Source organism: Streptomyces sp. NPDC041796 (genome assembly GCF_055590785.1).
Map to the genome: position 1 here is coordinate 1 of NZ_JBVJAH010000023.1, position 57671 is coordinate 57671.

At 71.7% G+C, this 57671-nt stretch carries 43 protein-coding genes and 1 pseudogene (1 of these 44 running past the window's edge); 24 read left to right on the forward strand and 20 right to left on the reverse strand.

All coding sequences use genetic code 11. The annotated features are described in order from the left end of the window. Positions 1–266 precede the first annotated feature (266 nt). Together ACZ6C1_RS32500 and ACZ6C1_RS32505 are read left to right on the forward strand one after the other, a co-directional pair. Positions 267–536 carry an SCO2195 family GlnR-regulated protein gene (locus ACZ6C1_RS32500; protein WP_469245941.1) on the forward strand — a complete coding sequence of 90 codons (270 nt, stop codon included), beginning with the start codon at positions 267–269 and terminating at the stop codon, positions 534–536. 10 nt (positions 537–546) lie between these two features. Next, positions 547–1254: a DUF4191 domain-containing protein gene (locus tag ACZ6C1_RS32505; RefSeq protein WP_469245942.1), complete on the forward strand. Its 708-nt coding sequence runs from the start codon at positions 547–549 to the stop codon at positions 1252–1254. An 85-nt stretch (positions 1255–1339) separates the two neighbouring features. On the opposite strand, the gene ACZ6C1_RS32510 is transcribed toward ACZ6C1_RS32505, so the two are convergent. Further along, on the reverse strand, positions 1340–1807 hold the full coding sequence (locus ACZ6C1_RS32510) for an RDD family protein (protein ID WP_469245943.1): 468 nt from the start codon (positions 1805–1807) through the stop codon (positions 1340–1342). 209 nt (positions 1808–2016) lie between these two features. Between ACZ6C1_RS32510 and glnA the strand changes: the two genes are divergently transcribed. Beyond that, complete coding sequence (gene glnA, locus ACZ6C1_RS32515; protein WP_084897134.1) at positions 2017–3426, forward strand: type I glutamate--ammonia ligase; 1410 nt, start codon at positions 2017–2019, stop codon at positions 3424–3426. Positions 3427–3861: 435 nt separating this feature from the next. On the opposite strand, the gene ACZ6C1_RS32520 is transcribed toward glnA, so the two are convergent. Then, complete coding sequence (locus ACZ6C1_RS32520) at positions 3862–4404, reverse strand: hypothetical protein (protein WP_469245944.1); 543 nt, start codon at positions 4402–4404, stop codon at positions 3862–3864. A gap of 400 nt (positions 4405–4804) precedes the next feature. On the opposite strand from ACZ6C1_RS32520, the gene ACZ6C1_RS32525 reads away from it, so the two are divergent. After that, on the forward strand, positions 4805–5092 hold the full coding sequence (locus ACZ6C1_RS32525; RefSeq protein ID WP_469245945.1) for a DUF3303 family protein: 288 nt from the start codon (positions 4805–4807) through the stop codon (positions 5090–5092). A 407-nt stretch (positions 5093–5499) separates the two neighbouring features. Beyond that, a pseudogene (locus ACZ6C1_RS32530) lies at positions 5500–5595 on the forward strand (NUDIX hydrolase); the annotation flags it as partial. Between the two features lie 16 nt (positions 5596–5611). On the opposite strand, the gene ACZ6C1_RS32535 reads toward ACZ6C1_RS32530, so the two are convergent. Next, on the reverse strand, positions 5612–5995 hold the full coding sequence (locus tag ACZ6C1_RS32535) for a hypothetical protein (protein ID WP_469245946.1): 384 nt from the start codon (positions 5993–5995) through the stop codon (positions 5612–5614). A gap of 1704 nt (positions 5996–7699) precedes the next feature. On the opposite strand from ACZ6C1_RS32535, the gene ACZ6C1_RS32540 reads away from it, so the two are divergent. Then, positions 7700–9391, forward strand: a complete 1692-nt coding sequence (locus ACZ6C1_RS32540; RefSeq protein ID WP_469245947.1) for an ankyrin repeat domain-containing protein — start codon at positions 7700–7702, stop codon at positions 9389–9391. A 14-nt stretch (positions 9392–9405) separates the two neighbouring features. Here ACZ6C1_RS32540 and ACZ6C1_RS32545 read toward each other — a convergent pair whose 3' ends face one another. Beyond that, complete coding sequence (locus ACZ6C1_RS32545; RefSeq protein ID WP_469245948.1) at positions 9406–10566, reverse strand: winged helix DNA-binding domain-containing protein; 1161 nt, start codon at positions 10564–10566, stop codon at positions 9406–9408. Between the two features lie 37 nt (positions 10567–10603). Between ACZ6C1_RS32545 and ACZ6C1_RS32550 the strand changes: the two genes are divergently transcribed. Then, positions 10604–12214, forward strand: a complete 1611-nt coding sequence (locus ACZ6C1_RS32550; RefSeq protein ID WP_469245949.1) for an alpha/beta fold hydrolase — start codon at positions 10604–10606, stop codon at positions 12212–12214. Positions 12215–12351: 137 nt separating this feature from the next. On the opposite strand, the gene ACZ6C1_RS32555 is transcribed toward ACZ6C1_RS32550, so the two are convergent. Beyond that, positions 12352–12627, reverse strand: a complete 276-nt coding sequence (locus ACZ6C1_RS32555; RefSeq protein ID WP_469245950.1) for a hypothetical protein — start codon at positions 12625–12627, stop codon at positions 12352–12354. A gap of 134 nt (positions 12628–12761) precedes the next feature. Between ACZ6C1_RS32555 and ACZ6C1_RS32560 the strand changes: the two genes are divergently transcribed. Next, positions 12762–13124 (forward strand): arsenate reductase family protein, encoded by a 363-nt coding sequence (locus tag ACZ6C1_RS32560; RefSeq protein WP_469245951.1) that lies wholly within the window; start codon positions 12762–12764, stop codon positions 13122–13124. Between the two features lie 151 nt (positions 13125–13275). Then, positions 13276–14073 (forward strand): RlpA-like double-psi beta-barrel domain-containing protein, encoded by a 798-nt coding sequence (locus ACZ6C1_RS32565; RefSeq protein WP_469245952.1) that lies wholly within the window; start codon positions 13276–13278, stop codon positions 14071–14073. Positions 14074–14114: 41 nt separating this feature from the next. Here ACZ6C1_RS32565 and ACZ6C1_RS32570 read toward each other — a convergent pair whose 3' ends face one another. After that, on the reverse strand, positions 14115–15089 hold the full coding sequence (locus tag ACZ6C1_RS32570; protein ID WP_469245953.1) for a Gfo/Idh/MocA family protein: 975 nt from the start codon (positions 15087–15089) through the stop codon (positions 14115–14117). 216 nt (positions 15090–15305) lie between these two features. On the opposite strand from ACZ6C1_RS32570, the gene glnII reads away from it, so the two are divergent. The 3 genes from glnII (at position 15306) to ACZ6C1_RS32585 (ending at position 18236) form a co-directional block, all read left to right on the forward strand. Then, entirely contained in the window at positions 15306–16343 is a 1038-nt protein-coding gene (gene glnII / locus ACZ6C1_RS32575) for a glutamine synthetase (RefSeq protein WP_469245954.1), read from the forward strand. 101 nt (positions 16344–16444) lie between these two features. Then, a complete protein-coding gene (locus tag ACZ6C1_RS32580; RefSeq protein WP_469245955.1) occupies positions 16445–17356 on the forward strand; it encodes a DUF6891 domain-containing protein in 912 nt (303 codons plus the stop codon). 295 nt (positions 17357–17651) lie between these two features. Next, positions 17652–18236 (forward strand): winged helix-turn-helix domain-containing protein, encoded by a 585-nt coding sequence (locus ACZ6C1_RS32585; RefSeq protein ID WP_469245956.1) that lies wholly within the window; start codon positions 17652–17654, stop codon positions 18234–18236. A 4-nt stretch (positions 18237–18240) separates the two neighbouring features. Here ACZ6C1_RS32585 and ACZ6C1_RS32590 read toward each other — a convergent pair whose 3' ends face one another. Then, entirely contained in the window at positions 18241–19734 is a 1494-nt protein-coding gene (locus tag ACZ6C1_RS32590) for a PepSY-associated TM helix domain-containing protein (RefSeq protein ID WP_469245957.1), read from the reverse strand. 55 nt (positions 19735–19789) lie between these two features. Beyond that, the gene (locus ACZ6C1_RS32595; RefSeq protein ID WP_469245958.1) at positions 19790–20422 is read right to left on the reverse strand and encodes a hypothetical protein; all 633 of its coding nucleotides are present in this window, start codon (positions 20420–20422) and stop codon (positions 19790–19792) included. 194 nt (positions 20423–20616) lie between these two features. On the opposite strand from ACZ6C1_RS32595, the gene ACZ6C1_RS32600 reads away from it, so the two are divergent. Both ACZ6C1_RS32600 and ACZ6C1_RS32605 read left to right on the forward strand, forming a co-directional pair. After that, positions 20617–21600 (forward strand): NAD-dependent epimerase/dehydratase family protein, encoded by a 984-nt coding sequence (locus ACZ6C1_RS32600; RefSeq protein ID WP_469245959.1) that lies wholly within the window; start codon positions 20617–20619, stop codon positions 21598–21600. A 166-nt stretch (positions 21601–21766) separates the two neighbouring features. Beyond that, positions 21767–23347: a DUF1996 domain-containing protein gene (locus tag ACZ6C1_RS32605; protein ID WP_469245960.1), complete on the forward strand. Its 1581-nt coding sequence runs from the start codon at positions 21767–21769 to the stop codon at positions 23345–23347. Between the two features lie 82 nt (positions 23348–23429). Here the strand turns inward: ACZ6C1_RS32605 and ACZ6C1_RS32610 are convergent, their stop codons facing one another. Further along, positions 23430–23921 carry a hypothetical protein gene (locus ACZ6C1_RS32610; RefSeq protein WP_469245961.1) on the reverse strand — a complete coding sequence of 164 codons (492 nt, stop codon included), beginning with the start codon at positions 23919–23921 and terminating at the stop codon, positions 23430–23432. A 105-nt stretch (positions 23922–24026) separates the two neighbouring features. Here ACZ6C1_RS32610 and ACZ6C1_RS32615 point away from each other — a divergent pair, with 105 nt between their 5' ends. The 4 genes from ACZ6C1_RS32615 to ACZ6C1_RS32630 all read left to right on the forward strand — a co-directional run bounded on the left by ACZ6C1_RS32615 (position 24027) and on the right by ACZ6C1_RS32630 (position 31062). Next, on the forward strand, positions 24027–27101 hold the full coding sequence (locus ACZ6C1_RS32615; protein ID WP_469245963.1) for an alpha-N-acetylglucosaminidase: 3075 nt from the start codon (positions 24027–24029) through the stop codon (positions 27099–27101). 21 nt (positions 27102–27122) lie between these two features. Next, a complete protein-coding gene (locus ACZ6C1_RS32620; protein WP_469246072.1) occupies positions 27123–29054 on the forward strand; it encodes a hypothetical protein in 1932 nt (643 codons plus the stop codon). A gap of 67 nt (positions 29055–29121) precedes the next feature. After that, on the forward strand, positions 29122–30006 hold the full coding sequence (locus tag ACZ6C1_RS32625) for a metal-dependent hydrolase (RefSeq protein WP_469245965.1): 885 nt from the start codon (positions 29122–29124) through the stop codon (positions 30004–30006). Positions 30007–30009: 3 nt separating this feature from the next. After that, positions 30010–31062, forward strand: a complete 1053-nt coding sequence (locus ACZ6C1_RS32630) for a PDR/VanB family oxidoreductase (RefSeq protein ID WP_469245967.1) — start codon at positions 30010–30012, stop codon at positions 31060–31062. Here ACZ6C1_RS32630 and ACZ6C1_RS32635 read toward each other — a convergent pair whose 3' ends face one another. After that, the gene (locus ACZ6C1_RS32635; protein ID WP_469245969.1) at positions 31063–31356 is read right to left on the reverse strand and encodes a hypothetical protein; all 294 of its coding nucleotides are present in this window, start codon (positions 31354–31356) and stop codon (positions 31063–31065) included. Between the two features lie 73 nt (positions 31357–31429). Between ACZ6C1_RS32635 and ACZ6C1_RS32640 the strand changes: the two genes are divergently transcribed. Continuing rightward, positions 31430–32152 (forward strand): TetR/AcrR family transcriptional regulator, encoded by a 723-nt coding sequence (locus tag ACZ6C1_RS32640; RefSeq protein ID WP_469245971.1) that lies wholly within the window; start codon positions 31430–31432, stop codon positions 32150–32152. A gap of 7 nt (positions 32153–32159) precedes the next feature. On the opposite strand, the gene ACZ6C1_RS32645 is transcribed toward ACZ6C1_RS32640, so the two are convergent. From ACZ6C1_RS32645 to ACZ6C1_RS32680, 8 genes are all read right to left on the reverse strand, one after another. After that, complete coding sequence (locus ACZ6C1_RS32645) at positions 32160–32510, reverse strand: 5-carboxymethyl-2-hydroxymuconate Delta-isomerase (protein WP_469245973.1); 351 nt, start codon at positions 32508–32510, stop codon at positions 32160–32162. Positions 32511–32608: 98 nt separating this feature from the next. Next, positions 32609–37963, reverse strand: a complete 5355-nt coding sequence (gene pulA / locus ACZ6C1_RS32650; protein ID WP_469246074.1) for a pullulanase-type alpha-1,6-glucosidase — start codon at positions 37961–37963, stop codon at positions 32609–32611. Positions 37964–38077: 114 nt separating this feature from the next. After that, positions 38078–39781: a carbohydrate-binding module family 20 domain-containing protein gene (locus ACZ6C1_RS32655; protein WP_469245974.1), complete on the reverse strand. Its 1704-nt coding sequence runs from the start codon at positions 39779–39781 to the stop codon at positions 38078–38080. A 439-nt stretch (positions 39782–40220) separates the two neighbouring features. Continuing rightward, positions 40221–41303 carry a LacI family DNA-binding transcriptional regulator gene (locus ACZ6C1_RS32660; protein WP_469245976.1) on the reverse strand — a complete coding sequence of 361 codons (1083 nt, stop codon included), beginning with the start codon at positions 41301–41303 and terminating at the stop codon, positions 40221–40223. Beyond that, positions 41291–42952: a glycoside hydrolase family 13 protein gene (locus ACZ6C1_RS32665; RefSeq protein WP_469245978.1), complete on the reverse strand. Its 1662-nt coding sequence runs from the start codon at positions 42950–42952 to the stop codon at positions 41291–41293. The genes ACZ6C1_RS32660 and ACZ6C1_RS32665 overlap by 13 nt, the downstream gene beginning before the upstream one ends. A 170-nt stretch (positions 42953–43122) precedes the next feature. Further along, entirely contained in the window at positions 43123–43992 is an 870-nt protein-coding gene (locus tag ACZ6C1_RS32670; RefSeq protein ID WP_469245979.1) for a sugar ABC transporter permease, read from the reverse strand. Beyond that, positions 43989–45014: a carbohydrate ABC transporter permease gene (locus tag ACZ6C1_RS32675; protein WP_469245981.1), complete on the reverse strand. Its 1026-nt coding sequence runs from the start codon at positions 45012–45014 to the stop codon at positions 43989–43991. Before ACZ6C1_RS32675 ends, ACZ6C1_RS32670 begins: the two co-directional genes overlap by 4 nt. A 24-nt stretch (positions 45015–45038) precedes the next feature. Beyond that, the gene (locus tag ACZ6C1_RS32680; RefSeq protein ID WP_469245983.1) at positions 45039–46313 is read right to left on the reverse strand and encodes an extracellular solute-binding protein; all 1275 of its coding nucleotides are present in this window, start codon (positions 46311–46313) and stop codon (positions 45039–45041) included. 349 nt (positions 46314–46662) lie between these two features. Between ACZ6C1_RS32680 and ACZ6C1_RS32685 the strand changes: the two genes are divergently transcribed. The 3 genes from ACZ6C1_RS32685 to ACZ6C1_RS32695 are packed head-to-tail and all read left to right on the forward strand — an operon-like array spanning position 46663 to position 50545. After that, the gene (locus ACZ6C1_RS32685) at positions 46663–48489 is read left to right on the forward strand and encodes a glycoside hydrolase family 13 protein (protein WP_469245984.1); all 1827 of its coding nucleotides are present in this window, start codon (positions 46663–46665) and stop codon (positions 48487–48489) included. A 25-nt stretch (positions 48490–48514) separates the two neighbouring features. Next, the gene (locus tag ACZ6C1_RS32690) at positions 48515–49624 is read left to right on the forward strand and encodes a LacI family DNA-binding transcriptional regulator (protein ID WP_469245985.1); all 1110 of its coding nucleotides are present in this window, start codon (positions 48515–48517) and stop codon (positions 49622–49624) included. Positions 49625–49660: 36 nt separating this feature from the next. Beyond that, positions 49661–50545, forward strand: coding sequence for a phosphatase PAP2 family protein (locus ACZ6C1_RS32695; RefSeq protein ID WP_469245987.1), 885 nt, complete (start codon positions 49661–49663; stop codon positions 50543–50545). 10 nt (positions 50546–50555) lie between these two features. Here the strand turns inward: ACZ6C1_RS32695 and ACZ6C1_RS32700 are convergent, their stop codons facing one another. Next, positions 50556–53540, reverse strand: coding sequence for a bifunctional [glutamine synthetase] adenylyltransferase/[glutamine synthetase]-adenylyl-L-tyrosine phosphorylase (locus ACZ6C1_RS32700; protein WP_469245989.1), 2985 nt, complete (start codon positions 53538–53540; stop codon positions 50556–50558). Positions 53541–53774: 234 nt separating this feature from the next. Here ACZ6C1_RS32700 and ACZ6C1_RS32705 point away from each other — a divergent pair, with 234 nt between their 5' ends. Together ACZ6C1_RS32705 and ACZ6C1_RS32710 are read left to right on the forward strand one after the other, a co-directional pair. Further along, positions 53775–55781 carry a PIG-L family deacetylase gene (locus ACZ6C1_RS32705; RefSeq protein ID WP_469245991.1) on the forward strand — a complete coding sequence of 669 codons (2007 nt, stop codon included), beginning with the start codon at positions 53775–53777 and terminating at the stop codon, positions 55779–55781. A 58-nt stretch (positions 55782–55839) separates the two neighbouring features. Next, positions 55840–56271, forward strand: a complete 432-nt coding sequence (locus tag ACZ6C1_RS32710; protein WP_469245993.1) for a VOC family protein — start codon at positions 55840–55842, stop codon at positions 56269–56271. A gap of 42 nt (positions 56272–56313) precedes the next feature. Here ACZ6C1_RS32710 and ACZ6C1_RS32715 read toward each other — a convergent pair whose 3' ends face one another. Continuing rightward, positions 56314–57671, reverse strand: the 3' portion of a protein-coding gene (locus tag ACZ6C1_RS32715) for an MFS transporter (protein ID WP_469245995.1). Its footprint extends 121 nt past the window's final position; only the last 1358 of its 1479 coding nucleotides appear in the window; its start codon lies beyond the right edge, outside the window — the gene reads right to left on this strand; its stop codon occupies positions 56314–56316.

Below are 57671 nucleotides of genomic sequence, written 5' to 3' on the forward strand. Positions count from 1 at the left end.
CCCCCCCCCCCCCCCCCCCCCCCCCCCCCCCCCCCCCCCCCCCCCCCCCCCCCCCCCCCCCCCCCCCCCCCCCCCCCCCCCCCCCCCCCCCCGCGTCCGTGGCCGAAGTCCTGCGAAAAGGTTTCATCGGCGTTTGACCGGCCGGTCACGCCCTGGTAACACCAATCTGTGACGATGCTTGTACGCCCCGCGCACGCGCCGCCGCGTGCGCAGTGCGCGCATCACTCCCCACTCCCGCTGAACCCGCTCTCAGGGAGGACCCAGACATGCAGGCCGCGACTCCGCAGGGACGCAAGGCAGAGCAGACGCGCCGGACGCACCCCGCACCCGACCTCCACGAGGTCCGGGCCAATGCCTTCCCGCGGGTGGCCGACGCCCTGCGCGCCGTCGAGTCGCTGCTCCTCAGCAGCGGCCAGCGAACCGCCCGCCGGAACGCCTGGACGTCCGTCCTGGAGGACCGGCGCCGCGCCAGGGACCGCGTCGAGGCGCAGCACGTACTGGAGGCCGTGGCGGGCCGCACTTCCCGGGCCACGTAAACTTCACAGCATGGCGAGGAAGGCAAAATCAGACAGCGGTGACGCCGCTGCGAACCCCGGGCGACTGAAGCAGATCGCTCTGACGTACAAGATGACCCGAAAGGCCGATCCGAAGGTCGGTCTTGTCGTCGCGGGCGTGGGACTCGTCGTCTTCGGCGTCCTCCTCGCGATCGGCTTCCTGATCGGGCATCCCATCTACCTGGGCATCCTGGGCTTCCTGCTGGCCTTCCTCGCGATGGCGATCGTCTTCGGGCGCCGCGCCGAGCGGGCGGCCTTCGGGCAGATGGAGGGCCAGCCGGGTGCGGCGGCCGCCGTCCTGCAGAACGTGGGCCGCGGCTGGACGACCACCCCGGCGGTGGCGATGAACCGCAACCAGGACGTGGTGCACCGCGCCGTCGGCAAGGCCGGCATCGTGCTGGTCGCCGAGGGCAACCCCAACCGGCTCAAGACGCTGCTGGCGGCCGAGAAGAGGAAGATGGCCCGCATCGTCGTCGACGTACCGGTGCACGACATCATCGTCGGCAACGGCGAGGGCCAGGTGCCGCTGAAGAAGGTCCGTACGACCATGCTGAAGCTGCCGCGGGTGCTCTCCGGCCCGCAGGTGACCGCCGCCAACGACCGGCTGCGGGCGATGGGCGATCTGATGAGCAACATGCCCCTGCCCAAGGGCCCCATGCCGAAGGGCATGCGGATGCCGCGCGGCGGCAAGATGCGCTAGGCGTACGCGGAGACGCTACGCGTACGCAGACGAAGAGGGGCGCCCCGCCGCGAAGGCGGGGCGCCCCTCTCGCTTTATCGCCTGCCTAGCCGCGTACCTGCACGGCGCGCGCGAGACGGTCGTGCAGCCCCCGGCCGTCGCGGTCCCAGACGAGCGCGGGGATGGCCAGGCACAGCAGCAGGCTGCGCAGCACGACGCGGCCGAGACCCAGCCGCTCGCCGTCGACGGAGATGACCCGCAGCCCGAGCATCCGCTTACCCGGCGTACTGCCGACCGTGCCCACGGTGAGGACGCCGAGTACGAAGAGAACGACCACGGCCCAGTTGCCCGCGCGGTTCCAGTCACCCGGCGCGATCAGGCCGTATGCGATCACCACGCACAAGGTCCAGTCCAGGAACAGGGCGCCGAAGCGGCGTCCGAGGGGAGCGATGGAGCCCGGCCCCTCCTGCGGCAGGCCGAGCCGTTCGCCCCGGTAGCCGAAGTCGGCACCCATCTCCTCGGCGGCCGCGCGCGGGCCGGAGAGCCACGATCCGATTGCTTGCCTGTTGTCCACCCGACCACCGTACTGTGCCCGCTTTCGATCACTTCGACCCGGGTCTGCTCGGGCGCCGGGACACTCGCTCCGGTTAACTTGGTCGAAACAAATGGGTCACGCTTGAGAAATCCCGCGTCCCTAGGGTCAGAACCAGCGTGTGCCACCGCACTGGCCGCACGACCGAGCTACAACCCCGCCCTCCCCCGGGTGGGAGTAGGAGGAGTTGGATGTTCCAGAACGCCGACGACGTCAAGAAGTACATCGCGGACAACGACGTCAAGATGATCGACGTCCGGTTCTGCGACCTTCCCGGCGTGATGCAGCACTTCACGATTCCGGCCACGGCGTTCGACCCGTCCGAGGAGCTGGCGTTCGACGGCTCGTCGATCCGCGGCTTCCAGGCGATCCACGAGTCGGACATGGCGCTGCGCGCGGACCTGTCGACGGCGCGCCTGGACCCGTTCCGCCGTGACAAGACGCTGAACATCAACTTCTTCATCCACGACCCGATCACGGGCGAGCAGTACAGCCGCGACCCGCGCAACATCGCCAAGAAGGCCGAGGCCTACCTCGCCTCCACCGGCATCGCGGACACCGCCTACTTCGGCCCCGAGGCGGAGTTCTACGTCTTCGACTCGGTCCGCTTCAACACCTCGGCGAACGAGGGCTTCTACCACATCGACTCCGAGGCAGGCGCCTGGAACACCGGCGCCCTCGAGGACAACCGCGGCTACAAGGTCCGCTACAAGGGCGGCTACTTCCCGGCCCCGCCGGTCGACCACTTCGCCGACCTGCGCGCCGAGATCTCCCTGGAGCTGGAGAACGTCGGCCTCCAGGTCGAGCGCCAGCACCACGAGGTCGGCACCGCCGGCCAGGCCGAGATCAACTACAAGTTCAACACGCTGCTCGCCGCGGCCGACGACCTGATGCTCTTCAAGTACATCGTGAAGAACGTCGCCTGGCGCAACGGCAAGACCGCGACCTTCATGCCCAAGCCGATCTTCGGTGACAACGGCTCCGGCATGCACGTGCACCAGTCGCTGTGGCAGGGCGGCTCCCCGCTCTTCTACGACGAGCAGGGCTACGCGGGCCTCTCCGACACCGCCCGCTACTACATCGGCGGCATCCTCAAGCACGCCCCGTCGCTGCTGGCCTTCACCAACCCGACGGTGAACTCCTACCACCGCCTGGTCCCCGGCTTCGAGGCCCCGGTCAACCTGGTCTACTCGCAGCGCAACCGCTCCGCCGCGATGCGCATCCCGATCACGGGCTCCAACCCGAAGGCCAAGCGCGTCGAGTTCCGCGCCCCGGACCCGTCCTCCAACCCGTACCTCGCCTTCTCGGCGCTGCTCCTCGCGGGCCTCGACGGCGTCAAGAACAAGATCGAGCCGGCCGAGCCGATCGACAAGGACCTCTACGAGCTCGCCCCCGAGGAGCACGCGGGCGTCCCGCAGGTCCCGACCTCCCTCCCGGCCGTCCTGGACGCGCTGGAGGAGGACAACGAGTACCTGCAGGCGGGTGGCGTCTTCACGTCCGACCTGATCGAGACGTGGATCGACTACAAGCGCACCAACGAGATCGCCCCGATCCAGCTGCGCCCGCACCCGCACGAGTTCGAGCTGTACTTCGACATCTAAGATCGCCGCAGGTCGGAGCGGGTTTCCGCTCCCCTGGGCCGTCTGTCGGCCGTCGGCCGTGCTCTTCCCCCACCGGAAGGCACGGCCGACGGCCGTTTACTTGGGTGCCTCTCAGGCCGCGACGGGAACCGCTCCGTCGCCGTCCTCCTCCGGTCCCGGACCGAACGCGCCGTCGATCGGTTTGCGGGCAGCAAGGTGCTGGCTGTTCGGCATGAGGTGGGTGCAGATCCGGAGGGTGAAGCGGGTCCGATGCCGCTTTTCCTGAGGCCGAAGCGCCCTCCGGAGCCGTGCCCGGTACAGCGGCTGTGGGCGACTGGCCCCGACCGCCTGCGGCTCTGGCAGACGCTCTGAACAGTGCCTCAGACCTCAGCGACCTTGCCGCTAGTAGTCGGCATCGAGGCGCACGCGCGGCAGCAAGTCGGCTCAGGCCAGGCTCTAGAGCCGCGCCGTCCGCCAGATCGGGTCGTCCGGTGCGGGGCGTCCGTCGAGGCGCTGGAGGGGTTCTCCGGTGAGCGAGAGATGCCGACGAGCGACGGCTATGAAGTGCCCCTGTGCGGCAACGACTCTCCCTCTGAGCTCCATCCAGTTCTCCTCGGGAGTCAGACCCCTCCGAATGGCGATGTGAAACCGCCAGATCTGCTCGTCAATGGCGTGCGCGGCTGCTGCAATGTCCCTGCTGGCAACGAGATTCACGCTGCCGAGGGCCTCGCCCCAGGGGCGCCAGTCGACTGTCGTCGGGGCCAGCACGCCTCGAGGGATGTCGTCAGGCCGGTTGCGATCCATGTCGCTGAGGTCTACAAGCACTGAGGATGATTCCCGCAGTACGCGGACGCAGGCTGCCGCCTGCTGTTCCCTGATCCAGTGGCGATCTTGAGCTCTTCTGCTGACGATGCTCCCAACGAATACGCCAATCAGTGTGGTCAGCACGGCGCCGACCGGAGCCGCCAGTAAGGCCAGGAATGACGTCATATCAGTCATTCTGGCGACGATGCGGTGGCTTGAGTAGCGGCTCATCTCAGCTCGCTGCGGTCGGCCAGTGGGCAGTGCCGGGCCCAGTGCGAAAGCCGGCGTCGGCCCGGACGACGGGCCGCGCGCCGCGCTGTGCGCGGCGGGTGCCAGGTCCAAAGGCTGCCCGAGTTGCCAACCAGCGTACGCCCCCTGATCATGCTCGGCCCCAGACCGGGCAGGCCACCGGCCAAACCCGCTCCACCGACCTCGAGATGTCGTGCGTGGCAACGTCATTCCTCACCCGGCGTCACATAGGGCGTAGGAAATGTTGCGGCGCGTGATCGATGGAGATGAAGCTGAGCGGGATGCACCGGATCCCAGCGAGCGCGGACGGAACCGCGCAGGTCGCGGTGCGCGAGGAGAGCGTGCGATGCGGATGATGATGAAGGCCCGTATGGACACCCAGATGTCGAATCAGGTGACGAAGGGAGGAGCGATGCCCGACTCGCTGAAGTCAACCATCGAGCGGCTGAAGCCGGAAGCCGCCTACTTCACCCCTGAGGGCGGGCGCTCCATGATTCTCGTATTCGACATGCAGGACAGCTCGCAGCTGCCCTCCATCGCCGATCCGTTCTTCCAGGAGATGGGCGCGGAGGTCACCTTTGAGCCGGTCATGAACCTCGAAGAATTGCAGAGAGGCCTTGCTGCCTTGCGGTAGCAAAGCTGACCTCAGCGCCCGGATGCTGAAGCCCCCCTGTGATCAAGCTGTACAGCACTGAAGTACCGCAACCCCAGCAACCACCCCCGTCCGCTACCGCCCCCAGGCCCCGTAGCAATCGGTATGACCTTCACTGACCGATCCCGCCAGAGCTAGGGATCAGAAGGCGGCCGTGCCCGAGCCGTGCCCGAAGGAGCGGTACACCACGGTCAACAACGGGGGCTGGGTGGAGCCCAGGAGTTCTCCCAGCACCCGTTGATGCTGGTTACGGCACTTTTGGGCACGGGAGATGCGGTGATTCCCAAGCTCAGAGCGCGGGTTCGATTCCCGTCACCCGCTCCACGAAGAAGGCCCAGGTCATCGACCCGGGCCTTTCTTGTTGTCTGGACCGGCTCAGGGGTCCTGTGTCCGAGGTCTACGCGATCCGGCCGCAGGACGCCCTGGACGGGGATGGCCCGCACGTCCGGAGCCACGACGGACGCCACCTGCTCCCAGCGCGGTAAGACTTTCCCTACTTCATCAAGGCCCGCGCACGGCGCGGGCGCGCGCCGCCTCAGCGGCGCGGCCTGCCTCCTGTCTTCGCCCCGGCTGGCCGCGCCCGGCGGCGCGCTGCGTGCATGCGGGCTGAGGTAGGAAACCCCGCTGTGGCTGGGGCGGTCGACTCCCAGCGGTGGTCATAAGGAAGATCGGATCCATGCCAGCCAGGAAAGCCCAGTAAGCGACCGTCATCAGCAGCGGCTCGCCAACGAAGGGCATGAAAAGGCCCAGCAGCAGACTGCCCTCGACGTCGATCCCGATGAGCGGCATCGTCCCACCGATGAACGCGATCACCACGCACCAGAGGCCCCAGGCACCAGCCGCGAGATCGAACAGGATGCCCAGCGCTGACGCCCAGCCGGGCACTTCTCGATTGCCCGTGTTCCCCCCAAGGAACCCCGCGTTAATGTGACCTAAGGCACAGCGACGGGAGGATACGGCGCAGCGTGCCCCTCACGTGCCTGATTCGAGAGGGAGAGACCGGAGGGGAACAACGGGGAACGCCGGGGAGTATCCCGAGAACACGCAGGTCAGCGCCTTGCCAGCTCAAGACCGATCTACGTACGCGATATCCCAAACTGGCGCCTTTGCGGGCGTAGCAGACACACCCTGCGCTCCTGCACCTATAGAGACAGCGCCCAGCCAACAACTCCTATGGGAGTGAGGGTGCAGACAACGCCGAAGCATAGGCATACGTAGGCCAGCGCCTTGAAAGGCTTCTGCCGCTGGGCTCGGCATGCTGCGAAGCAGACAAAGCTGACAATGGCGAGGCACGGCAGAGCTATGAAGAAAAACCCCAAGGCTGCCATGATCCCCCTGACGACCGGACCGCCGTACAGCAGCAAAGTACAGCAACCATCGTGTCATGGGCCCAGACCACCAACTGAACAGGTCGGCAGACCTCAGCGATCACCCCGCCCGTAGTTCGCATCGAGGAGGCGGCGAGTGTCTAACTGCGTGACAACGCCAGCGAACAGCGGCAAACAAGCGCAGACGCTTGCGGACCATCGCAGCAGGTGAGAGCCGTACAGCCCCAAGGTCGAGGGCCCACCCAAGTTGCTTCGGGACGAAGAGGTCGCTCCGGCGGGGTGCGCCGCATGACCGAAGACGCTCCCGGACTGTCCTGAGTACAGCCGGCCCATGAGGGCGGGCGGCTATGTCCTCTCCAAGCGGGAGGACGATGGCCGGCGCGCGCCTGCCGGTCGCTCTGGGGGTGTGCCAGTCGGCATGTCTGGTGGCGCTGGGCCGACCGGCCGGATGAGCCCTTGGAGGCTTGCGCGGTGCCGGAGCTGTTCCGCTGACATCCAACGCTGACATCAACGAGCGTGGACGGCAGCGACACGCGGCAACCACGTCCGGCACCGGTGCGCGAGTCGAGTCCGGACCAAGACGAGGGTAGATCGAACTCCTTAAAGCGGTGCTCGCCCACCAGCCAGTTCAGGGGGAGGGCCTGAGGCTGCCGCCGGCCCCCGGTCAGCCGCAGCAGGTCCAGCGCTACTTGCGACGGCCGTCTCTCCCTGCTGCAAGCGGTCTCCGAGCGTGCGCGTCCTGTCGGCAAGACGCTGAGCGAGCTCTGCCCTGGCTGTTTCCCGTATGCCCATGGGTGCCGGTCCTCTGTGGTGGGACGAGTTGCGGCATCTTTTCGCGGTTGGAGGACCCACATCACGGTTTCGCCGAGTCCGCGGCTAGGCCGGACTCCATGGCGGCGCGCCGCAGTGTCATCGAGGCACGGCAGGCTCACTTGCGTAGCGGCGCTCCCTCACTGCACCACAACCGCACCAGATCGGGCGGGGACCAGCGGGGAACCACGGTGAAAGCAACCACGCCCGACAAGGTGCCGACATGGCAGTCGTCCCAAGTCAGCGCCCGAACCGGCCGCGCGTGATCGCAGCTTCCCGAGCTCAGAGCTTCCACATCGCGGGAGCTCCGGAGACGCCAGCCACTTGAGGATGACGCGCCGTCGTCAGACCTCATGGGGGAGACGTCTGGCAAGAGCTCTGTCAGACCCCTCTGTCAGAGTCGTTCTTGTCAGTGGTCGCCGGATCCGGCAACGGGCGGGGAGGATGTGCGGTGGGGTTCTTCGACGATCTGGTGGTGGCGGCCGAGGCCGAGCCGCCGAGGCCGGAGTTCATGGATCTGGGGCCGGTCGGGGACACGACCGGTGACTTCCCGCCGGTGGAACATTTCCTGCCGGGTGCGGTGGATCTCGCCGTGGAGGCCGGGCGGGGTGAGCATGCGCGGTTGCTGCTCAGGGGGTGTTCCGTGTGGCCCGACTCGGTCACCCTGCACCTCGTGGCGTTCCGGCGCCGGGTGCGTACGCAGGAGTGCGTGACGTTCGGGCGACCTGATCCGGATGGGTTGCGGGTGGGTGTGGTGCTGGCGGACGGGCTGCGGGTCACGACGCTGGACGGTGAGCCGTGGCCGGTCACGGCGGCGTCCGGGCGGCGGGCGAGTCTGCGGGAGATGGGCGGTGGCGGGGGTCAGTTCCACCGTGAGGTCGATCTGTGGCTGTCGGAGCTTCCGCCCGAGGGGGTGATGACCCTGGTGGTGGAGTGGCCGCACGAGGGCGTTCCCGAGACGCACACGGTCATCGACGCGGGCGTGATCCGGGCGGCGGCGGCTCGTGCGGTGGAGATCTGGCCGGGGCAGGGGCCTTCCACACCGGTGGCGGACGGGGGCACGTCCGCGATGTGGGTGTCGATCGCCGGACCCGCCGGTCTCATGGCCACGACCCACTCCCACCACCTTGCCGCGGACCCGGAGACCGGCGTGTACGAGCCGCGGGACGACTGGAACGGTATGCGCTACGACGAGGGCTGGAGGGATCGACGGCTGGTACGGGTGCGCCTCGATGCCGGTGCCGACCCGGCGGCAGGGCTGCACGACGCCGCCGCGCACGGCACGGCGGAGGTCCTCGCGGAGCTGCTCGGCCGGCTGCCGGCGTCGGACGCCGACCGGCGGGACGACCAGGGGTTCACTCCGCTGTGGGAGGCGGTGTGCCACGGGAACGCGGAGACGGCCCGCGTGTTGGTGGACGCGGGGGCCAGTGCCTGGACGCCGCAGTGCGCCGGGAGGTCGGCGGGTGGTCTCGCCCTCACCGTCCCGGCTCTGGCGCCGCTCTTCGCCCGATTGCCCGGAGCGCAGGAGCCGACGCCCGAGGAGCGGGCGCTCCAGGAGGAGGCGGACCGCCTGATCGAGGTTCTCGAGGACGTGTTCACGGAGGGGCTGGGTGTCGCCTTCGTGGCCGGCCTCGACGAGGAGGAGGTCATCCGGCGGCTCGGCGCCGATCCGGCAGCGCACCCGGTGCTCGACCTCGACCGTCACCCCGGCCCGTACGGCACGGGCGTGGGCGGCTTCGACCCGGACGATTACGACGAGGCGCAGCAGTACGTGGGGGTGACCGGCGTGCCGGGCGGCTGCGTCCTGATACAGCCCTTGAGCTATCAGGTCAGCATGCCGGAGGTGCTGGAGCCGCTGTCCCTGTCGGCCAGGGCCTGCGGGATCTACTTCAATCCCAAGGGCGGGACGTTCGGGACGACCACGGTGGACGGTGAGACGGTCTGGGAGGGCGAGGTGTCCCTGTCCCCCGGGCCGGAGGAGACGGCCGAGTGGTGGCTGCTGCGGTGCTGGCAGTGGGGCTCCTCGCACGGAGCCCGCCGGATCGCCTATGCCTGCTGGACCGCCGGCTTGCGGCTGGCGGACAGTCGGCCCGTGACCGGTCCGCCCCGGCGGTGGGTGCGGCTGGGGACACCGGAGGGGTAGCCGACCCACCCGTATCAACCGGACAGTTCCCGCTCCAGCGGCGTGCGGAAGCGGGGGGTGATGCGGGTGGTGCCGAGCCAGGTGTGGAGGCGGGCCGCTTCGGCTTCGACGGCGGTGAGGGCCTCACGGCCCGGGTCGGGGACGAGGAGGCGCCAGACCGGTTCGCCGTCGGGGCGTTGGGCCCAGCCGCCGATGATGCGGCCGTTCCACCAGACGGTGGGGCCGATGTTGCCGCTGCGGTCGAAGAGGGCGGTGCGGTGGGCGGGGGTGAGGTACCAGTCGCGGCTCTGCCAGCCCATGGGGGTGGGGTCGAGGGCGGGGAGGAAGGCCGCCCAGGGGGCGGGGGGTTCGGTCAGGGAGGTGTCGTCGGGCAGGACGTGGCCGGTGGTGCCGTCGTCGAGGTCGACGGGGACGGCGTGGACGGCTTGGAGGGCTTTGCGTACGTCGGTGACCTTCCAGCCCGTCCACCACTTCAGGTCCGCCTCGGTCGCCGGGCCGTGGGAGGCCAGCCATGCGCGGGTGAGCGTGGCTCGGGCGTCGGCGGGAGGGAGGTCGGGGAGCGCGGGGGCGATCGCCCAGCGGAACTGGCTGGACGTCCACGAGCCGAGCGGCCTGCCCCGGACGACGCGGGCCTCGGTGCCGAGGAGGCGCAGCAGCCGGGTGGACACGGTCTGGCGCTGTTCGTAGCTCGTTCCGGGGGCGTACACGAACTGCTCGCGCAGCCGCGGTTCGTCCTTGGCCAGTTCGGCGGCGGTGGCCTCACCGCGCCGTGCGAGGGCTTCGAGGGTGGCTTTCTCGACGTCCGCGAGCCACTTCTCGTCGAGGGAGCTTCCGGCCGTCAACTGCTTGACGAGCGTGGCGCGTTCCCGGGCGGCGACGGCGTGGGTGGTGGACGCCTGGACGACGGGGGCGAGGGTGGTGGGGAGGACGAAGACCGTATGGCGCATACCGTGCATCCGGATCAGCGTGCGGTCCTCGTACAGGGCCCGTTCCATGGCGGCCACCGGCCCGGCCGGGTCGGCGAGGCGGGCTCCGGCGGCGAGGTGCACGGTGGCCGGGTCGGTGCCGTGCAGGGCGGTGAGGGAGTTCGCGACCTGCTCGACCGTCGTCGCGCGGGCCGCCGGCGCCAGGTGGTGGCGTACGGCGACGCGGTTCCGGCGTTCTTCGTCGGTCATTCGGGGGCGGGAGTGGGCCATGGTCTAGAACTTATCCATGGATGCGGTGATGTGTGACGGGGAACGGATCAACTTGGTGGCGCGGGAGCGCGAGGGCGCGGCCGGTGTGACCGTGGTGGTGCTGCACGGGGCGGGGAACGGCAGCGCGGAGCGGCTCGTCCCGGTGCTGGACGAGTTCGCGGGGCGTGGCTGCCGGGTGGTCGCACCGGACTTCTCCGGGCACGGGCGGAGCAGCGGCGCGCCGGAGGAACTGAGCCTGGAGCGGCGGTTCATACAGGCGCGTGCGGTCGTCGACCGGGTGGTGCCGGCGGACGACGAGCTGGTGCTGGTGGGCTTCAGCATGAGCGGTCAGACCGTCGCCGACCTGGCCGGTCACTACGGGGGAAGGGTGCGGGCCGTCGGGTTGTGCGCCCCGGCGGTGTACGCGCGGGAGGCGTGGGGTGTCCGGTTCGGGCACGGCTTCACGGAAATCATCCGGCGTGAGGGCGGCTGGCGGGACTCGGCCGCGCTGGAGGCGCTGCGGGCGTTCGAGGGTACGGCGGTGCTGGCCCTTCCCGGCAGCGACGAGGTGATCCCGCCGGCCGTCACCGAGGCCGTCGAGGACGCGCTCACGGCCCGCTCCCGGTACCGGCGGCTGGACGTGGAGCGGGCGGGCCACCGGCTGGGAAGCTGGTTCGCGACCGAGGCGGATGACCGGCGGCGCTTCGTGGACGCGGTGCTGGCGCCGCCGCGGACTTCGGTTTGGGTGGAGAAGTCGCTGCCCGAGGGCGACCGGGTGCGGTCCGCGCGGTGGCTGGCCGGCGGCTGGACGTCACAGATGCGGCTGCTGCGGACGGAGTCGGAACGGGAGCTGGTGCTGCGGTCGTTCGTCAAGCCGTTCTACCGGCGGCACGCGCCGGGGCTGCTCGCGCGGGAGGCGGAGGTGCTCGTCCTGCTGGCGGATTCGGACGTCCCGGTGCCGCGGTGCCTGGCCGTGGACGCCGCGGGCGAGTTCTGCGACGCGCCGTCGCTGCTGATGACGTGTCTGCCCGGTGCCGTACGGGTCGACGAGGCGGGCAGGGACAGCCGTGTCGACCTGCTGGCACGGCAGTTGGCCGCCATCCATGGGGTGAGCGTGCCGGAGGGTGCGCGTCCGCGCCCGTACCAGGCGTGGACGTCTCCGGAGCGGGTGAGGGTGCCGGACGGTACGGCCGTGCCGGAGCTGTGGGCGCGGGCGGTGGAGCTGATCGGGCGGGAGGCACCGGCGTACGAGGGGTGCTTCCTGCACCGGGACTTCCACCCGGGCAATGTCCTGTTCACGGGCGAGGGCGCGGGGCTGCGGCTGAGCGGTGTCGTCGACTGGGTGGAGACCTCCTGGGGGCCGGCGGACCTGGATGTGGCGCACTGCTCGACGGCGTTGGCGCTGCTGTACGGGGTGGAGTGCGGGCTGCGGTTCGCCGAGCGGTACGTCGCGCACGGCGGCGCACTGTCCCCGGACCCCGAGGCCCGGCTGTACTGGCGGCTCCTGGACGCGCTGGCGTTCGCACCGGACGCGGACAAGGTGGGGCGGTCCTGGCGCGAGCTGGGGCGCACGGATCTGACGCCTCGGGTACTGACGGCACGCCTGGAGGCCTATGTGGCCGCGCTCGTCGACGGGCGCGGGCTGTAGCGGGCGCGGGCTGTAGCGGGTGCGGGGTGCGGCCGGGCGCGGATCGTGGCCGGGCACCGGACCGTGGCCGGGCGGTCCCCGTGCCCGCCGCACGCCTTTCGTGGGCGGTGGACACGGGGTGGTGCACGGGCTGGGGCTCAGCGGCTGCTGTGGATCAGCGCCCGGACCATCCGGCACGTGATGTCGGACGGCGGGTGGATGCCGATGCGCTCCGCCGTGCTCCGTATCGTGTCGTTGTCGGCCTTCGACGGGTGGTAGACGCCCGAGTCGAGCAGGGCGATCGCCAGCCGCATGGCCTTCAGGCGGCGGTTGTGGGAGACGTACCACTCGCGGGGCCTGCCCGCGGGCAGCGGCTTCTTCTGCAGGGGCTTGAAAGGTTCGAGGGGCAGTGTCGTGAGTGCGGCAACGGCCATCGGCGACCTCCTGGTACGCGGTGTGGGGACCCTCCCCCGGGCCCTCACGAACTACCTCGATTTTACCGCCGCCCACTGACAATCGGCCCTGGCCAGCACCGCTTTGAGCGGTTGTGAGGGGTACGGTGGCGGGCATGGAGATCTGGATCAATCCCGCCTGTTCCAAGTGCCGTGGCGCCCTGAAGCTGCTCGACGAGGAGGGGGCCGACTACACCGTCCGCCGCTACCTGGAGGACGTGCCGTCCGCCGACGAGATCCGGGACGTGCTGACCCGCCTCGGACTCGAACCGTGGGACATCACCCGTACGCAGGAGCCCGCGGCGAAGGAGCTCGGGCTGAAGGAGTGGCCGCGCGAGGCCGGTTCGCGCGAGCGGTGGATCACGGCACTGGTGGAGCATCCGAAGCTGATCCAGCGCCCGATCATCACCGCCGACGACGGCACGGCGGTCGTGGCCCGGACGGACGAGGCGGTACGGGACGCGCTCGGCCGCTCGTGACCGTCGCGCCGGGAGGCCAACTGTGGGGCGGGTGAAATCCATTGAGACAAAAGAGAGTTGAGTAGATCCGCCTTGCTACTCGTACGTAGGGGCACACACGGAACCGATCCGGCCGTCGCTCCCCCGTACGGCCGGGGACAGGAGCCCCTACGTGTCACGCAAGAAGACGCTCAGTGGTAAGAAGAAGATCGCCCTGCTCGTCGGCGCCGCCGCGATGGTCGGCGGTACGGCGATCGTGATGACCGGGACCAGCCAGGCGTCGGTGGCCTGCGACGGGCTGGCCACGGCGCTGAGCAACAACGAGAAGTTCATCGCCGGGCAGCAGGCCAACCCGGACGCCCAGTCCGAGGCGCGGATCGCCAACCGGCAGGCGGTCATCGAGCAGATCAAACGCCAGCAGGAAGCCGCCGGTTGCGAGGTCGGCCAGGGCAGTGCCCAAGGCGGCGCCGAGGCCGGCGGCGCCCAGGGCGCGGGCGGCGCCGAGGCGGGCGGCCAGGCGCCGGGTGCCGGTGCCGGTCAGGGCGCGGGCCAGGGCAACGGCAAGGGTCAGGGCCAGGCCAACGGCAACCAGGGCGCCGGGAACGGCCAGGGCGGCGCAGGTCAGGACGATGGCGCCGGAGACGCCACCGCTCAGCCGCCGGCCGCCCAGGGCGGCCAGCAAGGAGGTCAGCAGGCCGGCCAGCAGGGCGGTGGTGAAGCCGGCGAGGTGGTCTGCGCCGGGTCGACCGTGACCCTCTCCGGCGAGGGCGGCGCCCCGGCCGCCTCCAGCAACCAGTTCCCGCTCGGGACCAAGCTCAAGGTGACCAACCTGGACAACAACAAGTCCACGACCGTCGAGGTCACCTCCGTCTCCGGAAGCTGCGCCCTGCTCAACAACGCGGCCTTCGAGCAGGTCCGCGAGCCCGGCAAGTTCCTGATCCGCAAGGCCCGGATCGAGCGCGTCGGCTGACGGGGCACCGCCCCGTACCCCCCCCGGACAGGAGGCGCGGTTCAGTCGGCGAACCGCGCCTCCGCTTCCCCTTCTTCCCCTGCCGCCTCCGTCTTCGCTTCCCCTACCGCCTCCGCTGCCCCTACCGCCTCGGCCTTCGCCTCCGCGTCGGCCAGGATTTCCGTCACGCGCAGCCCGAACCGTACGTCGCAGGCGTGAGCCTCCCCGCTCCGTACCGCCGCCAGCAGCGCGTCCACCGCCGCACCGAACGAGCCGACCGCGTCCGCCCACGACGGCATCGCCACGCGCCCGTGGTCACCGAAGAGCGTGATGCCCGCCTCCGAGGCCCGCACCGGGGCGCTCAGGCTCAGCGTGAGGGTGCTGCCCGCGCCCGACGCGTGCCGCAGCACCAGGTGCCGGGCGTCCGCCGGGCCCGCGACGGCCGACGCGACCTCCGTCACGTCCCCGAGCACGGGCAGGAGCACCGACAGCACGTGCGGGCCCACGTCCCACAGCCCGCCCTTCTCCCGGCGCCAGGGCGAGGCGGCGTAGGCGCTCGTCGACTCGCGTGAGAACAGCGCGCCCAGCCAGTGGGCCTGCGCCAGGTACCAGCCGCCCAGCGCCGCCTGCTCCTCGACCCACGGCGCGGTGTCGGAGGCGAACCGGAGCGTACAGAACACGACGGAGGCGACTCCCGCCCTGCCGGCGGCGTCCGCCACCTCCAGGGCGCCCGCCACGGTCGTGGCGACCGGCTTGTCGAGCAGCAGATGGCACCCGGCCGCCGCGGCACGTGCGGCCAGGGGCGCCTGCACGTCCGGGGGCAGGGCGAAGGCGACCGCGTCGCTGGCCGCCAGCAGCGCGTCCACGTCGTCGTACGCCCGCGTCCCATGGGTGGCGGCGAGCGCGGCCGCCGCGTCCGGGCGCCTGCCCCACACCCCGCTGAAGGTGATGCCGGGGTGGGCGGCGAGCGCGGGGGCGTGGGTGCGGGCGGCCCAGGGGCCGGTGCCGAGGAGTCCGATGCGCGGCTTGCTGTCCATGCCCGCCAGTCTGCCCCCTGTACGACCATCACACCGGACGCACCCTGCATACCTTCCGGGCCCACGTTCCGGCGCGCCGGTCCCGCGCTCGCACAGTGGCTGGGCGAAACACAGGAAACCTGAGTAACACGGGGTTCACAAACGGGCAACGGTCGGGAAATCCCGTATTGCGAAGCTGCGCGACATACCGCTGCACCCGCAAAGGATGAGGCCCCCGTGACCACCATCAAGGCTGAGTACATCTGGATCGACGGCACCGAGCCGACCGCCAAGCTTCGCTCGAAGACGAAGATACTGGTCGGCTCCGCCCCCACCGGCGTCGCCGATCTGCCCATCTGGGGCTTCGACGGGTCCAGCACCAACCAGGCCGAGGGGCACGCCTCCGACCGTGTGCTGAAGCCGGTCTTCTCCTGCCCGGACCCGATCCGCGGCGGTGACGACATCCTCGTCCTGTGCGAGGTCCTGAACACGGACATGACGCCGCACGAGTCCAACACGCGCGCCGCGCTGGCCGAGGTCGCGGAGCGGTTCGCCTCGCAGGAGCCGATCTTCGGCATCGAGCAGGAGTACACCTTCTTCAAGGGCTCCCGCCCGCTCGGCTTCCCCGAGGGCGGCTTCCCGGCCGCGCAGGGCGGCTACTACTGCGGTGTGGGCTCGGACGAGATCTTCGGCCGTGACGTCGTCGAAGCCCACCTGGAGAACTGCCTGAAGGCGGGCCTGGGCATCTCCGGCATCAACGCCGAGGTCATGCCCGGCCAGTGGGAGTTCCAGGTCGGCCCGCTGGCGCCGCTGGAGGTCTCGGACCAGCTGTGGGTCGCCCGCTGGCTGCTCTACCGCACCGCCGAGGACTTCGACATCTCCGCCACCCTGGACCCCAAGCCGGTCAAGGGTGACTGGAACGGCGCCGGCGCGCACACCAACTTCTCCACGAAGGCGATGCGCGAGGGCTACGACGCGATCATCACCGCGTGCGAGGCACTGGGCGAGGGCTCGAAGCCGATGGACCACGTCAAGAACTACGGCGCCGGCATCGACGACCGCCTGACCGGTCTGCACGAGACCGCCCCGTGGAACGAGTACAGCTACGGCGTCTCGGACCGCGGTGCCTCGGTCCGCATCCCGTGGCAGGTCGAGAAGGACGGCAAGGGCTACATCGAGGACCGCCGTCCCAACGCCAACGTCGACCCGTACACGGTGACCCGCCTGCTGGTGGACACCTGCTGCTCCGCTCTGGAGAAGGCCGGCCAGGTCTGATCCCGCACTCCCGCGCCCTGTGCCACGGCCGGAGGGCGCCCACCGTTCGCGGTGGGCGCCCTCCGGCCGTCACTGTCAGTGGTGTCTGCCACAGTGGATCCATGCTTGCGATCAGGGTGGAGACGGAGAGGCACGGCGAGGAGTACGCCCGCCTTCCGGCGGAGCGGCTCGGGGATCTCGTGCGGCGCATCGGCGCGGACGGGGACCACTTCGTGGTCGCCCAGCGGATACCGGACGTGCCGGACGTCTTCATCCAGGTGTGGCACGCGGACGGCGGCGGCTACCAGCTGGAGTACCGGGACGGGGCGCCCGAGCGGCACTTCATGGCGGAGCTGGCCGACGCCGCGCGGGTCGCCGAGGTCATGGTGCGCTGGGCCCGGCAGGAGAGCGGCTGGGACACCGGGCTGACCTGGCAGGGCGTCGGGCTGCCGGTGCCCGAGCCGGTGCCGGAGCTGGACGCGGGGACCCGCGCGGAGGTGGAGGACCACGTGCGGGAGCTGCTCGTGTGCGGGTACGCGAACCGGGCGGAGCTCGCCGAGGCCGCCGAGTGGTGGCTGGTCAGGGGGGACGAGCGGCCGGTGTCCGCCGCCCAGGCGCGGCGGCTGGTGGACCGGCTGTGGCGGGAGCGGCTGGAGGAGCAGGCCACCTGGGAAGGGACGACGGACCCGGAGCGGATATCCCGCGCCTTCGCCGCTCTCGAGGCACGCGGCATCGTGGCCCGGGAGCACTTCACCTGCTGCCGCACGTGCGGTACGGCGGAGATCGGCGAGGAGGCGGACGACGCGTCACGCGGGTTCGTCTACTTCCACACCCAGTGCACCGAGGGCGCGGCGGCGGGGCACGGGCTGTTTCTCCTGTACGGCGGGTTCGACGGCTCCGCGGAGACCACGGCCGCCGTCGGGCGGGAGGTCGTCGCGGCCCTCGGCGAGGAGGGGTTGGCGGTGGACTGGAACGGCTCCCCGGAGCGGGCGATCATCGTGACGGGGCTGGAGTGGAGCAAGCGGCTGCCGTGAGACGGTGCCGGTCCGCGTTCCGAGAAGGGCGGATGCCGTGCGTCGGCATCTGCTTCAATGGTGGCATGGCCAGCCTTCAGGACACCGCGACGGGTCGCAGCGACCTCCAGCCGTTCTGGCCGTCCCGTCAGCACCACGATTTCGACCGGGTGTGTTGCCGCGCGACGAACGCGTCGGCCCTCTAACGCCTTTCGGCACTCGCTCGGCACTCCGCCTCGACCGCCCCGAACAGGCCTTCGGCCCACGCGCATGACGTGACGCACTCCCCGTCCCTTCGCGCGAAAGAGCTGACCTCATGGCGAACACCCGTACCCTCTCCGCCGTTTCCGCCGTCTCCCCCCTGCCCGCCCACACGGTTCCGGCTCCCCCGGCCCCGGCGCCGGGCCGGCACCGCCTTCGTGCCGTCGACGAACTCGACGAGGCCGCCGGCCGCCTTCCCGGCGGCGTCGACGTCGCCGAGTTCCTGCCGCCGGGCGCCACGTGGGTGCCCGCGCCACCGCACACCATCCCCTCGCTGCCGGGCCGGCCGCCGATGGTCGGCTACCTGGTCCTCGTACCGGCGGAGCAGCAGCTGCCCGGCCCGGAGGCCGCTGCGGACGGCGGGCCGGTGACGATCGACGGTGCCCGGCGCACCGCCCAGGTGGGCGGGCGGCCGCTGGACCTCACGTATCTGGAGTTCGAGTTGCTGTCGCACCTGGTGGCCCACCCCCACCGGGTGCACACTCGCGACCACTTGGTGACCACCGTGTGGGGGTACGGCCACGTGGGCGACGGGCGGACGGTCGACGTCCATGTCGCCCGGCTGCGGCGCAAGCTGGGGGCCGAGCACCGCCACACGATCCGGACCGTGCGGCGGGTCGGCTACACGTACGCGCCGTGAACCGCTAGGCGGCCGTCCGGGTCCGGGCCTTGGCCCGGGCCACCAGGCCGAGGGCCACGTCCACCGCCAGGAACACCAGCAGGCTGATGCCGAGCATGGGCACGAACCAGCCCACCAGCGCCGTCGCGGCGGCCAGCGGAAGGAGCAGCGTCACGGGCACCTTGCGCCAGGCGCCACGCGGCATGGGCCGGCCCACGCTCAGCTTCCGCTCCTTGGTGGGCCGGCGCAGCCACCACATCCGGTAGCCCCAGACGACGAGGAGGATCAGCGCCACCATGAGGGCGGCGAGCACGAGCTGGTTGGGGAGCCCGAAGAGGACACCCATGTGGGCGTCGATACCGAAGCGGGTCAGCTTGGCGAGGACGGGGTAGTCGGCGAACCGCAGTTCGTCGATGACCGTGCCGTCGGCCGGGTCGACCGCCACCGAGTCCAGGTGGACGGGGAACCGGGTGTCGGTCTCCTTGACGACGTAGCCCTTGCCCTCGGCCGGGAGGGTGACGGCGATCCTGCCGGTCACTCCGGCGTCGTGGGCGGCCGCGACCGCCTTGTCGATGCCGACGTCCGGGCCCTTGGGGGCCGGTGCGGTCTCGTGACCCGCGCCGTGGCCCTCGTGTCCGGTGTCACCACCGGCGGCCGCCCCGTCGAGGGTGGCGGAGACGGTGGGGGTGGCGCCGCCGAGCTGGGACTGTACGGCGTCGATGTTCTCGCCCGCGTACCGGGACCAGGTCAGGCCGGTGGCGGAGAGGATGACGAGGCCCGTCACGGCCCACAGGCCGACCGACCCGTGCCAGGAGAGGGTGCGGCGGCGGGACTTGGGGCCGCGCTCGGGGAGGATCAGGGCGCGCTTGGCGGTGCGCCTGCGGCCGATCCACAGCGCCACGCCGCCGAGGGCGACGACCCACATCCAGCTGGCGGCCATCTCGCTGTAGTTGCGGCCGGTCTCGCCGAGCTGGAGGTTCGCGTGGAACTCCGAGAGCCAGGTGCGCAGCGGGAGGGCGCCCGAACTGCCATAGCTGGGCAGGTCGCCCCGTACCTCGGCGGTGTACGGGTCGACGAAGACGGCGAGGGACTTGCCTTCCTCGACGGTCGGGCTGCTCATGAGTACGCGGGTGGTGGCACCGTCCTCCGGGGAGGGCCAGACGGCGGTCACCGTGCCGTCGGGGTGGGCCTTGCGGGCCGCGTCGACCTGCTCGGAGAGCGGCAGGACCCGGTCGCCGACCGGGACCTGGAGTTCATGGCGGTAGAGGACCTTCTCCGCCTGGAAGGAGAGGGCGTACAGCAGTCCGCTGGTCGCGGCGATCAGGAGGAGCGGGGCTATCAGGAGGCCCGCGTAGAAGTGGACGCGGAGGAGGAGGGGCCGCAGGGCGCTCCACGTCGATCCGGTTCCGGCGGGAGTGCTTTCCGCGGGAGTGACTTTCGCGGGGGTGGTTTCCGCGGGGGTGCTTTCCGCGGGGGTGTTCTCGGCTGTTCCGGCCGTCGTGCGGTCGTCAATGGCCATGACTGTCCTAGGAGTCGGTGTTGCTGCATGTCTGCAGGGGGAAGCAGCCCCCGGGTCAGACGTGCGCCGCTCCGGGGACCGTGGCGTGGGGTACGGGGAACGCGGGCGGGCCGCGCCGCGAGAGGGTGTGCGTGAGGACACGGCCGTGGTGGCGGCGGACGTCACCGGGCCGGGGGCGTGGCGCGCGCGGGGCGTCGGGCAGGCGTACGAGGGCGAGCAGCAGCCGCAGCGGGGTGAAGGCGAGGGCGGCGACGGCGAGGGCGAGGCGGAAGAAGGCGGCTTCGCCACGGGCCAGCCACAGCGCGCAGACGGCGGCGGCCAGCAGGTGGACGGCGACCATGCCGGCGGAGGCGCCACCGGTGATCCCCGCGAGAAGGTCGGCCACACCGCCGGACCCGCCCGACCCGACCGACCCGGCCGAACCGCCCGGTCCGGCCGTCATGGTGGTCCCGTGTGCCATGCCCGGCATCGGCATCGGCATCGGCTCCGGGGCCGTGCCCGGCACCGGCGTGTGGCCGTGGTGACCGCCGCCGCCCATGAACGTCAGGTGCAGCACGCCCTGCACGGCGAGGAGTCCCGTACCGATGAAAGCGGTCCCTCGGCGGCGGCCCGCCGCGAGCCAGGCCAGGCCACTGGTGACGCCGAAGGCCACGAGTAGCGAACCAGGCGGAACACCATGCGCAGACATGGACGAATGCCCCATCGCAGCCAATGTCACGCAAACCGCCGCGAAAAGCGCGGCGCGCAGGGTGCGCAAGGGCGACCGGACGTTCGTCATCGTGGCCACATGCTGCCACCTCGACGACGGGGACGGGAGACCGGCCGTTCTCCTGGGAGCAGAACCGCTGTTCGGAGAGGTGCCGGGCGAGGGAGGGTCGGATCATGAAACTACTGATGCTGGGTGGTACGGAGTTCGCCGGACGCGCCGTCGTGACGGCCGCGCTCGCCCGCGGCTGGGAGGTGACGGTCTTCCACCGTGGCCGCCACGAGCCGCCGGCCGGTGTCGTGTCGCTGCTGGGCGACCGCACCGCGCCGGACGGGCTCGCGGCGCTCGCCGCGGGCCGGTGGGACGTGGTCGTCGACACCTGGTCCTCGGACCCCACCGCGGTGGGGGACGCCGCGCGGCTGCTCGCCGACCGGGTCGGCCGGTATGTGTACGTCTCCAGCCGCAGCGTCTACGCGTGGCCGCCGGCGGCGGGGCTGGCGGAGGACGGCCCCCTGGTGGAGGCGTCGCCGGACGCCACCGGCGTGCCGTACGCGGAGGCCAAGCGGGGCGGGGAGCTGGCGGCGCTCGCCGCGTTCGGCGAGGAACGTGTCCTGCTGGGCCGCGCGGGGCTGATCATCGGCCCGTGGGAGAACGTCGGCCGCCTGCCCTGGTGGCTGAACCGGATCGCCCGCGGCGGCCCGGTGCTCGCCCCCGGTCCGCGTGACCTGCCGCTGCAGTACATCGACGTCCGCGACATGGCCGAGTGGCTGCTCGACGCGGCGGAGGCGGGGCTGTCCGGCCCGTACAACCTGGTGAGCCCGCCCGGGCACACCACCATGGGCGCGTTGCTCGACGCCTGTGTCCGTGCCACCGGCTCGGACGCGGACCTGCGGTGGACGGAGCCGGAAGCGATCCTCGGCGCGGGCATCGAGCCCTGGACGGGGCTGCCGGTCTGGACTCCGCGCGGTGAGCTGTACGACGCGATGCACACGGCTGATGTGTCCCGGGCGTTGGCGGCCGGGCTGCGGTGCCGCTCGGCGGCCGAGACGGTCGAGGACACCTGGGCGTGGCTGCGCGGGCTGGGCGGGGCGGCACCGCAGCGGGTGGACCGGCCGCGGCTGGGCGTCACGCCGGAGCAGGAGGCGAAGGTGCTCGGCTGACGTCACTCGCACCGGAGTGGTTCCGGCACATCGCGGCCGGGGCGAGGAATAGCGGTTCGCCCGCTTTGCGGACGTAGCATGCTACGAAATCAAGGGTCTGCTGAACGAGCCCCGGATCACGCCCGTATGGAACGGAGCGGTTCACCCCGCCCAGGATTGGAGTTCCATGCGACGCACAAGAAAACGCTCGACACTGGCCAACCGGGCGATCGCCGCCTCGGCTGCCCTGATACTGGGCGGCGGCGGGTTGATTGCGGCCAACGTCTACGCATCGGCCGGCGAAGGCTGGTCGGGCTGGTCCGGGTCACAGCAGCAGCAGAAGCCTTTGAACGCCGGACAGCAGATGTCGACCATCGATTGCCCCGAAGTCGTCAACGGCCTTTCCGAGGTGCCCGACCAGGCACGCGCCGAAGTGGACCGGGAACTGGCGAAGATGGATTCCCAGATCACCGAGGCGTACCAGCGGTTCGCCGATCAGAAGGAACAGATCGAGCAGGACCCGGCCTTTGCTCAGAATGCCATTCTCAATCCGTTGAAGGACAAACGGGTTGCTGCTATCGGCCGGATCGTGATCGCCATTGACCGGAACGGGCAGCGCCCGAATGGTCTGGAAGGCCTGGCGCCGTGCTCACTGCGCGCGGACGACGCCAACCAGGTGAAGGACGAGAACGGCGACGGCCAGGACGGCGGCGATCAGAACGGCGACGGCCAGAACGGGGACGGCCAGGACCAGGACGGCCAGAACCAGGACGGCCAGAACGGAGACGGCCAGAACGGAGACGGTCAGGACCAAGGACAGGACCAGGGCCAGGACCAGGGCCAGGGCCAGGGCGACCAGGGTCAGGGACAGGGCCAGGCGGGCAACGGGCCCGTGGCGTCCGACTTCGTCGACATCCAGAACGTCCAGCCCAACGTCCGTAACCCGCGCAATCAGAACGGCGCCTCGCGCGGCAGTTTCGTCACCGACTGCGGCCGGAACGAGAACGGCAAGTTCAACCCGGACAACGTCATCGTCGCGCCCGGTGTGAGCAACGGCGCCCACCACATGCACGACTACGTGGGCAACCAGGCCAATGACGCCTTCGCCAGTGACGACGATCTCGCCAATGGGCAGACCACCTGCCGGAACCAGGGCGACAAGTCCACCTACTTCTGGCCGGTATTGCGTCTGCAGAACGGCCAGAACGAGAACGACGCCAACGCGGACGGCGGCGGCAAGGACAAGAACGTCGGTGAGATCCTCACGCCCAGCCAGGTCACGATGAATTTCGTCGGCAGCCCGGTATCGCGCGTGACGGCCATGCCGAAGTTCCTCCGCATCATCACCGGTGACGCGAAGGCGTTCACCAATGGTGACGCGAACGCCAATGCGTCCTGGAGCTGCACCGGTTTCGAGGACCGGCAGCTGAAGGACAAGTACCCGATCTGCCCGCAGGGCAGCCAGGTCGTACGGACGTTCAAGTTCCAGAGCTGCTGGGACGGCCAGAACACCGACAGTGCGAATCACCGCACCCATGTCGCCTTCGCCGACCAGAACGGCGCCTGCCCGAATGGCTTCCAGGCGATTCCGCAGCTCGTCCAGCGGATCGTCTACGACGTTCCGCAGGGGTCCGTGTTCGCGGTGGACTCGTTCCCGGAGCAGCTTCACAAGCCGATCACCGACCACGGCGACTTCATCAACGTCTTCAACAACCGGCTGATGCAGCAGATGGTGAGCTGCATCAACGACGGACGCCGATGCGCCTGACCGGGTCCTGACCAGATCCTGACCGGCAACCGATGAGGGGCCGGACCACCGGGTGGTGGTCCGGCCCCTCGTTCCTGCGTGGTCAGCCCCCGTGGTGGGCCGGGTCTCCCGAGTGCTCCGAGTGGTCCCCTTCGCCGCCCCCGTGACCACCGCTGCCACCGCTACCGCCAGAGTGGTGTGACGCGCCGGTCTCCACCGCGCCGCCGAGCCGGTCGCGCAGCGCGGTCACCACCTTCTCCTCGCCGACGGCCACCCACTTGCGGCCGACCAGGTACGCGCCGCCGTAGTCGTTCGCCTCGTTGATCCATTCGCGCTGGCCGCGGTCGGTGGCGAAGGTGGCGAGCACGTACTTGCCGTCCTTCGTCTCGCAGTTGGCCTGGCGGATTTCCTTCGCATCCGTCTGGATGTTCGGCTTGCAGGTGACTTTCGCCGCCAGCTCCTCCAGGGAGCCCGTCGCGGTCTTCGGTGCGGCGTCGGGTTCGTCCCCGCCCGCGCCGCACGCCGCCGCGGCGGGCAGAGCCAGGGCCACCAGGGCGGCCGTCACCAACGCCAAACGAGTTCGTTCCGTACGCATCTCGCCATCGTGCCGGTTCGCACCCCTGTTCCGGGGACGAACGCCGAGTAACGTGCGACACGTACGCCACCTGATGTTCCGTCAGCATCGTGGAGGAGCACGCCCGTGACCGACCTGTCGAGACGAACCCTGCTGGGGACGGCCGGCGCCATCGGCGTGGGCGCCACGCTCGCCGGAGCGGCGCAGACGCCCGCCCTCGCCGAGGAGGACCGCATGGGACCGGCCCGTGACGCCCTGAGGCGGCTGCTGCCCGGTCACGCGGACCAGTTCGAGCTGAGGCACCTCAGAGGCGCACGGGACCGCTTCCGCGTCACCGGATCCACCGGCCGCGTCACGGTCGCCGCGACCGGCCCCGCCACGGCCCTCACGGGCGTCCACTGGTACCTGAAGTACGTGTGCGGGGCGCACATCTCCTGGTCCGGCACCCAGCTCGGCCTCCCGGCGCGCCTGCCCGCACCCCGGGAGCCGCTCGCCCACGAGGCCACCGTCCCGCACCGGTTCGCGTTCAACGACACGCACGACGGCTACACCGCCCCCTACGCCGACTGGGCGCGCTGGGAGCGGCTGATCGACGTCCTGGCCCTGCACGGGTGCAACGAGGTCCTCGTCACCGCCGGACAGGAAGCCGTCTACCACCGGCTGCTGCAGGACTTCGGCTACTCCGACGCCGAGGCCCGCGCCTGGCTGCCGGCGCCCTCCCACCAGCCCTGGTGGCTGCTGCAGAACATGAGCGCGTACGGCGGCCCGCTCGACCCCGGCCTGATCGCGCGCCGTGCCGCGCTCGCCCGTCGCGTCACCGACCGGCTGCGGGAGCTCGGTATGCACCCCGTCCTGCCGGGCTGGTTCGGCACCGTCCCCGACGGCTTCGCCGACCGCAATCCCGGCGCCCGCACGATCCCGCAGGGAACCTGGGCGGGCCTGAGGCGCCCCGACTGGCTCGACCCGCGCACCGAGGCCTTCGCCCGCGTCGCGGCGTCCTTCTACCGCCACCAGGCCGACCTCTTCGGCGACGTGCGGCACTTCAAGATGGACCTGCTCCACGAAGGCGGTTCGGCCGGGGACGTGCCCGTCGCCGAGGCCGCCCGCGCGGTGGAGGCGGCCCTCCGCAGGGAGCGCCCCGGCGCCACCTGGGTCATCCTCGGCTGGCAGGCCAACCCGCGCCGCGACCTGCTCGACGCGCTCGACAAGGCCCGCCTCCTGATCGTCGACGGGCTGTCCGACCTGGAGACGGTCACCGACCGCGAGAAGGACTGGGGTGGTGCCCCGTACGCCTTCGGCACCATCCCCAACTTCGGCGGCCGGACCACCATCGGCGCCAAGACCCACATGTGGACCGACCGCTTCACCGCCTGGCGCGACAAGCCCGGCTCCGCCCTCGCCGGGACGGCCTACATGCCGGAGGCCGCCGAACGCGACCCGGCCGCGCTGGAGCTGTTCTCGGAACTGGCCTGGCGGCGCGAGCCCGTGGACCGGACCCGCTGGTTCGAGGAGTACGCCGACCTGCGCTACGGCGGCCGGGACGCACACGCGCGTGAGGCCTTCGCGGTCCTCCGCGACACCGCGTACCGGATCACCAGCCGCGACGGCCGCCCCCACGACTCCGTCTTCGCCGCGCGGCCCGCCCTCACCGCCCATTCCGGCACCCACTACGCCACCCATTCACCCGCCTTCGACCCCGCCCTCTTCGACAAGGCGTTCGCCGCGCTGCTCGGCGTACGGGAACCGCTGCGCCGCTCCGACGCCTACCGTCACGACCTCACCGACCTGGGCCGCCAGGTCCTCGCCAACCGTTCCTGGCAGCTCATCGGCCAGCTCAGGACCGCGTTCACCGCCGAGGACCTGGACACGTTCCGTGCCCTGTCCCGGCTGTGGCTGAGGCTGATGCGGCTGAGCGACGACATGACGGGCTCCCACCACGCCTTCCTCCTCGGCCCCTGGCTCGCGGACGCCCGGCGCGAGGGACTGGAGCGCACCGCCCGCGTCCTCGTCACCACCTGGGCCGACCGCCCCACGGCCGACGCCGGCCGGCTCGCCAACTACGCCAACCGCGACTGGTCCGGCCTGATCGCCGACTTCCACCTCCCCCAGTGGCGGATGTACCTCGACGAGCTGGAGGACGCCCTGGCGCAGCACCGCGCGCCCAAGGCCTTCGACTGGTACGCGATCGAGGAACCCTGGACGCACGAGACGAAGACGTACCCGCTGCGGCCGTCGCACGACCCGTACCGGACCGCCCGGCGCGTGTACGAGACGCTCGCCCGCGCCCCCTTCCAGGGCGCCGTCACCGTCTCCAGCACCCCCGATGCCCTCCCGCCGGGCGCCGCCGCCGAGGTCACCGCCACCTTCCGGAACGTCAACGGGCTGCGCCCCACCGGCCCCGTGAGCCTCGCCCTCATCGGCTTCGGCGACCAGCCGCCGCTGAGCCTCCCGTCCGTCCCGGCGGCCGGTACGGGCACCGTCTCCTGGGGGATCTCCTCCCCCGCCGGTCCTCTGACCTCCCCCGTCGAGCCCGTCCCCTACGAGCTGCGCGCCACCTACGGCCCCCGGGGCGAGGCCCCGGTCACCAGCGTCCACCGGGGCGACCTGTACGTGGCCGGGGCCCTGGACCCGGCATGGCGTACCTACACCAACAACGGAGCCGTCTTCGGCCAGACCGGGGACCGGTACGCCATCAACGGCGGCGGACAGGACTTGTGGAAGGCGACCGCCGAATTCGGCACCCTGTACAAGGGCGGTGCTCTGAAGGACGGCGACACCCTGACCGTACGCATCGACGCGCAGGACGCGACGGGCCCCTGGGCGCGCGCCGGGATCGTCGTACGAAACTCCCTGGCCACGCCCGGAGCGCCCGGATTCCTCAATCTGGCGGTGACCCCGCTCAATGGCGTGGTCCTGTCGTACGACTCGACGGGCGACGGCACCCTGGACACGTACCGACGGATCGCCGGCCCCACGGCGCCGGTTCTGCTGCGCCTGTCCCGCGCGGGGGGCGGTTTCACCGGTTCCTGCTCGACGGACGGGGGCGCCACCTGGCGTACGGTCGCCACGGTCCGGGTTCCGGGCGCGGCGGCCGCGCAGGACGCGGGGCTGTTCATGACGGCCATGCACGGTGGCGGCGGGACGCGCGGGACGGCCGTGTTCAGCGGCGTGACCGGCTGGGGGGACACGGCCGGCAGGTGACCATCCCCGGATTCGCTCGTTCTGCTGAACGTGAGCACCCAGGAACTCGCCACCTCCTCCCCCGTCGACGTCGAGCAGGCCGAGGCGGCTCTCGTCGAGCACTACCCGCGGCTCGTACGGATCGCCTATCTGGTGCTGCCGCCGTCCCTCGGCCGCAACCGCCGCGTGCTGACCGCGCATTCGGTGGTGCAGCGCTCCCTGCCGCGCCGCCGCACGTCGGGCGACGACGGCGGGATGCCGGGGCAGCGGCGGCCGGAGGACGCGGTCGACCCGGGGTACGCGTTCGTACGCGTCCGGGTGCTGCGCCAGGCCCTGGAGGCGGGGCTGCCGCTGAGGCGGAAGGCGTGGCCCAAGCGGGCGCAGCTCCCGCCGCTGCTGCCCCAGGTGTGGGGGCTCAGGCTGTTCCCCCGCGCGGGCGGCGCCGACGAACTGGCGCTGGACCAGCGGCTCACGGCGCTGTCCGGGCCGGGCCGGGCCGCCTATGTGCTGCGGGGCCTGGAGCGGCAGGGAGACGCCGAGGTGCGGCGGGTGCTGGCGGCCGCCGGGGTCGAGGACCCGAAGGCGGCGCTGGCCGAGGCGGACCGGGTGGAGGTGCTCCACGGGCTGCTGGAGTCGCCCGAGTTCGACCCGTGTTCGTTGCAGGCCCGCCCCACGGACCTGATGCGGCGGCGCCAGCACGGCAAGGCGGCGCTGGCGGCGCTCGCGGCCGCCGTGGTGTGCGGGGCGCTGCTCGGGCTGCCGGGTGACGGCTGGGGTCCGGACGGGGCGGCCGCCCCGTCGTACGCGCGCAATCCGGTGTCGGAGGCGGCTCTGGACCCGGGCAATCTGCGGCGCGTCGCCCCGGCCGCCTGGCAGCGCTCGGCGCGGTTGGACTTCTCGGTGTGGCCCGCGCGGGGCGGTCTGGTCGACGACCGGGCGCTGCTGCGGCGGGCGCTGGCGGTGTGGGCGCGGCCGGGTGCCACGGTGCAGGCCTCGGCGACGCCGGGGACCCCGCCGGGGCCGCCGATGGGCCCGCCGCAGCTCTTGTTCGCCGGGGAGGTGGACCAGGCGCGGGTGGTGCTGTTCCACGACGGTTTGCGGGCGGTGCGGTACGCGGAGCCGAAGGACGGCACGGAGGGTGCGGCGCTGGACTTCGCCCGGACGGACGGCGCGGACGCGGCGTCGGCGCTCGCCCTGGTGGTGGGGCGTACGCACGCCAATGTGCGGTATCTGACGGCGCCGTGGGTACGGGAGGTGTCGGCGCGGGACCTGGTCCAGCCGATGGCCGGTGCGCGTCCGGTGGAGCGGGACGCGCACGGGGTCACACATGCGCTGCTCAGCCCGGTGGCGCCGAGCCAGTGCCGGGAGTGGGAGGTGCTGGAGGTGCGTGACGGCACGTCGACCCGGACGCTGACCGATCTCGGCGAGCTCGCCCCGGCCCGGCTGACGTCGGGCCCGCCGTCGGCGCCGGCCGATCCGGCGGAGGCGGGCGTCACGGCCCGGGCGGAGTGGGCGCGGACCGCGTGCCTGTTGCCGATGGTCCGTTCCAAGGGTGTCCGGTCGGTCAACTCCTGGCGGTTCGCCGAGCAGGACCTGCCGAGCGCCGCCGGTACGGCCACGTGGCTGTGCACACGCGCGGACACCTGGCGCGGTACGGGTGGCACGGTCCTGGCGCAGTTCCAGGCGCCGCCCGCGCGGGCGGGTGCGGTGGTGGCGAAGGCGGAGGGATCGCCGGCGTGCGGGACGCGGGAGCCGCGGGTACTGGCCGGTGCGCTGTGGCAGGCGTCGGGCGGGCAGTGGTACATGCTGGCGGCCGGGAGCCCGGGGGTGACGTCGGTCGCCGTGTCGGGCGGGGCGACGGGCGGGACGGACGACGGCCGGCTCCTCGCGGTGGAGCTGCCGGGCAAGCCGGGCAAGCAGGTCGAGCTGACCGGGCGGCTGGAGGACGGCACCGGAATCACGTCCCTGCGGTAGTGCCCGTGCCGAACATCCGGGTGCACGACCCTGTTGCCGACCGCGTACCCGTCAGTACATTGACGCCATGTCTAATACGCGGCCGGCGGCCATGGGCTCGGAGCGGATCGAGCTGAAGGCCCGGAAGGTCTCCTTCGACTGGGAGGAGACCCCGCTCCACTGGGTTCCCGGCGACCCGTTCACCACTCACACCATCAATGTGCTCCACCTGCTGCTGCCGGCCGGGGAGCGCTGGTTCGTCCACGTCTACCGGCAGGTGCTGCCGTACATCCGTGACGACCGGCTGCGCGAGGACGTCATCGGATTCATCGGCCAGGAGGCGATGCACTCCCAGGCCCACGACGACGTACTGCCCCATCTGAAGAGGCTCGGGCTCGACCCGACTCCGTACACCGCGCAGGTCGACTGGCTCTTCGAGAAGCTCCTCGGCGACAGGACGCTGCCGCCCGGCAGGGCCGGCCGGTGGTGGCTGATGGAACGGGTCGCGCTGATCGCGGCGATCGAGCACTACACGGCGTTCCTGGGCGACTGGGTCCTGAACGCCGAGGAGCTGGACCGGCGCGGCGCCGATCCGATGATGCTGGACCTGCTGCGCTGGCACGGCGCGGAGGAGGTCGAGCACCGGTCGGTCGCCTTCGAGCTGTTCATGCACGTGGACGGCGGTTACCGGCGGCGGGTACGGACCTGGGCGACGGCGTTCTCGGCGCTGGTGTTCCTGTGGCAGCGCGGGGCCCGGTTCTTCATGGAGAACGACCCGTCGCTGCCGCACGGCAAGGCTTCGGTGAAGGACTTCGTCAGCCGTGGCCGGCAGGGAGTGCTGCCGTCGACACCGGACATGCTGCGGTCCATCCCCCGCTATCTGAGCCGGACCTACCACCCCTCCCAGGAGGGCAGTACGGCCCAGGCGGTCGCCTACCTCGCCTCGTCCCCGGCCGCCGACGGAGGTCACTGACCCATGCCACGCGCGCGTACCGTCGTCCTCGCCGCGGGAGCGGCCCTGCTGGTGAGGCGTGCCGTGCGCCGCCGCATCCGGGCCGCCCCGCTGTGGCCGCTGCCGGCCCTGGAGGAGCCGATATCCGGGCAGGGCCGCCGTTCGTCCACGGCCCGGCGCCTCGTCCTGGTCACCGAGCGGTCCACCCCCGCCGAGGGGGTCGTCCGGCTGCGGCTGGAGGGCACGGGGCTGCCGTCCTGGGAGCCGGGCGCCCACCTGGACCTCGTCCTGCCGTCGGGGCTGGTACGGCAGTACTCGCTGTGCGGCGACCCGGCGGAGACCGACACCTACACCGTCGCGGCGCGGCTCGTCGAGGACGGGCGCGGCGGCTCGCGCGAGGTGCACGAACAGCTCCACGAGGGCACGGAGGTCGAGATCCGGGGGCCGCGGAACCGGTTCCCGCTCGTGGACTCCCCCGCGTACGTCTTCGTCGCGGGTGGCATCGGGATCACGCCGGTGCTGCCGATGGTGCGCGCGGTGCGGGCGGCTGGCGCGCACTGGCGGCTGCTGTACTGCGGGCGCAGCCGGGCGACGATGCCTTTCCTGGACGAGGTGGAGAAGCTGAGCGGCGACGTCACGGTCGTCCCGGAGGACGAGGCCGGTCTGCCGGACCTCGCCTTCCTCGCCGACGTCACCGAGGAGGCGGCCGTCTACTGCTGCGGTCCGGACGGGTTGATGGACGCAGTGGCGGAGCGGCTGCCGGAAGGAGCGCGGTTGCGCCTGGAACGCTTCACACCGGCGGCCTCCGTCCCCGGCCGCGCGTTCGAGGTGGAGCTGCGGCGGTCCGGGCGGACGGTCACGGTGGCGGCGGACCAGTCGGTGCTGGCGGCCGTCCGCGCCGAGGTGCCGCATGTGTCGTACTCGTGCGAGCAGGGCTTCTGCGGAACGTGCCAACAGCGGGTGGTGGAGGGCGAGGTCGACCACCGGGACGACCTGCTGACGGACGACGAGCGGCACGACACGATGCTGATCTGTGTCTCGCGCTGCCGTGGCGAGCGGCTGGTGCTGGACCTGTAGCTACGGCAGCAGCAGCCAGTCGGCGGCCAGGGCGGCGAGGAGGCCGGCGCCGAGGATCCAGGTGCCCAGGCGGGTGCGGCCGTTGCGGCTGAGTTCGATGACGACGCCGCACAGGATCATGGCCAGTCCGTAGACGCCGACCACGAGCACGGAGGTACGGCTGGCCAGTCGGAGCACCAGGACGACCGCCATCGCCACCAGCAGGACGGATGCCGCGGCGATCCGCAGGCGCCGGGCCTGGCGCGGCGTGAGGCCGGTGCGCGGTGCCGGGGTCTCGGGGTCGGAGATGCTCATGTTCGGCAGCGTAGCGAATCGTGTATCGGCCACTGTTCGAAGGGCGGTCGGTGGCGAACGTTAGGCTGTTCGCATGACGACCGGGGCGCGACGCAGGATGGGCGTCGAGGAGCGCAGGCAGCAGCTGATCGGGGTGGCGCTGGAGCTGTTCAGCCACCGCTCCCCCGACGAGGTGTCGATCGACGAGATCGCTGCCGCCGCGGGCATCTCCCGGCCGCTGGTCTACCACTACTTCCCGGGAAAGCAGAGCCTGTACGAGGCGGCGCTGCGGCGCGCGGCGGACGAGTTGGCCGGCCGGTTCGTGGAGCCGCGCCAAGGCCCGCTGGGGGCGCGGCTGCTGCGGGTGATGAGGCGGTTCTTCGACTTCGTGGAAGGGCACGGGCCGGGGTTCTCGGCACTGATGCGCGGCGGTCCGGCGGTCGGCTCCACGACGACGAACGCGATGATCGACGAGGTGCGGCAGGCCGCGTACGAGCAGATCCTCGCCCACCTCGGAGTCACGGAGCCCTCGGCCCGTCTGGAGCTGGTCGTCCGGTCCTGGGTGTCGCTCGCCGAGTCGACGGCGCTGCTGTGGCTGGAGGGGCGCCGAATACCGCGGGCGGAGCTGGAGTTGCAGCTGGTGCACGACTTCGCGGCGCTGGCCGCGGTGAGCGCGGCGTACGACGACGAGATGGCCGCGCTGCTCCTGCACATGCTCGCCGACGAGCCGGTCGACGGGCCGTTCGGCGAGCTGGTCGACCGGCTGGGCACGCTGCTGCCCAAGGTCCCGGCCGTGACGGCGCAGACCCCCGTCTAGGGCGGCGTCAGCCCGCGCGGTAGGAGGGGTCGAGGTCGCGCACCTCGGCCGAGACGTGCAGCACCCGGCCCTCGGCGGGCGTGATGTGCCGCGGTACGAGCGCGACGACGGCCTCCGTGAGCCGCGCCTTGGCCTCGTCGCCGCGCCCGGCCAGCAGGTCGATGCCGACGTGGACCAGGGCGTCGTCGGCCGTGCCGTCGCCGATCACGGTGTCCTCCACGCGGCGCGTGCGCGTCTTGCAGGCCGCGAGGCGGGCGGCGACCGTCTCGACGACGAGGGGGTGCAGGGCCCGTGCGAAGCCCTGGCGGTCGAAGTCCTCGTCGAGGGAGGCGGAGTAGTCGACGGTGATCTGCGGCATGGGTACGGCTCCTGGTGGTACGGCTGTCCCGGTCACCATAGAGCGGGGCGCCCCGGTCCGGCACAGGTGTCCGAACCGTGGCGCCCCGCCCGTCGTTCCTACCGCTGGGTGAACACCGCCACCGTGCGGGCCGGGACCGTGAAGGTACCGGTGGCCGCCTCGTACGAGGACGCCTTCACCGTGGTGTCGGAGCCGTTCGCCTGGACCGGGTGGAGGGCGTGGTCCGTGCCGGACAGGGCGGCGACGGTCTGCGTCTGCTCCTCGGGCGTGGCGTTGAAGACCACGACCAGGTCACCGAGGCGCATGGTGATCACACCGGGTGTCTCGTCCTTGCCGGAGAGCGGGAAGGACAGCGCGGCCTGGACCTCGTCGGCCGTGGAAAGGCTGAAGGCCTTCTCCGTCGTACGGAGCTTCAGCAGGTCCCGGTAGGCGGCGGAGGCGCCGGTGATCTGCGGGCAGCCGACCGTGAGGGACGGGGAGGTCAGCAGCGGCTTGCCGAAGGACCACTTGTCCTTGTTGTCGGCCGCCGGCGGCAGGCCGCGCCCGAAGCCGTTGCCGGCCCGGCAGTCCCAGTTGAGGACGTTGAACCAGTCGCCGCTGTCGTAGGAGTTGCGGTCCAGCGACTTGGAGCGCAGCAGGTCGCTGCCCGCCTGGGAGAGCGCCGGGCCCTGGGAGAGCGCGGCGGTCGCCATGGCGAGGACCTGCATCCTGGCCCGGTCGTCGGGGGACGTCGCCGCCGGGAGCTTGAAGGCGAGCGCGTCGTACAGGGTCTCGTTGTCGTGGGCGTCCGCGTAGGCGAGGGCGTCGCCGGGGGCGGCGGCGTAGCCGGCGGGGGCGCCGTTGTAGTCGACTTCGGAGCCCTTGACCTTCTTCCCCGAGGTGTCGGTGAACGCGTAGGAGGCGAGGTTGCCGGACAGCCCGACCTTGATCAGGTCCTGGTAGTGCAGGAGGCGGGCCTTCTGCTCGGCGGGGGTGCCGTTCGCCTTCGAGGTGTTGGGGTCGGTGAACAGGCCGGAGGCGAAGCCCTGGACGCCGGGGTCGGCGTCGAAGGGGCCGCCGCCGCGCACGGCGTCACGGGCCCGGTCGGAGAAGGTCGCGATGCCGGTGCCGGCCATGTTCTTCTGGGTGGCCTGGACGAAGCGGGCGTCGTCGGCGATCTCGCCGAAGTTCCAGCCCTCGCCGTACAGGATGATCTTCTTGCCGTCGACGCCGTCCTTCTCGACGGTCAGCGCGTCGAGGGCCTTCCTGACCTCCAGCATGTTGGCCTTGGGGTGGTGGCCCATGAGGTCGAAGCGGAAGCCGTCGACCTTGTACTCCTTCGCCCAGGTGACGACCGAGTCGACGACGAGCTTGCCCATCATGGTGTTCTCGGGCGCGGTGTTGGCGCAGCAGGTGGAGGTGGCGACGGTGCCGTCGGGCAGCAGGCGCTGGTAGTAGCCGGGGACGATCTTGTCGAGGACCGACTTGTCGGCCTGGCCGCTCGCCACGGTGTGGTTGTAGACCACGTCCATGACGGTGCGCAGCCCGGCCCCGTTGAGACCCTGGACCATCTGCCGGAACTCGACCGTGCGGCGCGTGCCGTCCGGGTCGGAGGCGTAGGAGCCTTCGGGGACGGTGTAGTGCAGCGGGTCGTAGCCCCAGTTGAACGCGTCCTTGGCGGCGGCCTTGGACACGCACGCCTGCTGCTCGTCGGAGTCGGGGGCGTACGCCTTCAGGTCGCAGTCGGGGGTGGCCTGAGCGGACTTCTTCTCGGGGATGGTGCCGATGTCGAAGACGGGCAGCAGGTGCACGTACGAGGTGCCGCTGCCGGCCAGCTTCTTCAGGTGCTTCATGCCGTCCGACGTGGTGTCGGTGAAGGCGAGGTAGCCGCCCGGGTGCTTGGAGGTGCGGTCCGCGATCGAGAAGTCGCGGACGTGCAGTTCCTGGATCTGCGCGTCCCGCAGCGGGGTGGCGGCCGGCTTCTTCAGGGAGGTCCAGCCCTTGGGGGCGAGCTTCGGGTCGGTGAGGTCGGTGACCAGGCTGCGGGCGGAGTCGGCGGTGAGGGCGGTGGAGTAGGGGTCGGTGACCTTGTTGGTGACGACCTTCTGGACGGTGGGCGCCCAGACCTTCACCACGTACCGGTACGGCTTGTTCTTCCAGCTCTTGTTGCCGGTGACCGACCAGATGCCGGTCGTCGCGTCACGCTTCATCGCCACGCGCCGGCCGTCGAGGTCGAGGGCGACGCTCTGGGCGGTGGGCGCCCAGAGGGAGAGGGTGGGCGTGCCGTCGCGGAAGAACGGGCCGAGCGCCTTCTGCCGGGCCTTGGTGCCATACAGGTCGTCGAGGACGCCCGGGATCTGGACGCCGGTGGCGGCGAGCAGGGCGCCGTTGGCGGCGCGGTGGGTGGCGATCAGCTGACCGCGCAGGGCCTCACGCACCCCGTCGCGGTCGCGCGGGTCGAGGCTGAAGGCCGGGTAGTCCTTGAGGTGCGGGTACTTCGCCTTCTGCGCGTCGGTGAGCGTGCCCGGGTTCAGGCGCAGCCAGCGGCCCTCGTCGGAGAGGGCGCCACCGGGGGCGGTGATGGAGCCGGCCCTGTCGTACACGAGCTGGGTGCTGGTGCCGGGGGTGGCCTTCGTCTTCCAGACGACGGTGTCGGCGTCGATCCACTGGGCCTCGGCCTTGGTGAGGTCGAGGGCGGGTGCGGCGCCGGTGGTGGGCAGCAGATAGCCGGTGTCTCCGGTGAGGAGCCAGATCTCCTTGCCGTACGTGCCGAAGTCGAGGGACCGGTCGGCGGGGATGTCCTTCTCGTCGCCCTTGTGGACGATGTAGGAGAGGGACGTGGCTCCGGCGGCGAGCGGTACTTCGAAGGTGAGGCCGAAGGCGTCCTTCTTCACGGGCTGGAGCGGCTTGGACCAGTCGGTGGGGGTGGCGGCGCCGGTCCAGGTGTGCAGGCCCCAGCCGTCGTACGCGCCGTCGGGGCGGTGGTAGTGGATGACGGCCTTGCCCTGGTCCTGCGGCGGGTAGGCGCCGTCGGGTGCCTTGTTCTGCTGGGCGTCGGAGCCCTGCTTGATCCACACCTCGCCGGTGGCGGCGAGGTCGAGGGTGCGCTGGGGGCCGTCGGCGGTGCCGTTCTTCTCGACGGTGTACGGGACGGACGTGGCGCCGTCCTCGACCTTGACCCAGGCGAAGGCGCCGTAGGCGTCACGGCCGGTGAAGGCGGCGGTGGTGGACCCCGTCCTGAGCTGCCAGCCGTCGTAGTCGCCGTCGGGGCGCTGGTAGTGGATGACGGCGTAGTCGCGGTCGACGGCGCTGGGCTTGCCCGGCTTCGGTGCCTGCCCGGCGGTGGTGGCGGCGAGGGCACTGGCGGTGCGGCCGGTGCTGTCGATGACGACGGCCTTGTAGCGCAGGGCCGTTCCCTCGGGGGCGGTGACGGTGTGGGTGACCTTGTACGGGGCGTGGTCGGCCGAACCGAGGGTCTGCCACTTCCCGTTGCCGGTCTGGGCGGCGAAGACGACGCGGTTCAGGCTGCCGCCGTCGACGTCCGCGGTGACCTCGACGGTGCCGGTGGCGCCGGCGGCCGGGGCCTTGAGCGTGAGAGTGGGGGCGGTGGCCGGAGCCGGGACGGGCTTGCCGGCCCTGAGGACCACGGAGGACAGGGCGGGCACGGTCAGCTTCAGCTTGTCGCCGCCGGTCGTGACGGTGCCGGTGCCGCCGTACAGGTAGCGGAACGCGGTGTCCGGGGAGTCGGTGGTCAGCTCCACGGTCTTGGGGGCGGTGGCGTTGTTGACGGCGACGACGTACTCGGTGCGCGCCTTGGCGTCCGTGCGGGAGAAGGCGTACACGCCCTGGCCGGTGTCGGCGTGCCGCTCGGTCTGGATGCCGTCACGGAGGGCGGGGTGGGCCTTGGTGAGCCGGGAGAGGGCGGCGATGGAGCGGTAGAGCGGATGCCCGGGGTCGTACGCGGCGGTGGCGTGCGTGCGGTCGGTGCCGAGCTGGTCGTCGTCGAGGTAGTCGGCGGTCTTCGACGCGAACAGGGTCTGGCGGGCGTCCTTGTCGCCGCCGGCACCGGTGTAGCCCTGCTCGTCGCCGTAGTAGACGACCGGGTTGCCTCGGCTGAGGAACATCAGCTCGTTGGCGAGCCGGTAGCGCTTGAGGAGTTCCTCGTCGCCGGCCTGGGCGTTGTCCTGCTTCAGGAAGGTGCCGAAGCGGCCCATGTCGTGGTTGCCGAGGAAGGGCACCGACTCGTAGGCGTTGGCCTTGTCGGTGGTGTAGCGGTAGTCCTGGGCGAACAGCTCGGAGAGCTTGGTGGCGGGACCGCCCTGGGAGGCGTACCGGCGGGCGGCGTCCTGGAAGGGGAAGTCCAGGGTGGCGTCGAGCCTGCCCTGGGTGACGTACGGGGCGGTGACGGACGGGTCGGCGGAGTACACCTCACCGAACATGAAGAAGTCGTCCCGGCCGCGCTTCGCGGCGTACGCGTCGAGGGCGGTGGCCCACTGGGTCCAGAACTCCGCGTTGACGTGCTTGACGGTGTCGATGCGGAAGCCGTCGATGTCGAAGTCGCGCACCCAGCGCTGGTAGATCTTCTCCATGCCGTCGACGACCTCGGGACGCTCGGTCCACAGGTCGTCCAGGCCGGCGAAGTCGCCCTGCGTGGAGGACTCTCCGGCGAAGGTCGAGTCGCCCCGGTTGTGGTACATCGTGGGGTCGTTGAGCCAGGAGGGAACCTTGAGGTTCTTCTTGGCGTCCGGGACGACCGGGGTGCGCGGGAAGGAGTCGCGGTCGGTCTTCGGGAACGGCTTGGTGCCGTCGGCGTAGTCGGCGTCGTCGAAGGGGACGCCGTCCTTGGTGAGGTAGGGGAAGGCGCCCTTGGAGAGGTAGTTGTAGGACTTCTCCTTGTAGTCGACGACGTCGGCGGTGTGGTTGGTGATGACGTCGAAGAAGACCTTCATGCCCTTGGCGTGGGCCTTGTCGATGAGCTTCTCGAGGTCGGCGTTGGTGCCGAAGTGGGGGTCCACCTGGGTGAAGTCGGTGATCCAGTAGCCGTGGTAGCCGGCCGAGGCGTCCTTGCCCTCGCCCTGGACGGGCTGGTTCTTGAAGATCGGCGCCATCCAGATGGCGGTGGTGCCGAGGCCCTTGATGTAGTCGAGCTTCTCGGTGAGCCCCTTGAGGTCGCCGCCCTGGTAGAACCCCTTGTCGGTGGGGTCGTAGCCGGTGGTGAGGCGGGTCCCGGTCAGTCCGCCGCGGTCGTTGCCCGGGTCGCCGTTGGCGAACCGGTCGGGCAGCACGAAGTAGAACTGCTCGCGGGTCAGGTCGTGCCGGGCGGGCTCACCCGCGAGTGCCTTGTCGGACGGCGGGGCGGGGGGCGTGGGCGCGGCGGTCGCCGGCAGGGCCGGAACGAGGGCCGCGACCGTCGCCGCCGCGAGGGCGGCCGCCGTTCTGCGCGTGACGCGCGAGGCGCGCTGGACGCGCGGCAGGGATCGGGGGCGTATCAAGGCCGGATCTCCTTGAGGAGGGTTGCTTCAGACGGGGTGGCGTGCCGCCCCGGGCCCGGGAGGGGGCGCGGGGCGGCTTGAGGGACGCGGGGTGCTTCAGGCGCGCCAGGTGTCGTTCAGGACGACCGTCCCGGAGGCCGGGACGGTGGCCGTGCGGTTGGCTCCGGACTCCCAGGTGACGGCCCCGGCGGCGTTCTTGCGGACGTACTTGTACTGGAAGGACGTGCCGGCCGGGAGTGCCACGTCGAGCTTCCACACCGGGTAGGCGGCCGGGTCCAGCTTGGGCGCGGCGGCGGTGTTCCAGTTGCCGAGGGCGGCCAGGTTGCCGGTGACGTGGATGTTCTCGCCGGGGACCGTGGTGGCGTTCACGGCGAAGGACGCGCCCGTGGTGGCGGGCGGCGGGGTCGTGGTCCCGGCCCCGCAGGTGCGCGCCCCGGCGTGGAGCGCGACGGCCGTGCCCGCGCCGAGCGTCGCGGTGAACCGGCCGGAGCCGTCGACGGTCACCGGCCGGTTGTTCTGGACGTCGCAGTAGTCACCGGCCGGCAGCGACGTCTGGAAGGTACGGGTGAGGGCGGACGTCTCGTGGTTGATGGCGACGTACGCCTTGGTGCCGCGGCCGAAGGCGATCTGGTCGCCGCCGTTGTCCCACCAGTTCGTGACACCCTGACCGCGGGCCACGTTCCGGAAGGCGACCATGGAGGCGATCTCGCGCCAGGCGTGCTGGCACTTCCAGCCGTCGCTGTAGCAGGCGCTGACGTTGCCGCCGCTGGGCGGGCCGGCGTCCTTGTCGGTCCACTCGTAGCCGGAGTGGACGTCCGGGGAGCCGTAGGGCCAGGCCAGCATGAAGACGTTGGCGAGGGTGTAGGCGGAGCCGTTCTTGTAGTTCAGCGTGTCGCCGCCGCGCTCGGTGTCGTGGTTGTCGACGAAGACGCCGGACTTGCCGGACTCCATGTGGCCCCAGGCCTCACCGAAGTTCTTCAGGTACGCGAGGTTCTCGCCGAGGAAGACGCGCTTGAGGTCGCGGGCGTAGCGGAACTCCTGGACGTCGCCGTTGCCGAGGTACTCGCTGGGCGACACCGCCTCGCCGGCCCCGTGGATCGCCTCCTGCTTCCAGTAGACGCCGGGGTTGGTGAGCTTGGCCTTGATGGCGGCCAGGTCGCTCGCCGGCATGTGCTTGGCGGCGTCGACGCGGAAGCCGTCGACGCCGAGCGTCAGCAGGTCGTTCATATAGCCGGCGATCTTGGTGCGGACGTACTCCTCGCCGGTGTCGAGGTCGGCGAGGCCGACGAGCTCGCAGTTCTGGACGTTCGCCCGGTCCTGGTAGTTGGAGATCTGGGCGGTGCAGTCGTTCATGTCGGGCGCGGAGTACAGGCCGGGGTAGCCGTACTTGGTGTACGACGTGCCGCCGGTGCCGGTGCCGTTGCCCGCCGCCATGTGGTTGATGACGGTGTCGACGACGACCTTGACGCCCGCGCCGTGGCAGGTGTTCACCATGGACTGGAAGGCGGCGCGGTCACCGAGGCGGCCGGCGATGCGGTAGCTGACGGGCTGGTACGAGGTCCACCACTGGCTGCCCTGGATGTGCTCCTGCGGCGGGGAGACCTGGACGTACCCGTACCCGGCCGGGCCGAGGGTGTCGGTGCACGCCCTGGCCACCGAGGCGAAGGTCCACTCGAACATCACGGCGGTGACGTCCTTGTCGCCGGGCGGGACCGCCGCGGCCGGAGTGGGGGGCGCCGTGACGGCCACAGCGGCTCCCGCCACGAGGGCGAGTGCAGCGGCCACGGTCTTTCGGACCATGTTTCCTCCTGGGGAATGGGAGGTGCGGAGTGCGACGGTGCAGCCTCGTACGGCAACGCGCCATGCCCGCAAGGCCCTGTGAAGCTTCTTGCTGCAAGACAGCAGCAACAGTTTTCGGTCGTGACCGTACGAGGCCCCGCCGACGCGGTCAACCCTTTGGACACGCACGGTTTACGTGAGGGAAATCCGCCGAATCAAGGGCTGCAAGCTCTTTCGCAAGCACTTGCAGTGGTGTTACGTTCAACGACGACTCCGGTCCGGTCGGCCGGGGGTCCCCGTACCCCGGGGCCCCACGCGCCCGGCCGGCCGGGCCGGGCACGCCGGACCGGCCCCCGACCGGGGATTGGGCGGCGTCACGAGCCGGGAGGCCCGGGGCCGATGAAGACCCCGCCGCGCCCGATCACGGGCAGGCCCCGGGCCCCCTCACCCGCTCAGCCGTTCACCTGCGACCGGCGGTGGAACCCCGCACCACCAGCTCCGGCTGGAAGACGAACTCCGTGCGCTGCACCGGGTTGCCGTCGATCTCCTCCAGCAGCGCGTCCACCGCCGCCGTCGCCATCGCCTGCACCGGCTGCCGCACCGTCGTCAGCGGCGGGTCCGTGAACGCGATCAACGGCGAGTCGTCGAAGCCGACCACCGACACGTCCGCCGGCACGTCCAGGCCCCGCCCCCGCACCGCCCGTATGGCACCGAGCGCCATCAGGTCGCTCGCGCACACGATGCCCGTGCAGCCCTGGTCCAGCAGCGTCCCGGCCGCCGCGTGCCCGCCCTCGACCCCGAACAAGGTCTGCTGCACGCGCAGTTCCGCCTCCTCGGCGCCGACCCCGAGCATGCTCCGCAGCGCCGCTGTGAACCCCTCGGCCTTGCGCCGCGACGGGACGTACCGGGTCGGGCCGATGGCCAGCCCGATCCGCTCATGGCCCAGCTCGACGAGGTGCCGGACCGCCATGCGGGCGGCCGCGCGGTCGTCGGGCGAGACGAAATGGGCGTCGATGTGCTCGTTGAAGCCGTTGATCAGTACGAACGGCACGCCCCGGCCCGCCAGTCTGACGTACCGGGACGGGTCGGCGCTCGTGTCGGCGTGCAGCCCGGACAGGAACACGATGCCGGTGACACCGCGCTCCTCCAGCTGCTCGACCAGCTCGTCCTCGGTGGCGCCGCCCGGCATCTGGGTGCACAGCACGGGCGTGTAGCCGTGCCCGGCCAGCACCTGCTCGATGACCTGGGCGAACGCCGGGAAGATCGGGTTGGTCAGCTCGGGGATGACCAGACCCACCAGGCCGGCGCTGCGCCGCTTGAGGCGTACCGGCCGTTCGTAGCCGAGTACGTCCAGGGCGGCCAGCACCCGGGTCCTGGTGGGTCCGGCGACGCCCGCCTTGCCGTTGAGGACACGGCTGACCGTGGCCTCGCTGACGCGGGCCTGTGCCGCGATGTCCGCGAGCCGCGGGGCGCCCCCTCCTCCGTCGCCCCGCGGCTCGGTCCGTGCGTCGCCGCGAGGCGACAGGATCGTCACACCGCCCACCAGACGGTGGTGTCGGCGGGCAACTCGGCGGTGCCGTCCACGCTGACGCGCACCCGCTCGTTGGCGAGCAGCATCCGGCCCGGCACCGTTATCCGCACCGGGCTCCCCGTGGTGTTGGCGTGGCACATGAAGGCGCCGCGCCGGAAGGCCAGCACGCCCTCGGGCGCCTCCAGCCACTCCACGCCGTCGCCCGCGCCCAGCCCGGGCTGCTCGCGGCGCACCGCCAGGGCGTTGCGGTACAGCTCCAGCGTCGAGCCCGGGTCACCGGTCTGGGCCTCGACGCTCAAGGACCCCCAGGCCGCCGGCTGCGGCAGCCAGCTGCCGCCGTCGCCGAAGCCGTACGAGGAGCCCTGGACCGTCCACGGGATCGGCACCCGGCAGCCGTCGCGGAACCCGTCCTGTCCGGTCGCCCGGAAGAACGACGGGTCCTGGCGCACCTCGTCGGGCAGGTCGGTGACGTCCGGCAGGCCGAGCTCCTCGCCCTGGTAGACGTACGCGGAGCCGGGCAGCGCCAGCATCAGCAGGGTCGCCGCCCGTGCCCGGCGCAGCCCGAGCTCCCGGTCGCCGGGCGTGCGGAGCTGGGTGCCGAGGCCGGGCGGGTTGGCGAACCGGGTGGCGTGCCGGGTCACGTCGTGGTTGGACAGCACCCAGGTGGTGGGGGCGCCGACGGGGCGCATCGCGGCGAGCGAGGCGTCGATGACCTTGCGCAGTTCGGCGGCGTCCCAGTAGGTGCCCAGGTACTGGAAGTTGAACGCCTGGTGCATCTCGTCGGGGCGCACGTAGTTGGCGGTGCGCTCGACGGTCGGGGTCCAGGCCTCGGCGACCAGGACGCGCTCCCCGTCGTACTCCTCCAGGACCTGGCGCCAGCTGCGGTAGATCTCGTGGACGCCGTCCTGGTCGAAGAACGGCATGACGTCGTTCCCGAGCAGCTTGAGCTGGTCGTGGGCGCCGATGTCGGGCAGGCCTGCCGCCTTGACGAGGCCGTGGGCGACGTCGACACGGAAGCCGTCGACGCCCATGTCGAGCCAGAAGCGGAGGATGGAGCGGAACTCGTCGCGTACGGCGGGGTGTTCCCAGTTGAAGTCGGGCTGCTCGGGGGCGAACAGGTGCAGGTACCACTCGCCGTCCTCGACCCGCGTCCACGCCGGGCCGCCGAAGATGGACTCCCAGTCGTTCGGCGGCTCGGAGCCGTCGGCGCCGCGGCCGGGGCGGAAGTGGTAGCGCTCGCGCAGCGGCGACCCGGGGCCCTCGCGCAGCGCGCGCTGGAACCACTCGTGCTGGTCGGACGAGTGGTTGGGCACCAGGTCGACGATGATGCGCAGACCGAGCTGGTGGGCCTCGCGGATCAGCGCGTCGGCGTCGAGGAGGTTGCCGAACATGAGGTCGATGGCGCGGTAGTCGGCGACGTCGTACCCGGCGTCGGCCTGGGGCGAGGCGTAGAAGGGGCTGAGCCAGACGGCGTCGACGCCGAGGTCCTTCAGGTACGGCAGACGGCTGCGGATGCCTTCCAGGTCGCCCATGCCGTCGCCGTTGCCGTCGGCGAAGCTGCGCGGATAGACCTGGTAGATCACCGCGTCTCTCCACCAGCCGGTGTCCGTGCCGGTGGTACCGGTTGCGGGGGCGGCGGGGGCAGCGAGGTGCTGGGTCATGTCTTCCCTGGAGTGGAGGAGTGGAGCGGCCGCCGGCCCGGGAACAGGCCGGACCGGCGCCGCGGACCGGGATACGGAAGGGGCGTCGGGACGACGTGCGGCCCGCCCCCTTCGCGCGGGACGTGTCCGGCGCGCGGGGTGGGCGGGACACACGTGGTCCGCCGTTGCCCCTACGACTTGGTGGCGCCGGCCGTCAGGCCGGAGACCAGGTGGCGCTGGACGAGGCCGAAGACGACCGCGGCGGGCGCCGCGATCAGTACCGCCGCGGCGGTGAGCGAACCCCAGTCGGCCGTGTACTGGTTGACGAAGGTCTGCAGACCGCCCGCGAGGGTGAGGTTCTCCTCGCCGGTCATGAACGCGGACGCGTAGGCGACCTCGCCCCAGCCGGTGATGAAGGTGTAGAACGCGGTGACGGCCAGGCCCGGCTTCGCGAGCGGCATGATCAGCCGCCAGAAGGTGCCGAACGGGGTGAGCCCGTCGACCCGCCCCGCCTCGTCGATCTCGGCGGGGATGCCGTCGAAGTACCCCTTCATCATCCAGGCGCAGAACGGCACGGCGACGGTGAGGTAGGTGATGACCAGGCCGACCGGCTGGTTGAGCATGCCGAGCGAGGCCAGCAGGTTGTACAGCGGCACGATCAGGACGGCGACCGGGAACATCTGGGTGATCAGCAGCAGCCACATCAGGGGCCGCAGGCCCGGGAAGCGGAAGCGGCTGACGGCGTAGCCGGTGGTGGCCGAGATGAAGACGCCGATGACGGTGGTGATGCCGACGACGACCAGCGAGTTGCCGAGCCAGGCCAGGAACTGGGTGTCGGCGAGGACGTGGCTGTAGTTGCCGAGGGTGAAGTTCTTGACGACCGAGGTGTCGAAGGCGTCGGTCTTCGGCTTGAACGACGTGATCACCAGCCACAGCGGCGGGAAGACCGCGACGAGGGTGGCGACGAGCAGCGTCAGGTGCAGGCCCAGGGAGGCGAGCGGGGAACGCTCGCCCCGGGCCCGTACCTTACGGTGCCGAGAAGTCTGTGTGCTGGTGCTCACCACATGTCTCCCTGCTTGCGGAGCGCGCGGCGGTAGGCCACCGCGAAGAGCGACAGGAGCGCCAGGATCAGCACGCCCCAGGCCGCCGATCCCGCGAAGTCGCGGGGGCTGACGACGAACGAGAGCTTGTAGGCGTACGTCACCAGGATCTCGGTGGCGTCGCCCGGCCCGCCCCGGGTGAGCAGGAAGATCACCGGGAACATGTTGAACGTCCAGATGGAGCTGAGCAGGATCACCGTGCCGGAGACCGGCCGCAGCCCGGGCAGCGTGATGTGGCGGAACCGCTGCCAGGCGGTCGCGCCGTCCATCTCGGCGGCCTCGTACAGCTCACCTGGGATGGACTGCATGCCGCCCAGCATGGCGACGAGCATGAAGGGCACGCCGAGCCAGACGTTGACGGCGATCACCGAGACCTTGGCCCAGGTGGGGTCGTTCAGCCAGGAGATCGCGTCGATGCCGCCGCCGGCGAGGAGCTGGTTGAACAGGCCGCTGCGCTCGTTGAACAGCAGCCGCCAGGTGAAGACGGAGACGAAGGCCGGCACGGCCCACGGCAGGATCAGGGCCATGCGGTAGAAGGTGCGGCCCCTGAGCTTGCGGTTGAGCATGTTGGCCAGGACGAGGCCGAGGGTGAAGGACAGGGCGACACAGCTGACGGTCCAGACCACGGTCCAGCCGAGCCGGTCCCAGAAGACGTTGTCGGTCAGGACGGCCTTGTAGTTCTCGAGGCCGACGAACTCGTACGTCGCGGGGATGTGGTTGATGCCGATCGTGCGCTCGACGTTGGCCTCGTTGGCGTCCGTCAGCGACAGGTAGATGCCGCGCACCAGCGGGTAACCGATGATCACGCCGATCACGGTCACGACGGGAGCGACCATGCTCCAGGCGTACCAGTGGGTGCTCAGCGCTCTGCGCAGGCGGCCCGGACCCGGCGATCCCGGGGTGTTCTCAGTGCGGTGGCCGCGGCCGCGGGCGCTCCTGGCGCCCGCGGCCTTCGCCACCGACTGGCTGGTCTCGACAGCCATTGGTCGGTCAGCCCTTCCCACTGCTTACTTGTAGTCCTTGAGCATCTTGCGGTAGGCGTCGCCCGTCTCCTGGGCGGCCTTCTCCGGGGTGGTCTTGCCGCCCAGGACGTTGGCCATCTGGAGGCGGATCGGCTCGAAGAGCGCGTTGCCCTGCGGGATCCAGGGGCGCTCGACGGCCTTGTCGACGGCCGGCTTGAAGAACTGGACCATCTCGTTGCTCGACACGCTCGGCTTGGTGTAGACCGAGAGGCGGGTGGGCAGCAGGCTGAGCTTCTCGGTGGTCTCCTGCTGGACCTTGGCGGAGCTCATGTACTTGGCGAACTCGTAGGACGCGTCGAGGTTCTTGGAACCGGCGTAGACGGAGAGGTTCCAGCCGCCCTGCGGGGAGCCCTGCCCGGCGCTTCCGGCCGGGACGGGGGCGATGCCCAGGTTCTTCGGGTCCTTGAACTCGGCGCCGGCGCGGGAGTCGGCGATGGCCCACGGGCCGTTGAGCATCATCGCGACCTTGCCGGACTTGAACGCGTTCTGCATGTTGTTCCAGCCGTCGGAGGCGTCGGTGATCGCCGCCTTCGAGTCGACCAGGTCCTTGATCGTCTTGTACGCGTTGACGCCGGCCGGGTCGTCGATCGTGACCTTCTTGCCCTCGGCGTCGACCAGGTCGCCACCCTCGCCGTAGAGGAAGGACAGGAACCAGTACGGGTCGTCGCCGCGCAGGTAGAGGCCGGTCTTGCCGGGCCACTTCTTGCTGACCTTCGCCGAGGCCTCCTTCAGCGCCTTCAGGTTCGTGGGAACCTCGGCGCCGGCCTCCTTGAGCATCTTCTTGTTGTAGAAGAGCGCCATGGTGTCGATGACCTGCGGCACCGCGTAGGTCTTGTCGTTGAACTTGGTGCTCGCGGCGGCCTGCGGCAGCCAGTCGCCCTGGTTCTCGATGGCGCGGGTGCCGTCCAGCGGGGCGAGGTAGCCGAGGCTGGCGAAGTCGGCGACCCAGGCGACCTCGGTGCGCATCACGTCGGGGGCGCCGGAGTTGCCGCCCGCCGCGTTCTTGAACTTGGCGTTGGCCTCGCCGAACGGCACGCTGACGTACTTGACCTTCACCTTGGGGTGCAGCTTGGTGAAGCCCTCGGCCAGGGACTGGTACGTCGCCTTCTCGGCCTCGTTCGAGGTGTCCCAGAAAGTGACGGTGCCGGACAGCTCGCCAGAGCTGTTGGACCCGCCCTGATCGCCGCCGTCGCCTCCGCACGCCGCGGTCGTCAGACCGAGGGCCGCGACCAGCGCGGTGGCCGCTATGCCACGCCGCATGTGAACTCCTTCAACTGATCCCGGGAAGACGAAGGCGGATCACATGTCTGGATCTCGTGCCTCCTGCAGACCGCTCCCTCGCGGTGCGCCGGGTTGCCAGGAACGTAACAGGGATGAAAACGAGCCGAAAGACCTTGCGGCAAATTTCTGCAAGGCGCTCTGATCGTTACATCCACGTGTCCCTACAGTTGCCGACGCATCGCTTGACAGCCGCGGCGGGGCGGGCTTGCGCGGGCCCGGAGAGCTCTGCAAGCCTTTTCGTAAGGACTTGCAGGAGCGTTTCATTACCGCTCTCACCTCGTTAGATGTACGCAGCCCCCATCCCGGCCCACCGAGAGGGACACCGCACATGGCCCACGAGCTGACCTCGTCCGTCCAGGCGCCGGAGGATCCGCGCCGTGCAAACTCTTCCAGCGGCCGCCCGGACTGGTGGCGCGAGGCCGTCATCTATCAGGTGTACGTCAGGTCCTTCGCGGACAGCGACGGCGACGGCATCGGCGATCTGCGCGGGGCCCGTGAGCGGCTCCCCCACCTGGCGCGACTGGGCGCCGACGCGGTGTGGCTCACCCCCTTCTACGCCTCGCCCCAGGCCGACGGCGGCTACGACGTGGCGGACTACCGGGCCGTCGACCCCCTCTTCGGGGACCTCGCGGACGCGGACGACCTGGTGCGCACGGCCCACGAACTGGGGCTGCGGGTGATCGTCGACATCGTCCCGAACCACACCTCGGACCGGCACCCCTGGTTCCGCGAGGCGCTCGCCGGCCGGGGGCGCGAGCGCTACCACTTCCGCCCCGGCAAGGGGCCGGACGGTTCCCTGCCGCCCAACGACTGGGAGTCCGTCTTCGGCGGCCCGGCCTGGACCCGCGTGCCCGACGGCGACTGGTACCTGCACCTGTTCGCTCCCGAGCAGCCGGACCTGAACTGGGACAACGAGGAGGTCAGAGCCGAGTTCGAGTCGGTGTTCCGGTTCTGGCTGGACCTCGGGGTCGACGGGTTCCGCGTCGACGTCGCCCACGGCATGGTCAAGGCCCCCGGGATGCCCGACATCGGGCACGGCGAGCAGGCCCGGCTGATCGGCACCCAGCAGCTGCCGTTCTTCGACCAGGACGGCGTCCATGAGATCCACCGCGCCTGGCGGCGGCTCCTGGACACCTACGAGGGCGAGCGCATCGCCGTCGCCGAGGCGTGGGCGCCGTCGGCCGAGCGGCTGGCCCTGTACGTACGCCCCGACGAGCTGCACCAGGCGTTCAACTTCCAGTTCCTGAACTGCCCCTGGGACGCGGCCGCACTGCGGAGGGTCATCGACGACTCGCTGCGGGCCACCACCTCGGTGGGCGCCCCGACCACCTGGGTGCTGTCCAACCACGACGTGGTCCGCCACACCACCCGGTACGGATCCGGCGCCGCCGGGCTGCGGCGGGCGCGGGCGGCCGCGCTGCTGATGCTGGCGCTCCCCGGCTCGGCGTACGTCTACCAGGGCGAGGAGCTCGGGCTGCCCGAGGTCACGGAGCTGCCCGACGAGGCCCGCCAGGACCCCGCCTTCCAGCGCGGCGAGGGCCAGGACGGGCTGCGCGACGGGTGCCGGGTGCCCATCCCGTGGACGCCGGAGGGCCCGTCGTACGGCTTCGGCCCGGGCGGCAGCTGGCTCCCGCAGCCGCCCGAGTGGCGGGAGCTGTCGGTGGAGGCCCAGACCGGCGACCCGCACTCGACGCTGGAGCTGTACCGCGGGGCGCTCGCGATGCGCCGCGACCACCCGGCGCTCGGCGCGGGCGACGCGGTGGAGTGGCTGCCCGCGCCCGACGGGGTCCTGGCCTTCCGCCGCCGCGCGAAGGAGGGCGCCGGCACCGGCCCCGGGCAGGGCGACCTGATCTGCACGGTCAACCTCACCGACCGCCCGGTCGCCCTCCGCGCCCCGGGCAGCCGGGTGCTGCTGTCCAGCACGGCTCCCCCGTCTCCGGACGGCGGACCGGACGGCGCCGCTCCGGCCGACGGTGACGGCCGGGCCCCCTGCCGGAGCGCGGCCCACGGCGGCGGCGGGCAGACGGACGGCACCGCCGCCCTCGCGGGCAAAGTACCGCCGCCCGCTCGCGAGTTGGCGGCCGAGGCGGGCTCCGGCGACGGCGGACGGACCGTCCTCCTCGCACCGGAGTCCTGCGTCTGGTGGGCAAGCTGACGTGCGGCCGGTACAGTCGCATCTCATGACCGCGCGGCTAGCCGACATCGCAGCCCAGGCGGGGGTCAGCGAAGCCACAGTCAGCCGCGTGCTCAACGGCAAGCCCGGCGTGGCGGCGGCCACCCGCCAGTCCGTGCTGGCCGCCCTCGACGTCCTCGGCTACGAACGCCCCGTACGGCTGCGCCAGCGCAGTGCCGGACTGGTCGGGCTGATAACCCCCGAGCTGGACAACCCCATCTTCCCGGCCCTGGCGCAGGTCATCGGCCAAGCCCTGACCCGCCAGGGCTACACCCCCGTCCTCGCCACCCAGACCCCCGGCGGGTCCACCGAGGACGAACTCACGGAAATGCTCGTCGAGCGGGGCGTCTCCGGCATCATCTTCGTCTCCGGTCTGCACGCCGACACCACCGCCGACATGACGCGCTACGACCAGCTGCGCGGCAAGGGCGTCCCGTACGTCCTCATCAACGGCTTCTCCCCCAAGGTGCAGGCGCCGTTCGTCTCCCCCGACGACCGTGCCGCGATGCAGCTCGCCGTCACCCACCTCGCCTCGCTCGGCCACACCCGGATCGGCCTCGCGGTCGGCCCGAAGCGGTTCGTACCCGTGCTGCGCAAGATCGAGGGCTTCCGGCTGGGCATGCAGGCGCGGCTCGGGCTGGAGCCGGAGCAGTGCGAGGAGCTCATCCAGCACTCGCTGTACACCCTGGAGGGCGGCCAGGCCGCCGCGACCGCGCTGATCGACCGCGGCTGCACCGCGGTCGTCTGCGCCAGCGACATGATGGCACTGGGTGCCATCCGCGCTGCCCGTCAGCAAGGCCTGCACGTCCCCCGGGACGTCTCCGTCGTCGGCTTCGACGACTCGCCCCTCATAGCCTTCACGGACCCCCCGCTGACCACCATCCGCCAGCCCGTCCAGGCGATGGGCCAGGCGGCGGTGCGGGCCCTGCTGGAAGAGGTCGGCGGCACCCCCGCCCCCCACAGTGAATTCGTGTTCATGCCCGAGCTGGTCGTCCGTGGATCCACCGCCTCCGGCCCCCAGGGGCAGCGCTCCCCCGAGAAGGCCCCCCACGGGTCCCCCGCAAGGCCATCCTCCGAAAGGCGTAGCGATGGCGTCGAGGACCAGACTGACGGATGATCGACCGAGTAGACCTATCTGGCAGACTCTTGGCCCATGGGTGACACGACTGTGAGGACACTGGAAGGCCGCGAGGCCCCGGCACCACCGGTGGATTCACCCATCGAAGAAGGTCCGGCCCGCCTGGCGGACAGCCGGACCGTGTGGCAGCGAATGCGCGCGCCCCGCCGCCCCCGCATCTGGTTCGAGATCCTTCTGATCGCGGTGAGCTACTGGACCTACTCGCTGATCCGCAACGCCGTGCCGGAACAGAAGGCCGAGGCGCTGCGCAACGCCGACTGGATCTGGCGGGCCGAGCAGTCCCTCGGCATCGCCGTCGAGAAGACGGTCAACCACGCCGTGGACTCCGTGACGTGGCTGATCGTGGGCATGAACTACTACTACGCCACGCTGCACTTCATCGTCACGATCGGTGTCCTGGTGTGGCTGTACCGGTGGCATTCCGGCAGGTACGCCGCCACCCGCCTGGTGCTGTTCTCCACCACCGGTGTCGCCCTGCTCGGCTACTACCTGTACCCGCTGGCCCCGCCGCGCCTGATGACCTCCGAGAGGTTCATCGACACCGTGCTGGTGCACCGCACCTGGGGCTCGATGGCGTCGGGCGACCTGAAGAACATGTCGAACCAGTACGCGGCGATGCCGTCCATGCACATCGGGTGGTCGCTGTGGTGCGGCCTGACCATATTCGCCCTGGCGAAGGCGCCCTGGGCGAAGATCCTCGGGCTGCTCTACCCCACCGCCACCCTCGTCGTCATCGTCGCCACCGCCAACCACTTCTGGCTGGACGCGGTCGGCGGCCTGATCTGCCTGGCGTTCGGCTACACACTGGCGTACGTCTGGTACGGCAGCGTGCCGCACCGGCTGCCACGCCATGTGGCGGCGCGGGCCGACAGCCCGCTCGCCGCGTCGGCCCAGCGCTGACACCGGCGTTTCAGCCGCCGTAGAACAGCTCCTCCACCACCGCCCGCGCCCGGCGGGTCGTACGGCGGTAGTCCTCGACCATCTCACCGGCGTGACCGGGCCCGTACCCCAGGTAGCGGCCGACCGCGGCCAGCTCGCGGGCGTCGGACGGGAAGGTGTCGCCGGCCCGGCCGCGTACCAGCATCACGCCGTTGCGGACCCGGGTGGCGAGCACCCAGGCCTCGTCCAGGGTCCGGGCGTCCTGGTCGGCGATCAGGCCCGCCTCCCGGGCGGCGGCCAGCGCCCGGCGGGTGCGGGTGGTGCGCAGGGCGGGCACGGCGTGGCCGTGGCGCATCTGCAGGAGCTGGACGGTCCACTCGACGTCGGACAGGCCGCCGCGGCCCAGCTTGGTGTGCAGGGCCGGGTCCGCGCCGCGCGGCAGCCGTTCCGTCTCCATACGGGCCTTCAGCCGCCGGATCTCGCGCACGGCCGCGTCGTCCAGGCCCTGCTCCGGGTAGCGCAGCGGGTCGGCCAGCTCCATGAAACGCCGGCCGAGGTCCCGGTCGCCGGCCATCGGCTCGGCGCGCAGCAGCGCCTGGCTCTCCCAGCCCAGCGACCAGCGGCGGTAGTAGGCCGCGTACGACTTGAGGGTGCGCACCAGGGGCCCGCTCTTGCCCTCGGGGCGCAGGTCCGCGTCGATGAGCAGCGGCGGGTCGGCCGTCGGCAGCTGGAGCAGCCGCCGCATCTCGGCGACCACCGCGTTCGCCGCCCGCGCCGCCTCCTGCTCGTCGACGCCCTCGCGCGGCTCGTGCACGAACAGCACGTCCGCGTCCGACCCGTAGCCCAGCTCATGGCCGCCGAAACGGCCCATGCCGATGACGGCGAACCGGGTGGGCAGCGTGTCGCCCCACTGCTCGCGCACGGCGGCCCGCAGGGCGCCCGCGATGGTCGCCGCGTTCAGGTCGGTGATCGCCTGGCCGACGCGGTCCACGAGGGCGCCCGGGTCGGCCTCCGCCGGGCTGTCCTCCGTGCCGTACGAGCCGATGATGTCGGCGGCGGCGGTGCGGAACAGCTCCCGGCGCCGTACGCCACGGGCCACGGCGACCGCCAGCTCGGCGTCCTCGGCGCGGCCGACCGCCGCGAGGATCTCCGGCTCCAGATGGTCGCGGCCGCGCGGCTGGAGCCCCTCGGGCGCGCCCAGGATGGCCACCGCCTCCGGGGCGCGCAGCAGCAGGTCGGGGGCGAGGCGTCCGGCCGACAGGACCCTGGCCAGGTTCTCCGCCGCCGCGCCCTCGTCCCGCAGCAGCCGCAGGTACCAGGGCGTCTTGCCCAGGGCGTCCGACACCTTGCGGAAGCCCAGCAGCCCGGCGTCCGGATCGGCCGAGTCGGCGAACCAGCCCAGCAGCACGGGCAGCAGCGTCCGCTGGATCGCGGCCTTCCGGGTGACCCCGGACGACAGCGCCTCCAGGTGCCGGAGAGCAGCCGTGGGATCGGCGTACCCGAGCGCCTCCAGCCGCTGCCCGGCGGCCTTGGCGCTCAGCCGCGTCTCGCCCGGCGTGAGCTGGGCGACGGCGTCCAGCAGCGGCCGGTAGAACAGCTTCTCGTGCAGCCGCCGCACCACCGCGGCGTGGCGCCGCCACTCCCGGTTCAGCTCGGCGACCGGGTCGGTGCGCAGCCCCATGGACCGGCCCAGCCGCCGCAGGTCGTCCTCGGCCTCCGGCACCAGGTGCGTACGGCGCAGCCGGAAGAGCTGGATGCGGTGCTCCATCGCCCGCAGGAACCGGTACGCCTCGTCGAGCTGGGCGGCGTCGGCCCGCCCCACGTAACCACCGGCCGCCAGCGCCTTGAGCGCCTCCAGGGTCGTCCCGCTGTACAGGGTGGCGTCACTGCGGCCGTGCACCAACTGGAGCAGCTGCACCGCGAACTCGACGTCCCGGAGCCCGCCCGGGCCCAGCTTCAGCTCGCGGTCGACCTGCGCGACCGGGATGTTGTCCACCACGCGGCGGCGCATCTTCTGCACGTCGGCGACGAAGTTCTCCCGCTCGGCGGCCTGCCACACCAGGGGTGAGACGGCCTCGACGTACGCGGCGCCGAGCCGCGGGTCCCCGGCCACCGGGCGTGCCTTGAGCAGGGCCTGGAACTCCCACGTCTTGGCCCAGCGCTGGTAGTAGGCGAGGTGGCTCGACAGGGTCCGCACCAGGGGCCCGTTCCTGCCCTCGGGGCGCAGATTGGCGTCGACCGGCCAGATCGTGCCCTCCACCGTCTGCTCGGAGCAGATGCGCATCAGGTGCGAGGCCAGGCGGGTCGCGGCCTGGAGCGCCTTGCCCTCGTCGGCGCCGTCGACGGGCTCACCGACGAAGATGACGTCCACGTCGGAGACGTAGTTCAGCTCGTTGCCGCCGCACTTGCCCATCGCGATGACCGCGAGCCGGCACAGTGCGGCGTCCTCCGGCGCGGCCGCGCTCGCCAGGGCGAGGGCCTTGCGGAGGGTGGCCGTGGCGAGGTCGGCGAGCTCCGCGGCGGTCTCGGCGATGTCGGTGGTGCCGCACACGTCGCGGGCCGCTATGGCCAGCAGGCAGCGGCGGTAGGCGACACGCAGTGACACGGTGTCGGTCGCCCCGGCGAGCCCGCGCTCGAAGTCGGCGACGCCCGGGTGCAGGTCGGCCGACTCGTACGTGACGAGCGCCTCCCAGTCGCGCGGGTGCCGGGCCAGGTGGTCGGCCAGCGCCTCGGAGGCGCCGAGCACGCCGAGCAGCCGGTCGCGCAGCGGCTTGGCGCTCAGGACGGTACCGAGGAGCTGCCGGCCGTCGTCGCCCTGCGCCTCGGCGAGCCGGACGAGTCCGCGCAGCGCGAGGTCGGGATCGGCGGTGGCACCGAGCGCGTCCAGCAGCACCGGGTCGCCGCGCACCGAGGACAGCACGGGCAGGTCCAGGAGCCGCTCGGCGGCGGACGGATCGGTGAAGCCGTGCCGCAGCAGTCGGGTGAACGTACTGCTCCTGCGCCCCGGCCCGGTCATGACTCCCCTTTCCGAGGCTCGCCACTCGCCTTCCACGTGTCCGAGCCTATCGGCCCCCGGTGACACCGCCCGGCGGGACCCGGCACCCGCATCGCCCGGCCCGCCCCGCGCGTGAGGCACTTCCCGCCCCGGGCGTGAGGCACCCCACACCGCCTCCTATGAACCGGATGGCGGCAATGCCCCTCTTCTCCCCCGGTTCGCCCCCTCCACCCCGCGTAACGGAAGCCGCCGCCCATGCCTCGCCCCGCCCTGTCCTCCTCCGTCCGCCGTGCCGTGCTCGTGACCGCGCCGATCGCCGTGCTGCTCGCGATCACGGGCGGGACGCTGGCGGTCACCGCCGGGTCGTCGGACGCGTCGGACGTACCCAGCCGGGGCGTGCCCGAGGCGGAGGCGGTGAAGCCGGTGCGGACCAGCGGCGAGGCGGTCGTGCAGATCATGGCCCACCCGGACGACGACCTGTTCTTCATGAACCCGGACACCAGCCGGTCCATCGCCTCCGGCCGCAGCCTCACGTCCGTCTACCTCACCGCCGGTGAGTCCGACGGCCGCAACGCCCGGCGCCAGGACCCCGCTCCGCCCGCCGACAAGGCGGCGTACGCGGAGGCCCGGCAGAACGGCATACGCGCCGCGTACGCCGAGATGGCCACCGGCAACCGCACCAGCCCCTGGGACCGCACGTCCGTCGCCACGGCCGGCGGCGGCCGGGCCGAGCTGGACACGCTGCGCGCCAAGCCGCAGATCAGCCTGGTGTGGCTCCAGCTCCGCGAGGCGGGCAGCATCTCCGGCGACCGGCCGCACAGCCTGCACGGCCTGTGGGACGGCCGCGTGGAGCGCCTGGAGTCCCAGCTCGCCGCGGGGTCCCCGGTCCAGGAGGACTTCTCGTACACCAGGGCCGGGACCATCGAGACGATCACCGGCGTCCTCGACCGCTTCAAGCCGACCTTCGTCCGGCTCATGGACCCGACGCCGGGCCGCAACGACAAGACCGGCAAGCTCTCCGACCACCAGGACCACATGTACGGCGCCCGCTTCGCACAGGCGGCGCTCGCCCGGTACGCGGAGAAGCAGGGGCGCCCGGCCTTCGCCGTACAGAACCACCTCGGCTACTCGACCGGCGGCATGCCGCACTCCCTGGACCCGCGCACCACCGAGGCGAAGCTGCGCACCCTGAAGACGTACGCGTGGTGGGACCACACCGACTACTGCGAGGACCCGGCCGGCTGCGGCGACCGCAAGGTGGCGGCGCGTCCCGCCGGGCACGGCTGGGCGCAGTCGATCCGGTACTCCCGCGGGGATTCGGCCTCCTGGGTGCAGCAGGGCGTGCGCGGCGGCGAGCTGTACGCGTTCTCGGTGCTGGACGGCCGGCTGGCCGTGTGGCACAAGAAGGGCACGGCCGAGTGGACCGGTCCGGTCCTCCAGCCGGGCACCGGCCTGGACAGCGGGGTGACCTCGGTGCGGCTGCCGGACGGGCGGATCGCAGTGTTCGGCACGCGGACCGAACTCGACGGGGAGTACCGCCGTGAGGTGGTGACGTCCGTGCAGCAGGCGCCGGGCGGGGCGTTCGGCGCGTGGCGTTCGCTGGGGACCCCGGAGCGGGACGACGAGACCGGGACGTCCGACATCAGCCTGCCGGCGGTCCTGGTGGACCGGGCGGGCCTGATGTCGGTGTACGTGCGCGACGCCGGGCACACGATGCGGGTCAGCGTCCAGCGGGCGGACGGCGGCTGGTCGCCGTGGCGGTCGGCCGGGGGGCGGGACCTGCGGGGCGACCCGGTGGCGGCGACGGACGCGAAGGGGCGCGGCCATGTGTTCGCGGGCACGCCGAAGACGGTTCTGGCGTGGACGCAGGCGGCTCCGGGCGGGCCGGTGACCGGCCCGGTGCCGACCGGGCTGCCGGCCACGACGGGGGCGCTGAGCGCCGCGCCCGACGGTGCCGACGGGGTGCGGCTGCTGTTCCGCAAGCCGGCCTCCGGGGACGTCCGCTGGGCCCGCTTCGCGGGGAGCGGCCACGCCTCGCCGGTACGGGACGTGCCGGGCGGTGTCGCGGGCCACGGCGCGGTGGCCTCGTCGGGCGACCGGCTGGCCGTGCGCGGCGGCGACGGCGCGGCGGCCACGGCGCGGGCCGGGGGCCGGTGGGTGAGCCGGGGGCCGCTGTTCGCCGGTGCCCCTGCGGCCGCCCCGGCGGGCTTCGCGACGCTGGGCCTGGACGGCCGGCTGAACTGGTCGCCGTGGGAGCGATGAGTCGGCGCCGCGCGCCGAGTCCGGCTTTGATGGACGTACTCACCGACGGAGGAGAAGCATGAACTGGACCCTCGAAGTCGTCCTCGTCCCGGCCACCGACCTGGACCGGGCGAAGGACTTCTACGGCACGAAGTGCGGATTCACGGTCGACCTGGACACGGAGGTGGCCCCGGGGATCCGCATCATCCAGCTCACCCCGCCGGGCTCGCGCTGCTCGATCGCCCTGCAGAGCGGTATGCCCGCGGCGCCGGGCGAGAAAGTGATGACCCCCGGCTCGCTGCACGGCCTCCAGCTCTGCGTGACCGACATCGAGGCGGCCCGCGAGCAGCTCGTCTCACAGGGCGTGGAGGTGAGCCCCGTCCAGCACGTGGGCCCGGACGGCTGGGCGGAGGGCAAGGGCGAGACGTGGAACTCGTTTCTGTTCTTCAAGGACCCGGACGGCAACGGCTGGACGGTCCAGGAGGCGCCGTCGGAGCTGTCGGAGCGCTAGGGCGGCCGTCGCGTACCCGGCGGCCGGGGTTGTGACGTACCGTCACGCATGCGGGGCGTCCTGCCTCGGCCGCGACGCGAAGGCCACGAGGATCAGGAGCAGTCCGCAGGCGGCGACCAGCGCCCAGCCCGGCCGGGACGCGTGGGCGAGGCCCATGGGCGCGGTGCCCGTGACCAGCCCGCCGGCGACGGCGATGCCGAGCGCGGAGCCGAACTGGCGGGCGGTGGACGTGATCGCCCCGGCGACGGCGGCGCGGCCGGGAGGCAGGCCGCTCACCGCGGTGTTGGTGAGCGGGGCGTTGGCGAAGCCGAACCCGATGCCGATGAGCGCGTAGGCCGACAGGAGCAGCGGCAGGCCGGTGTGCTGGTCCAGCCCGACGAGGCAGAGGCCACCGGCGGTGAGGAACGCGCCGGCCAGCAGCAGCGGCAGGCGCGGTCCTCTCCGGCCCACGAGGCGGCCCGCCCAGGGGGCGCACACGGTCGCGCCGGCCGCCATGGGGAGGGTCGCCGTGCCGGCGGCCAGGGGCGTCCATCCCCGGCCGTCCTGCAGGTACAGGGTGTTGAGCAGCAGGGTCACGTTGAGGGCGACGAAGACGGCCACCGCGCCCAGGACCGCACCGCTGAAGGCCCGGTGCCGGAACAGCCGCGGATCCACCAGCGGCTCGGCGCGGCGGGACTCGACCCACACGAACCCGGCCGCCGCCACGGCGGTGAAGGCGTACGCACCGATCGCCGGCGGCGACGTCCAGCCGATGTGCGGCCCCTCGATGAGGACGCCGACCGATGCGGCGATGACCGCCGTCAGCAGGGCCTGACCGGGCAGATCGAGCCGCTGCGCCCGCCGGGCACGGGACTCGGGCACGAACACCGCGCTGAGGACGAGGGCGGCGACGACGACCGGCGCGTTGATCCAGAACAGCGACCGCCAGCCGAAGCCGTCGATGAGGGCGCCGCCCACGACGGGACCCGCGGCCATGCTGAGCCCGAAGACCGACGCCCAGACGCCGATCGCCCGCGCGCGCTCCCTCGGGTCGGGCATCGCGTTCACCACGATGGCGAGAGCCACCGGACTGAGCATCGAGGCGCCGACGCCCTGGAGGGCGCGGGCCGCGACGAGCACGCCCACCGAAGGGGCGAGGGCACAGAGCAGGGAGGAGGCGCCGAAGACGGCCAGCCCGGTCCGGAACACCCGTCGGCGTCCGAAACGGTCCGCCAGCGCGCCGGAGGAGATCAGCAGACCGGCCAGGACGAGGGTGTACGCGTCCACGGTCCATTCGAGACTGCGCGTCCCGACGCCCAGGGCGCGCCCGATCTCCGGCAGGCCCACGTTGACGATGGTGGTGTCGAGGCCCACCAGGAACATGCTGAGACAGCAGACGGCCAGCACCGTCCAGCGCCTTC

What these genes read in the sequence shown, in the direction of transcription:
- ACZ6C1_RS32685 (WP_469245984.1), top strand. Translation starts at nt 46,663, where the DNA reads ATGGCCCACGAGCTGACCTCGTCCGTCCAGGCGCCGGAGGATCCGCGC.
- ACZ6C1_RS32655 (WP_469245974.1), bottom strand. Translation starts at nt 39,781, where the DNA reads ATGGTCCGAAAGACCGTGGCCGCTGCACTCGCCCTCGTGGCGGGAGCC.
- ACZ6C1_RS32520 (WP_469245944.1), bottom strand. Translation starts at nt 4,404, where the DNA reads ATGACTGATATGACGTCATTCCTGGCCTTACTGGCGGCTCCGGTCGGC.
- ACZ6C1_RS32665 (WP_469245978.1), bottom strand. Translation starts at nt 42,952, where the DNA reads ATGACCCAGCACCTCGCTGCCCCCGCCGCCCCCGCAACCGGTACCACC.
- ACZ6C1_RS32505 (WP_469245942.1), top strand. Translation starts at nt 547, where the DNA reads ATGGCGAGGAAGGCAAAATCAGACAGCGGTGACGCCGCTGCGAACCCC.
- ACZ6C1_RS32675 (WP_469245981.1), bottom strand. Translation starts at nt 45,014, where the DNA reads ATGGCTGTCGAGACCAGCCAGTCGGTGGCGAAGGCCGCGGGCGCCAGG.
- ACZ6C1_RS32585 (WP_469245956.1), top strand. Translation starts at nt 17,652, where the DNA reads ATGGCGAACACCCGTACCCTCTCCGCCGTTTCCGCCGTCTCCCCCCTG.
- glnA (WP_084897134.1), top strand. Translation starts at nt 2,017, where the DNA reads ATGTTCCAGAACGCCGACGACGTCAAGAAGTACATCGCGGACAACGAC.
- ACZ6C1_RS32580 (WP_469245955.1), top strand. Translation starts at nt 16,445, where the DNA reads ATGCTTGCGATCAGGGTGGAGACGGAGAGGCACGGCGAGGAGTACGCC.
- ACZ6C1_RS32605 (WP_469245960.1), top strand. Translation starts at nt 21,767, where the DNA reads ATGCGACGCACAAGAAAACGCTCGACACTGGCCAACCGGGCGATCGCC.
- ACZ6C1_RS32545 (WP_469245948.1), bottom strand. Translation starts at nt 10,566, where the DNA reads ATGACCGACGAAGAACGCCGGAACCGCGTCGCCGTACGCCACCACCTG.
- ACZ6C1_RS32500 (WP_469245941.1), top strand. Translation starts at nt 267, where the DNA reads ATGCAGGCCGCGACTCCGCAGGGACGCAAGGCAGAGCAGACGCGCCGG.
- ACZ6C1_RS32695 (WP_469245987.1), top strand. Translation starts at nt 49,661, where the DNA reads ATGGGTGACACGACTGTGAGGACACTGGAAGGCCGCGAGGCCCCGGCA.
- ACZ6C1_RS32600 (WP_469245959.1), top strand. Translation starts at nt 20,617, where the DNA reads ATGAAACTACTGATGCTGGGTGGTACGGAGTTCGCCGGACGCGCCGTC.
- ACZ6C1_RS32630 (WP_469245967.1), top strand. Translation starts at nt 30,010, where the DNA reads ATGCCACGCGCGCGTACCGTCGTCCTCGCCGCGGGAGCGGCCCTGCTG.
- ACZ6C1_RS32555 (WP_469245950.1), bottom strand. Translation starts at nt 12,627, where the DNA reads ATGGCCGTTGCCGCACTCACGACACTGCCCCTCGAACCTTTCAAGCCC.
- ACZ6C1_RS32635 (WP_469245969.1), bottom strand. Translation starts at nt 31,356, where the DNA reads ATGAGCATCTCCGACCCCGAGACCCCGGCACCGCGCACCGGCCTCACG.
- ACZ6C1_RS32690 (WP_469245985.1), top strand. Translation starts at nt 48,515, where the DNA reads ATGACCGCGCGGCTAGCCGACATCGCAGCCCAGGCGGGGGTCAGCGAA.
- ACZ6C1_RS32595 (WP_469245958.1), bottom strand. Translation starts at nt 20,422, where the DNA reads ATGTCTGCGCATGGTGTTCCGCCTGGTTCGCTACTCGTGGCCTTCGGC.
- ACZ6C1_RS32550 (WP_469245949.1), top strand. Translation starts at nt 10,604, where the DNA reads ATGGATGCGGTGATGTGTGACGGGGAACGGATCAACTTGGTGGCGCGG.
- ACZ6C1_RS32700 (WP_469245989.1), bottom strand. Translation starts at nt 53,540, where the DNA reads ATGACCGGGCCGGGGCGCAGGAGCAGTACGTTCACCCGACTGCTGCGG.
- ACZ6C1_RS32560 (WP_469245951.1), top strand. Translation starts at nt 12,762, where the DNA reads ATGGAGATCTGGATCAATCCCGCCTGTTCCAAGTGCCGTGGCGCCCTG.
- ACZ6C1_RS32680 (WP_469245983.1), bottom strand. Translation starts at nt 46,313, where the DNA reads ATGCGGCGTGGCATAGCGGCCACCGCGCTGGTCGCGGCCCTCGGTCTG.
- ACZ6C1_RS32590 (WP_469245957.1), bottom strand. Translation starts at nt 19,734, where the DNA reads ATGGCCATTGACGACCGCACGACGGCCGGAACAGCCGAGAACACCCCC.
- ACZ6C1_RS32570 (WP_469245953.1), bottom strand. Translation starts at nt 15,089, where the DNA reads ATGGACAGCAAGCCGCGCATCGGACTCCTCGGCACCGGCCCCTGGGCC.
- ACZ6C1_RS32525 (WP_469245945.1), top strand. Translation starts at nt 4,805, where the DNA reads ATGCGGATGATGATGAAGGCCCGTATGGACACCCAGATGTCGAATCAG.
- ACZ6C1_RS32645 (WP_469245973.1), bottom strand. Translation starts at nt 32,510, where the DNA reads ATGCCGCAGATCACCGTCGACTACTCCGCCTCCCTCGACGAGGACTTC.
- ACZ6C1_RS32705 (WP_469245991.1), top strand. Translation starts at nt 53,775, where the DNA reads ATGCCTCGCCCCGCCCTGTCCTCCTCCGTCCGCCGTGCCGTGCTCGTG.
- ACZ6C1_RS32610 (WP_469245961.1), bottom strand. Translation starts at nt 23,921, where the DNA reads ATGCGTACGGAACGAACTCGTTTGGCGTTGGTGACGGCCGCCCTGGTG.
- ACZ6C1_RS32710 (WP_469245993.1), top strand. Translation starts at nt 55,840, where the DNA reads ATGAACTGGACCCTCGAAGTCGTCCTCGTCCCGGCCACCGACCTGGAC.
- ACZ6C1_RS32640 (WP_469245971.1), top strand. Translation starts at nt 31,430, where the DNA reads ATGACGACCGGGGCGCGACGCAGGATGGGCGTCGAGGAGCGCAGGCAG.
- ACZ6C1_RS32625 (WP_469245965.1), top strand. Translation starts at nt 29,122, where the DNA reads ATGTCTAATACGCGGCCGGCGGCCATGGGCTCGGAGCGGATCGAGCTG.